Below are 57,671 nucleotides of genomic sequence, written 5' to 3'. Positions count from 1 at the left end.
ACCGTCGATATCTTTGAGAAAGCCCGGCGCACGAATACCTGCCGCCCAGACCTTGAGGCTGGCCGGAATCACATCGCCATTGCTGGTTTTCAGCTCGGTTGCCGTAACTTCGCTGACCGACGCATTGGTCATGACCGTTACACCGAGCTTCTCCAACGTCTGGTGAACCGGCACGCTGATACGCTCCGGCAACGCCGGCAGCACCCGCGGGCCTGCTTCGATCAGGGTGATGTGCATGTCTTTGGGCTGGATGCGATCCAGGCCATAGGCTGCCAGTTCATGTGCAGCGTGGTGCAGTTCAGCGGCCAGTTCTACGCCCGTGGCACCAGCACCGACAATCGCCACGCTGATGGTTTCATTGGCCTGGTCACCGGCATGGGCGCGCAGGTAGTGGTTGAGCAGTTGCTGATGGAAGCGCTCGGCTTGCTTGCGGGTATCCAGGAACAGGCAGTGCTGAGCGGCGCCGAGGGTACCGAAGTCGTTGGTGTTACTGCCCACGGCAATCACCAGCGTGTCATAGCCCAACACACGCGCAGGCAGCAGTTCGCGGCCCTCTTCATCGAGGGTTGCGGCCAGCTGGATCTGTTTGCTCTCGCGGTCCAGGCCACTCATGCGGCCGAGCTGGAACTGGAAGTGATTCCACTTGGCCTGAGCCACGTAGTTCAGTTCGTCTTCCGAGGAATTCAGCGAGCCTGCGGCAACTTCGTGCAGCAGGGGTTTCCAGATGTGAGTCAGGTTGGCATCGACCAGAGTGATGCTGGCGCTGCCTTTTTTGCCCAGGGTTTTACCCAGGCGGGTCGCCAGTTCCAGGCCGCCAGCGCCGCCGCCGACAATCACAATACGGTGAGTCATGGAGATATCTCATAAGGTTTACGGAATTCTGGTCGAGAGTCATCGGCCGCTCGGGGCGGGCGGTTTGGGCGAGCGCTAGGCAGCTCATAGCACCAGGTTACTCAGGAGGCGGCTCAACAGGCCCAGGCCAACGGTCACGAGCACCACCATCCAAAGGAGCAGCCACGGCCGGAAAGGCTTGCGCTCGACTTGATGTTGGGGTGCTTGCAGGTATTGATCGACACGACGTTGGTCTTCGGGGTTCAGGCGGCTGGTCATGAGGGCCTCGTCAGGTAGACGCTTGTGACTGAAGGGACGCTACAGGTTCACTGTAGTTGTTTGAGCACGCACCTGTGTGCAGCCACGCACGGTCGTTATGACGAATGATTGCGCTTTGTATCACCGCCGCGCAATTTATGCCATTACGCGTTGGCAGGGGGCCAGCTCAGAGGCTGATGCCAACATCGAAAACAATGCTGCGCCCCAGGTTGCTGCGCAGAAAGTCTGGCGCATCCGGGTGGGCGAACAACACCCTGGCAAAGGTGGGCCCCACCAGCGACAGCGAACGCCAGCCCTGGCGTAAATACTCGGTGGGCGGAGGGAAGTGGCTGTTCAGATCGAGCACTTCGCGCTTGAGGCTGGCGAAGGCGATGATGTCCAACTCGCTCAGATCGAGCCCGCGTTCCTGATAGTTGTGGGATTTTTTGCGCAAGGTTGGCGCCAAACGCTGTAACAATTCCTGAGCGCTGATTCGTCGTGGTCGTGCCTCGCGGCGCACCAACTGGCTCAGCGAAAAGGCACTGCGTCGCCGCTGCAACTCTTCGCGCCATTCGTCGTTCAGCCGACGGCCTTCGTCGAGAACGAAAAACACCTCGAAAGCGGCATCACGAAACAGAACGTCAGGCGGCTCTTGGCCGGCGGGGGTGAAGTCCTCGCTGCGATACGCGATGTTCAAGCCTTGCAACAGGCGTTGGCAAACCCAACGCTCGCGCTCCCACTTACGGGCATTGGAGAGAAACGCATTGGCTTGTTCGGCCTGAATGGTAAGCAGGCGCAGGTAATCTGAGTCGTCCATGGGGACAAGCTTAGCGTTCAATTGTGTCGGTATGCACAAAGTCGTTGAGCAATCGCAGCAGGCAAGGCCGAACGATCAATTACTTAGCGATTGCGGGCAGGGCGATTTCACTGAACGGCATGGGCATCACAATCTCTGCATCCTTTGGCAGGGTGGTGCGCACAATCCGGTACATCGCCGGTTCGTCTTTCTCGCCGCGCAGCACTTTGGTGTCTTCCAGGTTGCCGCCAAAGAAGTCTTCCCAATGGCACAACACCACCAACCGCGGTTGGGTCAGCGCGATTAACGCCTGTGGATATTTTTTCACGTTTACCCACGACGCCACCGGCAGAATGGCGACATCGATCCTCCGGTCATCACCCAGATCGGGAGGAAACCCGTAAGGTGCGTCGCTCGAGCTGTCTTGAAAGTGGATGCGATAGGCGGTTGTGCCATCTTCATTTAGCAGGTCTACCAGCCAGGCCAGGGTCTGGCCTTCCTTCCAGTTCCAGAAAGCCTTGGGCAAGGCCTTCAGGTCTTGGTTGTAGCTGCCGCCCATCAAGTCCACGCGAGTGACATTTGGCGCATGACTGCTCTGGATCGGCATGGCGCGGATCGCACCTTTGCTTGAGGTGAACCAGCCATCGTCTCGGGCAATCGGGCGCGGGCCAGTGGGGCCGGGCAGCCAGGCCATTTTCGCCTCGGCATCTTCGAACTTGCGCGTTGCAGGCACTTCGGCCCGCACGATATGCCCGGCGGTACGCGAGCCATAGAAGGTGGCGTTGGGCGTTTTATGGTTCATTACCCAAGCCACATCGAGCAAATGATCATAGTGGGCGTGGCCGACCAACAACATGGTCGCTTCAGGGACGCTGGGCATTCTTTCGTTGATTTGTTGGGTGTCGGGTGAAAGCCAGAACAGTTGCAACAACGAAGGGCGGCTGAAAAAAGGGTCGAGCACGACGGCTTCATCTCGCCAGCGCAACAGAAACCCGGCCACGCCGAAATACTCCAGCTTTGGCTTGGTCAGATTGTGCTCATCCGACGGTTTGATCGAGCCCAGTTCACTCAAGTCCTGAGCGCACCCGGCCGTCATCAGCACCAGCACCATCAGCATCCAGCGCATTGCAGCTCCTCCGTGGCCCTGTTCAGTGCGATTCGCTCACCGTGATACGTGCGCAGCCCTGGTTATTGCTGTACAGGTAGGTGGTGAAGAACGGAAAGCTCACCGCTTCATTGACGTAAAAGAACAACGGGCCATCCGCTTGTGCCGTAAAGGTACTGTTGAACACGCGGCCACCTTCGACAGGCACTGCGTCAGGCGGGCAGCGCCAGGCCTTGGGCCATTTCGTTATGGTGGGCCCGCCATTGTCGCAGTATTTTGGCGGCAGGCCCGAAGCCGGCCTGATCGGCAGTGCATAACTGTCGGTGCCATTTGCACCAATACGCACCATAGTCTGGAACCACGGCTGGTCGGTGTGCCGAAGTGCAGGGCCTGAGACCGCAATCACCCACGAGGTGGGAAACTTGAGCGGGCATTCATAGCCGCCCGGGTTGGCCGGAGTGTTTTTATCACTCCAGCGCCATTGCTCGGGCACCTGCATCTTGACCTGATAAGTGCGGCCTCTTTGAACCTGCAAGCCGGAGTAGGCGCAAGGATTGCGGGTATCGAACCAGAAAGTGGTCTGGCCATCGCTGCTACCACCTTGCGCCTGGCACAGTTCACCCGACGCCGCCGCCCAGGCGAATAGCGGTTGCCCCAGTAACATCAAGCCACCGGCGAGAATGGCCAGTACAAACACAAAAGGCAGTAGCTGATAGCCAAGGAAATACATGAACGCCTTGTAGGCTGAATGGGTACGCATTTGCTGGATGCTGCGGTCTCGCAGCGAAGGCTTTTTCAACGCAGGCATGGCCGCGACCGAACTGGGCTTGAGTGGTGCGATGCCGTACCAGATGCGGCGCATTTTGTCCCTGATCCTGGTTTCGAGGCGTTTACCCCAGGCCATGCAAACCAACAGCGCCAACAGCAGCAGCAAAAACACGTTTGGTTGGGTGGCAAACGACGCCGTCCAGGTGCTGGCGAATGAAGGCAGAACATAATCGAACAGGCGTACGAGCTTGCTCAGCATGCAGAAGGTTTCTTGGCAACTGGCCCGTGCCGGCGCATACAGTGGCATAGCAACCAGAGCCAACGACACGAACAGCGTCAGAAAATACGCGACGCGGCGTCGCCAAACCGTGTTGTAGACATCTTCCCGGGCCGCACGGAAACCCTTCATCCAGCGCTTGGGTGCGGTATCGACAGCATGACCTTGCCGGGTGTGCATTTGCGTCAGGTACTGCTCGACATTGACGATGCTGCCGTCGATGCGCACCACGGAAAAGTTTGGCGGCAGGCTGATCGGCGCGTAGCCGTCGGGGTCGACTTTGATGCGCCGCAACACACTTTCATGCACCTTGGTTCTGCGCACCCTGACCATATCAGTACGATTAAGCCGGTCAATGCGGCGCGGGTTGTAGCAATAGTAACTGGCGATGCCATGGCGCGAGTCATAGAGCTTGCCGTTTTCGTCCGACAGGGCGATCAGTTCGTTCCAGATCGACGCCTCGAAGCGCAAGCCGTGTTTGTTCGCTTCACTCATGATCCATTGCAATGGCACATAAGACAGACTGTCGTCGGCATAACCGCCCCCGACGTTGGCGTGCATGCCGCAAAACCACACCTGGCTGATGCGCTCGTCGTCGATGTGGCGGCTGGCTTTGGCCTTCGGCTCGCGTTGCTCGGGGCTAATCAAGTCGGGGTCTTCGTTCCACAAGCGCGGGTGAAAGGCATTGCGCTCGTCATCCAGGGCCAAGGCGTGACGTGCGCACCGAACCCGCGGGCTAAGGTTGTAGTCACGCATGGTCAGCGGCCAGATGAACTTGTCGATCGCGCGTGTGAGTTGATCGACCGGCAAGCCGTAGGCGTCCACGGTGTCCCATAGGCCAAGGAATTGGATCTGTATCGCGTCTTTGTGGCCTGGCAAACCAATGCGCTCGGCTTGACGGTAGGGCGTGTTGTCAAAGAGCAGATCCCTGACACTGAGAATGCGGTCGCGCAGGTCTCTGAGCATTTTTATGCCCCAGTGACTAGGAAAACGCTCGCGCCGAAACGCGCGATAGGCCTCCCAGGCCAAGCGCTCAAGGTCGCGTTCGTTACCGCGGTAACGCAGCAGACCCTGGGTCATGATCAAGCCAATCAGCACCCTGACGGTAAAAGCACCTCGGCTGAAGCCGAACACATAGATCTTGTCGCCTGGCGTATAGGTGCGGCACAGGAACAGGTAAAGGTCGATCACATTACGCGCCAGCCCGACCCCAAAACCCCCGCCAGCCAGCGCCAGCGGCTTGAACGCTGAGGTGCCGACGCCGTCATCGTAAAAGGCAAATTGCCGGGGTTGTTGCGGGTTGGCGGGGTCGCTGAGGTCGACGGCCTGGTACAGCCGCCAGACATTAGTCTTGAACAGTTTCCCGGCACTGTTGCCGGTACCGTCTGAAAACAGCACAAGATGCTTGGGCATGACCAACTCCTTGCAAAGGAGCGTCAGGACTGCCCACGACTGCTTATCCAGTGGCCTGCGCCAGGGTCGATAGTGTGAGCATAGTCGAAGGCCAACGCCGTGAACGCGCAGCTTGAGGTGTAGACTGCCGACAACGTCTTATCAGAAGGGCTGCGCGACCGTGATTGATGCTCAAGTGCTGTCTGACCAGAGCCTGACGCTGGGTTGGGTCGGCTATGCCGTTGTGCTGGTGTGGGCAGTGGCGCGTACACGTTGGGTTGAACTGTTCACCGACAGCCGCCGCCAGCACTTGCTGTTCGGCACGGTGTTCGCACTGTTCGCGTTATGGCTGGTGCGTCGCGACTTCGACAACGGCGTGTCGTACCACTTCATCGGCATGACTGCCGTCACCTTGCTGCTCGACTGGCCGATGGCGATTGTTGGCGGGCTGCTGGCGCAGATCGGGCTGATCCTGCTGGGGCGCCAGGACCTCGCGGCCATGGGCGTCAACGGCCTCTTGTTTATCGGCCTGCCGGTGCTGGTCACCGAGGTGTGCGCGATCCTCGTGGAGCGTGCGCAGCCACGAAACCTGTTCGTTTATATCTTCTGTTCAGGCTTTTTTGCCGCAGCGTTGGCGGCACTGTTGTGCCTGCTGTTCGCACTCGGGCTGCTGTGGTTCGACGGGCGCTTCGTGATGCCGGAATGGATCGAAGACTTTATCGGCTACCTGTGGCTGATCATTTTCCCAGAAGCCTTTATCAACGGCATGGTGGTCAGCGCACTGGTGGTGTTTTGCCCGGAGTGGCTGGAAACCTTCAACCGCACCCGCTACTTGCAGGCACCCTGGAAGGACGACGACTCCGGGCGTTGAGGCTTAATGGTGGGCGCGGGGATCGAGCTCGCCGGAAAACAGATCGTCTTCAGCGTCTGGGGCCACCGGGATTTTATGCTCTTCAGCCGCCCAAGCCCCCAAGTCGATCAACTTGCAGCGATCGGAACAGAACGGCCGGAACGGGCTGGCAGCGCTCCATTCAACAGGGGCGCCACAGGTCGGGCATTCAACGGTCAGGGGTTGGCTCATGCTTGGCCTCCTCGCAAAGTCAGGTAAAAGTGGTGCAGGCGGTCAACCTCCGAATGCAGCCAGGCCAGGTCGCGGTCGTTAACCAGTACATCGTGGGCGTGGCGCAGACGCTCTTCGCGGCTGGCCTGGGCCTTGAGAATCGCCTCGACCTGCTCGGGGCTGGTCTGGTCGCGCAGCAGGGTGCGCTGTACTTGCAACGCCTGCGGCGCATCAATCACCAACAGGCGCTGCGTGCGCTGGTATTGGCCCGATTCGACCATCAGCGGCGATACGAACACCGCATAGGGCGATTCCGCTTTCGCCAGGTAGCTGAAAATCTCCTGACCGATCAACGGATGCAGCAGCGCTTCCAGCCAACGCCGTTGCTCCGGGTTGCTGAAGATCAGTTGGCGCAGCGCGGCGCGGTCCAGTTGCCCGTCTTCCTGTAGCACGCCGGGGCCGAAGTGCTCGACGATACTTGCCAGCGCCGGGCGCCCGGGTTCTACCACCCAACGTGCAGCCTGATCGGCATCGACCAGATGTACACCCAGTTCGACAAAACGCTGAGCGGCAGCGCTTTTGCCGCTGCCGATGCCGCCAGTGAGGCCGAGAATCCAGGGAGTGAACGCAGCGGTGGTCATCACATTCCAGAGAATTTCAGATAAGAAGTGGTTATTTGACCACCCCAGAGCAGCGCGATCCAGCCCGCGATGGCCAGATAAGGACCAAAGGGGATCGGCGTGCTGGCTTTCAGCCCTTTAGCCTTCAACATAATCAAGCCGATCACCGCGCCCAGCAGCGACGACACCAGCAAGGTCAGTGGCAGAATCTGCCAGCCACCCCAGGCACCGATCAGGGCCAGCAACTTGAAGTCGCCATAACCCATGCCTTCCTTGCCGGTGATGAGTTTGAACAGCCAGAACACCGACCACAGGCTCAAATACCCGGCGACCGCTCCCCACAACGCATCTTCCAACGGCACGAACAGCTCAAAGGCATTGACGATTAGCCCCAGCCACAACAGCGGGAGCACCAAGGCATCCGGTAACAAGCGGTGCTCAAGGTCGATCAGGCTCATGGCCAACAAGCCCCAACTCAGCAGCATTAGCGCCAATGCCGTGTAGCTGGCGCCCAACAGCCAAGCGATAAACACCGTCAGTGCCGCGCAGCCCAGCTCCACCAGTGGGTAGCGCGCACTGATTGCACTGTGGCAACTGCTGCAACGGCCACGCAGCAACACATAACTGAGTAACGGAATATTTTCCCAGGCGCGAATACGGTGGCCACAGTGCGGGCAGTGCGAGGCGGGCAGGAACAAGTCGTAGCGCTCGGCGGCAGCTGCTTCGGGCAGGTCCAGCACCTCCCGTGCCTCGGCCTGCCACTGACGTTGCAGCATCACCGGCAAACGGTGCACCAGCACGTTGAGAAAACTACCGACGATCAACCCCAGCAGCAGGGCAACGCTCAGGTACAACAGTGGCTGGCTGGCCAGCGTATCCATCAAGTCCATGTTCAGATCACACTACCCAACTGAAAGATTGGCAGGTACATGGCGATCACCAGGCTGCCCACCAGCAGCCCGAGAATCAACACAATCAGAGGTTCGAGCAAACTGGCCAGGTTATCGAGCAAGCCTTCGATGGCGCTTTCATAATGGCTGGCGACTCTGGCGAGCATATCGTCCAGCGTACCGCCTGTCTCGCCAATGGCACACATCTGTTGCAACAGCGGCGGAAACAAACCACTGCTACCCATCGCCTGGCTCAACGCCTGGCCGCTGGCCAGGTCTTTGCGCAGGCGCAGCACCGCTTGTTCATACAGCGGATTACCACACGCCCCAGCCACCGGCCCCAAGGCCTCCACCAGCGGCACCCCTGCTGCGAACGAAGTGGCCAACGTGCGGGCGAAACGGGCGAGGGCTGTATGGCTTAACAAAGCACCGACCACCGGCAGCTTCAACACCTGGCGCAAACACCACAGACGAAACACCGGCTGGCGCTGGTAAGCGTGGCGCAAGCCCCAGGCACTACCCACTGCACACACCAGCAACCAGCCTACGTACTGCGCCAACCAATCGGACAGGCCAATCACCCGTCGCGTAAAGGCCGGCAGCTCAGCACCAAAACCGTTGAACATCGCCTGAAACTGCGGCACCACCTCAAGCAACAACAACCCGGAAACGCCCAAGCCGGTCAGCAGTACGATCAGTGGATAACTCATCGCCTTCTTCAACCGCGCGCGCAGCGCCTGACGTTGCTCCTGCAAATTGGCGACCTGCTCAAGCACCGTGTTCAGGCTGCCCGACTGCTCACCGGCGGCGATCAAGTTGCAATACAGCGCATCGAAATACGCAGGGTGCTTGCGCAGCGCATCTGCCAAACTGCTCCCGGCACTGATGTCCGCTTTCAATGCGCCCAGCAACGTGATCAGCGCCGGATTACTGCTGCTTTGCGCAATCACCTCAAATGCTTGTAACAGCGTGACCCCGGAACAGATCAAACTGGCAAGCTGACGGCTGAACTGGCTTAACTCACGCGTCCCCACCTTGCCGCGCCTGCGCCACAGCGGCGGGCGAACCCGCTCGATATGGCCAGGGCGAATCCCGCGCTTACGCAAATCGGCGCGCAGCAGGGCAGGGCTGCGCCCGCGGCTTTCGCCACTCACCAGCGTTCCTTGTGCCGTAGTGCCTTGCCAGGCGTAGCTATAGGTTTTCTCGGTCATCGCGACATCCTTGTTGCGTGGCCCACACAAACCCCGAAACAGCTTCGGGCTCAGTACGGCGAGCAGGAGTGCCCGCCGCTCACTAGAGTAGTCGAGCCGGTAGGGCCAAATCACAGGCGCAGGGTGACAAAAAGTGTCTATTCGGGCCTACTGGCGCGCTTGTTGGCAGCCTGCCCGAGAGAGCGGCTGACCAGAACCGAATTTGTGAGGGAGACCGTCCATGAAAGGGCAACGTGGCATTACCTTGATCGAACTGATGATCGTGGTGGCGATCATCGGCATCCTGGCGACCATCGCCTTACCCATCTACACCAACCACCAGATCAGCACCAAAGCGACCTCCGCCCTGGTCGAAATTTCCGCCCTCAAAGCGCCGTTCGACCTGCGCATGAACACAGGCAAAGACGTCACCGACGTCACCACCCTGGGCGGCCAGGCCAGCACCAGCAACTGCACCATCACCGCTACCGGCACGGCGGCCACGGGCGTGGGTAGCATCGTCTGCACCCTGGCCGACGTTCCGGCCATCGCCAACGGCAAAACCCTGACCCTGACCCGCTACGCCGGCGGTGGTTGGGCCTGCACCAGCAGCCTCGACGCAGACCTGCTGCCAGCAGCCTGCAAGCCCGCAGAAAGTGCGGCTGCGCAGTGAGCAATAGCTGTTAATAAACAGTGATTTGCGTAAGCGACCCGGCAGTGGTAGCGTTGGTGCCACGCCGGTGTAGCTCAGTCGGTAGAGCAGCGCACTCGTAACGCGAAGGTCGCAGGTTCGATTCCTGTCTCCGGCACCAGTTCAGGTTCCAGCGAAGGCTACTAAAATCTCTGGAACCCCCGTAAAACCCGCCTTCTGGCGGGTTTTTTCGTTATGGCGTTCCGTCGGATTCCGACAGCTGCCAGCCGACTTAGGGGTAACGTTTGGGATAAAGTCGATTCGATAAAGGGGTTTACCCTTATGGCTCGTACTACTGCTCCCCTGACCGACACAGCATGCCGCTCGGCCAAACCTACTGATCGTCCCTACAAGCTTTTCGACGGTGACGGTCTTTACCTCCTCGTTTACCCCAATGGCCGCAAAGGCTGGCGCTTCCGGTATGTGAAACCGGATGGGCGAGAGGGGCTGACCTCGTTTGGCAACTATCCCGTCATCGGTCTCGCAGATGCTCGGCAGAAGCGTCTGGAGACTAAGCGGATGCTGGCTGAAGGCACTGATCCGATTGTGTCCAAGCAGCAGGCCAAGGCCGAGGCGGTTGTCAGAGGCCACACATTCGAACGCGTTGCCTTGGACTGGCATAAGGAAATGTCCGTGAAGTGGGCGCCTGGCCATTCCCGGACAGTACTGAGTCGTTTGAAGACTCACGTATTCCCGCTGCTAGGTGCACGGGCCATCGTGGATCTGGATACCTTCGACCTCATGCAGCCGCTTGAGGCAATCAAGAAGCGCGGCACGATTGATGTGGCTTTGAGGGTACAAAACTACCTGCAGAGCATCATGCGTGAGGCAAAGCGGCTGCGGCTGATCACGGTGAACCCGGCATATGACCTTGAGGGCTTCATCAGCGCGCCACGGGTTACGCACCGACCTGCACTCCCGCTGTCTCGTCTGCCTGAGTTGATGGACCGCATCGAGAACTACAAGGGACGCACGCTCACTCGGCTGACAGTCATGCTTTCGCTGCATGTGTTCGTACGCTCCAGCGAATTGCGCTTCGCACGTTGGAATGAGTTCGACCTGAAGCGCGGTATATGGGAGATACCGGATACGCGACCTGCCTTGGACGGCGTTCCGTATTCGACCCGAGGGACTAAGATGGCGGGCGACATCCATTTGGTCCCTCTGTCACCGCAAGCGGTGGCGTTGCTCGAACAGATTCATGCGATCACGGGGTACTTCGATCTGGTGTTCACCAGTGACGCTCGCTCGTGGAAGCCTATGTCCGAGAACACGGTCAATAGCGCTTTGCGGAACATGGGCTACGACACCAAGACCGAAATCTGCGGGCATGGCTTTCGGTCCATGGCGTGCAGTGCCTTGGTCGAATCCGGGCTGTGGTCAGAGACCGCTATCGAGCGGCAGATGAGCCACCGGGAGTGCAACAACGTTCGGGCGGCTTATATCCACAAGGCCGAGTTCCTGGAGGAACGGCGAATGATCATGAGTTGGTGGAGCCGTTACCTCAAAGCGAACCGGCAGGAGCATATCTCGCCGCATGAGTTCGCGAATCAGACCGGGGCAAACGTTTCCAGCCTGAGAGCAAAGCGTGGCGCTGTCGAGTGAGCGCACGGCTTTGAAATTTCGGTGATCCGCTTTCCATACGGGTCCATCCAAACAGGGCTGCAAAGCCGCCCTGTTTGGATGGACCTCATCTGAAAAATCAAAAACACCAAATCGGCCACTGGAAACCACGGGATTCCGTACACGGCCAACGTCATTTTCAACTACAAAATCCAGCCGGCGAGTCGCTTGACCCTCTCGGATTGCGGGCGTAGAAAAGACAGTGCAAAGGCTGTCGTTGACAGCACCCCAGGTGACCCGAGCCTTCAAGGTCACGCCGCTCTCGCGGTGGTTCTCCCCAAGGGCGATTCGCATTCGGCAGCTCGCCCGGTCACCTCCCCGGTGATGGATGCTCTTACACATGTGGCCCTCGTGCGCCAGCAACACCGTATCTCGCTGCCCTGCAGCAACCTATCCGCTTGGCCGAATCTTGCGCAAACCTGTGCCCGTCTCTTTCTCTGGAAAGAGACGGGCGCTTCTAACACTGCTGCAGCCCTGATCCCACATGGCTTGGGCTTGGCAGAAAAAGCATGTGGATTGGTTTCTTGAGCATCGCCTAAGGCGACGCAGCGAGGCGACGCAGTATTACTATTTGCTGACCGTACGGCTGCTCGCTCGTCGTTTACAAAAAACATGGGTGTTCAACCTCTGATCGACGATCTGATTTTGATAGGCACGACTGACAGCAGTCGACCCAAAGTTCCCGCTGGTGAAAAGAAGTAATCGAGATTTTCAGGGTGTCCCTAGGTCCAGTGGGAGCCGCGCTTGCCGGCGATGGGCTGCGAAACAGCCCTACTATCTCAGCACTACAGGTATTCATATCTTGCTTTATGAGCATGGCTTGCCAGTAATAGGCTTCACCGTACGGCAGATAATTCGGCTGGGATCTGATCTGATGGCTCGTAGATCCGTGAACTAAAGAAAGCTGAGGCTGCAAGATTAGAGTTGCCCAGCGCTATATCCAATGCAGAGGGAAAAACTCAAGTTAAAAAAGATTCTCCTATTACCCTTGTGATTACACACGCGCTGACCTTGATCTCGACCTTAGGAAAACATTTCGCACAACAGGTCTTCGCGCATTCTTGCCCAGACCGGTTCAAGCATCTGTTTCACCCACTTCAAGTCATTATCAGTCCAGATTAAATTTTCACTGCAGCAAATTAGCGATCGAAGCGCCATTTCCAGCATCGTGCAGTTGGTCGAATTAGTATTATTGGTCGTTATCAGTTCAGCGAGGCTCTCTACCAGTGGCTCTCGACCAAGTTGAAGGTTGCCTCGGATGTAGTTATGATGCTGCTCAGGTAAGCGGTAAGCCAAATGTTGAACGCATCGCAACACACTGATAAATAGATCTTGCTCGAGAACAGCCGAAGTGCTAAGGCAACTGAAGTGCAGTTGCATGGCATGTAGGCAGCTATTCAACTCTTCGACTGTCATTGCCTCAGCAATCTGCCGCATGCTGAGCCGAGCTAGTGAAATGACATAATCCTCCGTGGCTAGAACGGGAGTGTTCCCCGTTAGCTTTTCAACGGGATTGGTCAACCAAGATAGATTCTGCTGGCTTTTACGTTGGTGCCAATCCCTGACGTTAGGTAGAAGTGTCAACTTCAGCCAATCATGGGTGAATTCAGCATCCCATTGCCCCCTAGGGCCCCAAGGACTGGAAAGCTCACGCAGATTATTGGGGTTCCAACAGATATTGATGTTTGGCTCATAGCGGCCGGTTGGACCACCTTCATCATAGGCATACGAAATAAGATGATACCCAGCATCCAGCGCCGGTGTAGTAGTTGGTGAGAACACTTTCAGGACACTATTGGATTCATCGAAAATGTGCTGATCAGATTCACCTTTGACGTAATCATGCTCGCTAACATATTCCATTATTAGACGCCAGAGAGCACGTGGAAGGCTAATAAGTGCATGGACTGGTTGGGATGATCCACTTAGCCTCTTGAACCTAAGGCATCTCCAATCGTTTTCCAGTGCTTGGATTGCGGACAGGTAGTGAGTCCATATATGTCGCAGACACCAGTCCAGCTGTTCGAATTCAGAACTGCTCAAGCTCAGTTGAAATTTTGGGGTGGTCAGGAGAAAGCGATCCGGATCGCTCAATGGTAATGTAAAAGGACCTTTCAACGGGTCGTGAGGATGCCCCGCCCATTGCAGCCATCGCACAAAATCTTTTCCATCGATAGCCAGTGATACGCCTTCTAAATTTGACCGAGCAAACGATAGGATGGCAGACGCATGGGGAGAATTTCGAGTGGGCAGAATGACTTCCACTCTGACACTTTCATTTTCGGCGGTGAGGTGCGAATCGGATTGGCCAATATAGGTGCGGTGAAATAGGCGTGGCTCCTCGGTTGGCATGCTAAGCGTGTAACAGAAACGGTCTCGAATCTCTTTGGAGAAAAAGCGCTCTACAAGCTCAGGGCTACCCCGCAAGAGCTCTTCAATAAAGCCTCGATCCCAAACCAATGCTTGAATGTCATGTGACTCTAGCTCAGTTTTCGCGGCGTCCCATGCCATCACCAGTTTAGTATCATCCTCGATATTAACTGAGAGACACAGAATCCATATTTGAGAATCCGTTGCACGCTCACCGTCTAGGAATGCTTTAAGCCAAGTTTGAATATTCGATGGCTTAACTGCTTTCCAATGTTTTACCTCGGCGACACTATATTTACATGCATCTGTAGTTTTCCAAATTATGTCAATCCCATCTTGCTCTTGGCCAGATTTTCCGTACTGGAAAACCTGAATGCCACTTGGTAGGTACTGACGTTGGACCAGGCGAGCGCACAATTTTTGAAAGTCTTCCCAGTGCATCTGTTCCCATGGTAGCTCTCCGAGTTTGGGCTCGATGCTGTTGGTGGTTACCGGTTTTGGATCAGCCAGTAGGTTCCCGAGATCAATATCTGTGTACGCCATTCATCTGACCTGATTTTAGAATGTAATCGATAAACTTGCCGAACCACCCGCTTGAGTAAATGGTTCAGGCCCCCGGATATAAATCCATCGGAACGCTTCCTGTTCTTCATCGCCATCTAGAGCGATATCGATACGTTTTTTCGCTCACGGTCAGCTAGCTCGGCTGGAGTACCCGCGCAAGAGTCCTCAAAATACTCATGGGAACTGTATAAATCAACAGTATTTTCGTTCGAAGAGTACTTGACGCTTCTGCTGGTGTGCTCAAACGACGTGATGTTGCTTTGTTCCATGCGCAGGTTAAGCGCCTTGCGATGGTTGCCGCCGTTTCTTGGTACAGCTGTCATCCATGTCTCCGGTCTATACGCAAGGCTTTGGGGCAATCCTCCTCGTGACTATTGGTGTGACAAACACCGATGTCATCAGCAACAGCCATGTAGATGATGGTGCCGCAGACCAGGGAATGGACTGCACTTGACTGACAGTCAGGCACGCCCCGGTCATCGAATTGCTGCTTGCACATGACTTAGGATCTTGCTGCACTGGTCTCGTCAGCCAATGCAGCATCCACCCGCCCACCGGTAACGGTGCTCAGGAGGCCGGATCATGAGATGCCCTTGCTCCCGGACGTAAGGAGCCGCCAGTCCCGCGTAGTGGACATACCCCACAGGCCGCAGGGGCCTTGATCCCTGATAACACTCAGCATTCTTGGCGGGATGACTTGGGGCGAGGGTCGGAGATCGGAATATGAGGTAACCGACATGGCATTGGTGGCGGGTAAACGCGATGGCCGTAATTGCGGCTATGACAGGCTCATGGTTACGCAGGGCCGCAAGCGCTAAGAGAAATATCTGGCGGTAGCAATTACGGCATGGTTACGGCGCATTATGAGCTTGTTGGAGCAAAATGCCACTAGCGGCAGCGATTGATCGCCGTTATCCTAAGTTTAGTGATTTTCGCGCCACGGGACGAATGAGTTCGCCCCGCTATAGCAGGGATGCGTAATGGAACTCAGGCTAGTATTCGCCGCAGCAATCTTTCTGGGCTCGTACCTTCCGCTCAGCATTATCCTGTTGGTCCAGGACTTGAAAATCGATCTTTTCAGTAGACCTTTCTGCTCAACGTTTACGCAGATGCTGTCGGAGTGTGAGTTACCTTTTAATAACTCTGGCCTTTCGATTGGATTTGCCCTCTGCTGTCTAGCTTGCTTTCTGGTTACTATCTTTGTGATTTGGTGTAAGCAGGAGCCGCAGAGTATTACCATCATTGAGTCAAAGCAAATTCCAACCGATCTGATCAACTACGTAGTTCCCTACATTGTCTCGTTCATGAGTCTTGAGTACTCTCAGTTGACCAAGGTGCTGGGGTTTACATTATTCATGATGTGGATTTTTTGGCTATCGTATAAAACCGGCCAAGTCGTCCTCAACCCAATTTTGATTGTCTTGGGCTGGAAGCTCTACGAGATAAAGTACACCTACCAGAATAGCCCAACTGAGCGCGTAGATAAAGCCTTGGCCAAAACTGAATTCAAACCCGCCGTCAAAGCGACCATTGACGTCGAATTTATTCAAGAAGTCATAGTTAAAAGGGATTAGCCATGGCAGTGCTGCAGGATCTACACAATTTTGACCTCCAAGAAGCAACGGTGAATTTTTGGATATTCAGGCGATATACAAAAGGCACGCCACCAGAGCCAAAATACACTGGGAAATGGGTAAGCCTGGATAACGACCTAAAACTGGCATTGAAGTCAACGGCAATGACCTTCAAGTCGGCACTCACTGAAACGCTTGAATACGGGTTGCTCGCTGAGAACAATCAATCGAGCGCACTCACAATTCCTCAGGACGAAACCCATGCAGCCAAGTTCATCGCAGCGTCGCATGACCAGACACCAGCCAAGCGAGTCTCCAAAATGGAAGAGCTGGCCAACGCCGAGTTCTACTTGGTGAAATTTTCCAGTATCCAGGGCAATCTGTACTGTCTGCGCAAGACGGATGCCACATGGAAGACTAAGAGGCGAGCTGGTGCCATTCACACATTTTTCAAATCAAAAACGCTGAAGCTGGATGAGGCTCCCAGCTTTCACATAGCAAAAGACTTTGATATGGCAGTTCTGGAAGACACCATATTCATAAAGCACAAATCTAGCTTTGAGTCGATGTTGAGCCATAAAGCAGCCCACCAAGATGACTTCAATCAACTCCTAGCTCAGGCTGATTTTCAAGCGCTTTTCACCACTACCGAGGTGGTAAGCGCCTATGTTGGGACAAATGCCATGCAGCTTCGCAGAGCTTCGGCCATCAAGATGAAGGGCCATTATCTCGATGCAAGATTCATGGGGAATTTGCGACGCGAGTATGCTAATTTTGGCCTGAACATCCCCTTCCAGGCTGACGGAAAAATCGTGCCTACGCCAGAAAGCTGCCCTGATATTTTCAAAGCACTACTGGATCATCGGCTGAAATCTCACTTTTCTGAAAAAATCTATGATGTTCAGAACACCGCTGAAACAGGGGTGTGAAACACTCTCAGTTGTGTAGATATTACCAAGCCTGCGAATGGCCAGTGGTGTTCATGGGGGCAGGCGGCTATCGATCCGTATGGGACGCTAAGACATCTACTAGGAGATCAGGCCGGAAAATTTTGGCAGCTTTAGCAAAAGCGATTTATCATGCTCGTTGCCCCGTTTCGGAGATCCGAAAAAGCATTAGGGTTCCCTGCGGTTATCTGTATTTAGCTCCTTTCAGCAAAGGTCGAAAGAATTTAAAAATCTCATGTTTTTCTAAGCCTCACAGTGATTACACTGGGCTTATCAGCCAGGAGCCGCTAACTATGAAAACATGTACCGTCTTTGGGGATATGCAATCTGACAGCACCTCTGAACAGTATCCCACTATCAATCTTTGTAATGACTGCATTGAGCGGGATGCTCAAGCTGGCGAGGAGCACCAGATAGTGTGTCAAGGCGCCTATGATATGTATTTTGGTGACAGGTGTGAGTGGTGTGGAGTTTCAGTTGAGGAGGAAGAGGAGGGTAAGGGTAACGCTTAGTTTGTTTAGGTGGAGGAGACCGTCCGGTTCGTACGATCTCCACCTAAGCGAAACGAAGAACTTATCTTCAAAAACTATGCGTTACTAGTTTCAAATGAGGAAAATTGACTTAGTAGTCCAGGGTTAGTTGTGTGATGTCGACCTTCGGCTATGTCGCAAGTGGGGTCCTGGCCAAGCGCAATCTTAACTTTGACGCGCTGCAAAAGGAAGCTGCTACGGTATTTCATGTTGACGCCATTTGCCCCCTCAATAGACTCAGTGACGAGGTTAAGGGCTTCATCTAGCTTGCCTAACTCAAGTTTCACCTGCGAGAGGTTATGAGCCAGCCATATCCGCCCACTCCCATCTTCGATGGACTCTAAAATATTCTCTGCCTCTTCGTGGCGGCCAAGTTTATAAAGCGATTCTCCCCACTTGCGCTTCTGATAGGGATCTGGTGACTTCAGCGTCTCGAAAGCTTCTAGAACAAGGCTTAGCTCAGCAGCATTGACGTCCGATGCAAGCAACATGATTTCTGCATAGCCACCGCGGCTTTGGTCATCGTCCAACATCAGAGGGGTTGGTTCGGGTAATTGCTCCAATACGCTTTTAACCCGTTCTGGTTCATGCCAAGTCAATGCACGAATGAAACTTGCGACGGAGTGATAGCCTTGCGGTATCCCGATGGCGGCACTGTATAGAGCTTGCTGTAGAAATAGCTCCTCATGTTGCTTGAGGAGTTCCCCTGCCCATGTTTGTCTCGCTCCATTAAGGGCATCGCCCAGTGCCATTAGCAGGGAAGGGGGGACATTGTCGTTGTTCAGTTTTGCATCGATTATCTCTGAGGCATATCGTTGAGCTGTTTCATAGCCATCAGGGTGACGACCAAAAGATTTCAAAAGTTGAAGTTTTGCCTGATTCAGTGGGTAACTGGAAACTACCTCCAAGAATAAGCGCTTCGCCTCCTCGTACCTCCTCAGGCTATGGAGAGTTTTCGCATGGTGATATTTAATTTCAGCAGCTTGGCGAATATCAAGGCCGGACATGGCCGCTAGGTCGTCATATGCTTCTAGGATTGTTTCAAGCCATGCTCTGGCCGTTGGCTCGCCTTTAGTTTGACGTAGATAGCGTTCTTTTGCTTCTATGGTCTCGAGAACCACTAAAATTGCCACCTCATTTTGTGAAGCGTCTAGCTGTCTGAGTCGACTTGCATCCTCAAGCGGATCAGACAGTAGTTCATGCTGAATTTCAGTGCCCTTCCAGACCATAGCTAAGGTGTAAAGGAAGGCTGGACGCCGATCACCACTTTTGACATTGCTAGCGATCTTCCCTTTAAGCTGTGATGCGATCAGTTGCAGCGCATTCCCATCCGTTCTGATTTGCTGGAGAATGAACTCTTCGAGTCTGTTATTGATTGTTCTCGCTTTTTCCTCGGTTAGCCAATTCAACGAGTTTAAGGCGGTAAAAACTATATCGTGAACACGGATTGATGCTTTGCTCTCGGGTGCAGTCAAACCATGACGCTCGAACGGTTTTAAACGCAGTGAGCCGATAACATATTTAAAAAATTCACGATCGCAGTGGCTTTGTCCTGCCCACTGGAACATACACAACTCTTCTTCCAGAACTGGTTTCAGTCGGCCGAGAATGCAGTCGGCAAGCCGTGCACCGTTATGGGCCATATTGGCGACATTAGCGCAGTCGTTGGCGAGTTCGTCCCACGGCACCTCTTCGTGGGCGGCAGCATTTAGCATAACGAGACTTAGCGGATGTCCGCCGACAGCTCTCCAAATCGTTTGAAACTCTTCCTCAGATGGGTGGGTACTGAGGCCTTTTCCAAGCAGTTCTCGAGCCTGCATCTCCTCCATTGGTGGCATAGGGAATGCTCCTTTTGAGGGGTTCTGCCGAGTGATCAGGATTCGCGAATCTGGCCCGCAAAGAGCAGCTAATTCCTCGATCTTCAGCTCTGGGCGTGCATCATCTACGACTAAGAAGGTACTGTTCTTCTTCAATAAACCGCTAACATTTCGCTCGGCGCCGCCTCGCTTGACTGGTACTGAAGAGAGCCTCTCGACAGTGTCGATATCCCGGCCGCTGACCCAAAATCTGTATTCAAAGCGGTTTGCACTCCGCAATAGACATGCGGCCGCAGCTTGTGATTTACCAATACCACCAATACCACTGATCTCAACACAGGCTGATGTTTCTAGCCGTTGATCGAGTTCTTCATCAACTGCCTCATTTCTAACGTAAAACTCGCTCAGTAGAGGCACTTTCAATGAAGCAGGGTGATCATCTCGTATCTCGGCAAGGACAGGCAGGTATTCCGCTAGGTCATCGATTGCATCGTCACAAAGCATCAGCGTGTCAATGATAGCCTCCGCGATAGCGCGGCTGTCCAGCAGATGGAGGTGCCGCTCGTCCATGCGGCTCTCTTGCGAAGCTGAATTAACCATTGCTTCAATAGCGCCTGTTTCCGCGCGCTGCGAGCTCAGCAGATAGATCTCTTTGGCGAGTGGCGCAAGCGCGAGAGTATGGTTGAGATCATCCCAGGGCTTTTTCATTGCACCGGAAAAGTATCCTTTTTGAATGGACGCCTCAACCACAATCCGACCATCTTCGGAGACAGCGTCTAAAGCGCCCCCAACTGGACTACCGTTGACTGAAGAGCCACGTTGAACCAGTTTTACACCACACATCCGCTGAACCAAGATGACCCCGAAACGCTCGAAAGTTGAACCGGGTGCCAACATGCCTAGCGAATCAATCACACGCTGAATGAGTAGATTACGGGTTTGCGGATTCATTAAAGACTCAGGTTGTCAAGTTTTACGCAGTAGACTTTAGTTTCTCAGTGGTTTGCAGGAAAATCTCGCAGTAAGCGTTCCACTATGCGCCAGATGTCGCGTGCAACCTCGTCCGGTTGCTGGTTCCCATCGATGATGTGGCAACGCTCCGGATTTTGGATTGCCACCTCCAATAGCCCGTTCCGGATGGCCGCGAAATCCCGCGTCGCTTCCGCCGGGTCGCTGATATCGTCATGGCGCTGGTCTCTCCGGGCTGCTGCGACCTTGAGCGGAAGGTCGAGAATGAATGTGAAGTCGGGGAGCGTAGTGCTTACGACAATGTCGGTGACCGAGCGAAATAATTGATGCAGATCGGTATCGGACACCGCGACTTGGAATGCATAGGTTGAGTCAACGAAACGATCAGAGATGACCCACTGGCCGTTCGCTAATGCAGGCCGAATGACATTTTTCACGTGGTCATAACGTGCAGCGCTGACTAACAACAATTGCTCAGCAGGGGCGAGGTTTCGATCGGCATGCGTTAAGATCGCCCGAACCTCCTTACCCAAATGCCCTCCATCCGGCTCTTTTGTCTGTAGCACCGAGAGCCCTAGAGCTCTAAGATGGTCAACAAGTCGTTTAACTTGCTCGCTCTTCCCGCTACCGTCAATGCCCTCAATGCTTATAAATGGCATATGTATCCTTTCGCTGTAAAGTCAAGAGAAACTGGTGTTTAATGAAGCGTTCTAATACAGTGGTATTCGTATCCGCTGGCATGTTATCGCCCAAAAAACGCGACCATATGCTTGCTCGTCGACAGCTCTATCTTAATTACGGTGCATTATCTCTTGCAACGACCCTCGATATCATGGGGACTTCGACCTTCATGGTGCATGGTGAGCATCGCGAGCCCGCCGAGGTTCTCAGGGGGCTGCTGGAAGAAGGGGTCTTTCCTTCCAATTTCCCGATAATGCTATCCATCCCAAGCTTCTATGCCCTTCCTTGGGCTCAGATTTTTTGTAGGCTGGTACGTCGCTCTGATCCAGGAGTCAAGATTATTGTTGGTGGGCGATGGGTCGTTGGGCCTGATCCTGACTGGTTACACGCGAAGCTGCCGGAAGCAGACCTTTTGGTCCCAGGTCTAGCAGAGCCACGAATAGCCAGCCTGCTCACTGAGGCGCCTGACTTGCGGATCCTCTCCGCTCCGAAGCCAGATGTCGCCCTAAACCATACCTTGGTCTCAGGCTTTGAGCGCTATCAACCGAGCGTTGAAGCGTCGCGTGGCTGTGGCATGGGGTGTGCGTTCTGCGAGGAGCGAGATATACCACTTGAGAAGTTAGGTGCGGTGAATCACATGGCTAATGCGTTAGCAGCAGTCTCTGATCAGTACGGGGGGGGGGAGATCCGGCCCTATTTTCAGTCATCAATGTTCGTCCCTAATGTGAAATGGGGCACCGGCCTTGCGAAGGCATTAAAAGCTCGTGGCCTCAATATCTCGTGGCGGACAGAAAGTCGTGTAGATGTGCTTACGCCTGAAACGATTGCTTGTCTTGCGGAGGCGGGGATGAAGGTGCTTGATTTGGGGCTCGAAACGGCCTCGCCAACACAAATTCTAAACATGCGTAAGTCGAAGGATCCCGAGCGCTATATTCGCCGAGCATCTGTTTTGCTCGAAGCCTGTAGGGATAACGGCATCTCCGCCAAAGTAAATGTCTTACTCTATGCCGGAGAAACGGCCGCGACGCTTGAGGAAACGCGGTCGTTTCTTGATAATCATAAAGACTCGATTGCTGGAGTTTCGGTTGGTCCTGTTGTGGCGTATGGGCCGCCTATAGCCGCAAATGTTCTCTTGCGAGAATGGTCTGAGCTTGGTGCTGAAGTAGTTGACTCAGCTAGTGCACATGAAAGCGGGATCTCTGCGATTCATCTAAGTCATGATTTTGATGCGGGTTCAGCTGAGGCTGCAAGCCTGGAGCTGTCTCGACGCTATATGGATAAGGATGCGTACTTCAAGTTAAAAAGTTTTTCCTATTACTCTCGTGACTACACGCGCGCTGACTTTGATTGCGATGTTGCGGCGAGTGATGTATCAAAACTACCGTTTCGTGTTTCTTAAGCAAGTTATGGAAAGAGAGGTTCGGTTTGGCGACAAGAGCTGGCTCTCATGCAGGACGTGGGTTCCGCTATCAGGATGCGGTTGCGGCAAGCCTTGCTGTGGAAAACTTCGTAGGCCAGCTTGGTTACGGCAGCGTCGTTCCTGAAGGGGGTGACGATCTTGAGCTCCGGACGGCCAGCGCTAGAACGCTCGCGCAGGTCAAGTCGCGACGCGACCATATGGGACCGTTTTCAGCTCGTTCAGTGGCGGGCTTCGTCACGAAAATGTGGGAAGGAAAAGGGCTTCCTGGAGACCAATTTCTGCTGGTGCTCGAAAGTAATGTTGGCGAACGTCGCACTGCCATCCGCCAACTGCAGGACCTTTCCGCCTATCCGACCGTTGTAGCTCAACTGAAGGGAAGCAAAGGGCTGGCTGGCCTCATTGCGCGAACCAAGGTGCTTGTGCTGCCTGACCCTCGTGGAAGCGCAGTAGTCCAGATTTCGGCTAGACAGGCTTGCACCGCCTTCGAAGCCGAGATGTACTTTGCGGACCTCCTGGGCGTGGTGGGACACCTCTCTGATGACAACGGCACTCGCGCGGAGAACGCTTATCTTGGGCTTGCCGTATCTGATGTTCAGCAGCGGTTCGACGCGCTACAGCCGCTTTTGACCTCGGCGCTAGTCGAGGCAGCACTAATCGAGGGCTTGTGTTCGGCAGTTGACTTCCTGACTTCTGACGAGGCTCCGCTGTTCTACCTGGGGGTCGATGCGCAGGCATCGCATGTAGCCGCAGGACTTGTTGTGGAGCGCCCTGAGCTCCGTGCAGCCGTTCTCCAGGGACTGGAAAGCCGCAGAAACGCGCTCATTCACGGTGCTTCCGGCTCAGGAAAGTCAGCAGTCCTTTGGGACGTCGCGTATGCAAGTCGCCACGCAGTGCGTTGGTTTCAGGTTCATCGTCTGCCGCCGACAGCAGTTTCGTCACTTGTCCAGCTTGCTCGCTCCAGACGAGCGACTGTAGATGCGCCCGTCGGCTTCATCATTGATGACGTAGGTCGAGGGTTCTCGGAGGGTTGGACCGCGTTGACTGCGGAGGTAAATCGTACTCCCGGGCTGCTGCTTTTGGCATCTATACGAGAGGAGGATCGCTATCCGCTGGTAGATAACCGTCGCGCTGCCCAGGTCAAGGTTCAGGGTGACGACACTCTTGCTGAGCGAGTGTGGCGAGAGTTGAGGGATAGAGGGCAAGACGCGAGGCAATTCTGACACATCGGCACCGCAACCCGCGGCGTTCACACAAGCCACGATCCTCAAGACATCCAGCTCGTCGTGTCGAGTGACGTCGTTCATCCGCGCAGCAATCTGCGCGTGCAGCGTCTCGCTCAATCGATGCCCCTGGGTAAGCACGTGGGTGTACTCAAGTAGGTGGCCAGCCGCCAGCGCCCAAGGTTCTCGCCATCCTTGCCAAGCGGTTTACTGAAATCAGGACTGAGGTCATCGCTTCAGGTTTGACCGCTCGCTTTTTTGGCTCGGTTAGCTCCAAGCGATCTGCGCCGCACGCTTCAGGTGGGGAGCAGCATGGGGGACTTGACCCGGCTCATGGCTTCGCTACTCGGCCAAGTCATCCCAGCTTCGTACTTGAGGGAGCTGGCCACACTTTCTCCCCCGCTTGTCGACGCGGACTTCCAAGCCGTAGTTTCGCTACTAAGAGTCACAGCAAGGGTCGACAGGGCGCTGGCGATCAGTTGGGTCGATGCAGTAGGGCAAGAGGTGTTGTTCCAGCGCTTCTCCGACCATGTCGCATGGGCTGAGGCGCCGTGTCTTAGCCCATGCGAGGAAGGTAAAGAGGTTCGCTCAGACTTCTGGTATGTAGCAACCTCCGTGCAAACCGACCTTAATCACGAGGTGTATCAGACTTGTGAGACCTTGATGGCGCTGACACCTGCAGCAGATATTGTCTCCAGCAACGCGCTCGGAGCTGACGGGAGCATCGTCCCGTCCACAATTGGTGGCTACCCGCTTGCTTGCAAACGCATGCCCAGGGCGAACGTTCCTGCGCCCGAACAGGTTGCCCGCAATCGTGCGTGGCTGGCCATTCTCAACGCGGAATTGGCTGCTAAGAGTTACACCGCATATCTAGCGCAATGCCTGGATCTGCTCAATTTGCTCGTCCCGAACCTCAGAGCCCTGCTTGACGGGCAATTCAGAGGGAAGACTGATACAACGGCACTCAACGTTTTGGGGCGCGTATTGGAGCAGCAAGGGAACCAGGATGCCCGAGGAGGAACGCATCTATCGGGCGATCTTCGAGACTCTCGACGAAGCGAGGGAGGCTTGGAGCAACTTGGCACTCACGGATGACATCAAGGAGGCTGGCCTGCAACTTGTGGATGCCGCTCTTCAAGGCGAGCTCTCGATTGCGAATGCCGCTGCAAGGCTGCTGCATGGCGAGCGGACCCAGACTATCGAAGCCATCGAGTCATTCGTCCTAGGACTTACCGTGTTCGACTGTCAGCGCAGTGCATAAGCTCGGCAATGAAAGCTATTGATGACCACCCTCCTGCTGAATGTGGGTGGTGGCTCGGCGTAGCACTTTGAATTCCTTCCAGACTGGTCTGCCGCAAGTCAGGGCTTTTTCGCGATGGTTCGCCACCTGGAAAGCCACTGCAATTGCTAGAAGTGAAACACTGATGTATAGCGGCAGGATCATACTTGGCTCTCTATATAAGCCTGCTCACCAAAGCTGTATCGAATGCTTCATGGTTCCATCGGCATGCTCGCCCTGACATTTGCTGTCAATGAAGTCGGGGGTTGAACAACCAGCGGAAATCAAACCTTGCTGCTTACCGGTGAGGGTCATGTAGCCGTGACTGGCCATAGGCGCTACTCCTTGTAGTTGAAGTAGGCAGGCTAGCCACATAGGTGGATTTCCGTATGTAGGCATCGTCCCTATAGCTCGTAGGACGACGCCTTAATGGAAAGTAACTCCCCGTTTCAGCTACATTCAACCCAGTTCACTCCACCCCGCTCAAAGCCGGCACCACATGACACCCCTTACACTCCCGAACCGGCCCCGCAGCATGTATCACCTGCACCTTCTTCAAATGACAATCACGACACAACGCATGGAAATCCTGCTCAATCCGCACCGCCAGCCCCGGTGTCTTTTTATGGCACAACAGGCAAGTGCGCTCACCTGAAGGTGGAGAGGGCGAGTGATCGGCATAGTCATGGTGGCAGGTCAGGCAGTTAACCTTGCCATGCACCTGATGATTGAAATTGAGCGGGAGGAGGGGACGCTCCCGAACCAGCGCTGCGTGGCCAGCAAACAGCGCATACCCAAGCGCAACTGCTGGAATTAGCCACCACAGCAGCGGCGCCCGCTTCATAGCGGTAAGTCGCTATTGGCAAGCAGCGAGAAACCAATCGCCAAGGCCAGTACGAACAGCATGACACCCATACTCAGGCGGCTGGCAAAGATGGCAGTGTTTCGCCGCCTCGATCCGTTACCTCGCGCCAGTGAGGGGCGGGGCAGCAGCGGCTTAAAGATTGCGGCTGCGGTAATCGCCGTCCATAAAAGCGCTTTCCACGGCTCTGCGGTATAGAAGCCAGCGCTGATCATATGCACAGACATCAGTATCAGCATTAGCGCGCACAGGCCGTAATGCCAGGTTTTGAATTGCTGATGATTGCGCCATATTTTCTGCCGGACGCTGGGTAGGCTGGTGGGCACCAGGAAAATCAATAGCAGTGTCGCCAGCGTGCCGCTGAGCATGGGCCATGTGGCTGAGGGCTTGAGGTAATTGATGACCAGTGGTTCGCTCACCAGTAGCACGCCGATGTGCACGGCCAGCAGTAGCGTGGCAGCGAAGCCCAGGTCTCGGTGCAAGTTCATGAAGAACTTGCCGTCGTAGTAGGGGCGAGCTTGTGGGCGGCCGCTGTAGAGGAAGAGTGACACCAGCAGCAGGCCGGAGAAGAAGCCGGCAGCGTTGGCGAAATCCCAGGCTGGGTTGACCCCCGGCTTTGCGCTGAGGATAAACAACAGTGCAAATGGCAGGATGTACAGGGCCGTCAGGCGCAATATGAATGCCAGCACGCCGGGCCTCCTGTGGGTAGCGGCCTGCGAAATGCGTTTTTGTTTTGGGATTATGGGCGTGTGGGGCTGTTGGTTTTGGTGTGTGAGTGCCAATTGTGTTGTTGGGCGTGACAGTTTCCAGTTGCGTCTGAATGATTAAGGTCAGACACGGGAGCGGGCCTGTCAGATCCCAAATGTGAGGCCACTGAGCTTCAGGCCAATCCTCGGCGTAACAGAGTGTTAAAAATTCATGAAGAAATATGATAAATTTATTTTCATGTAAGGTGGCATTTTGATATCAAATTGAGGGTTTTGTGCTAGGTAAGCAAAGTAAATGGTCCAAGGATTTCCCCTACATCCTCAAGCATCAGCGAGCAACATTGCATCTGCAGGCAGAGCCTTCCAGCCACACCCGGCAAGCTCTTGTGCAACTGATCGAACGACCTCTGGTAGCCAAGCGCGTTAGCGCTCCACTTGATTGCTCCCGCAGCGCTCTATTCATCAAGCGCGAGCAGTTGGATTCGCTGAAAAAAAAATGGCGTATACAACGGGGCAACCGCAAGCGCAACGGCATGTACGATTGGACGGTAGAAGAACTGACCAATACCTTTGAAGCTCACAAGCGCGGTGCACGAGTGCCCGGTGTGGCTGGTTATGGCTACACACGCTCGAACTTGGGTTTAGTGGATGGCGTCTTTTTTATTTCTCGCCTGCTAGTGGGGCATGTCGATGGTCTGACGCTTATCAGGCGTGATCCACAGGCCACTCTCCGAGTCATCGGAGCTGCTTTCGAATTGCTGCATTCGTTGCATCACCAAGGTGTGACGCATATGGACCTCTGGGCTGCGAACGTCATGCTGCCTGAGCAGGGGCAGGGTTTGGCGCAAGCCATCGATCTCGAAAACGGATTTAATACGCCGACGGCCTACTTCAGCGAAACGCTAGGCTTCCAACTCGGTTTTTTCTATTACCGCGAAATCTACCGCTACATTACCGAAGCTGACTACGATGCACTGGTTGAGGCTACTTTGGTTAACTACCCAGGGCTGGATCGTGCGGTTTTCAATCGGGTCTACGAGATCAGCAAGCATCAACATATAGATCGGCTTGAACGACGCGATATATTTTGCAAAGGCATTGTGAAAAGCCGCTGGTAGATGGGAAAAATCAGACATCAAGGATGCGGAAAACCACCAGGCTTGTTTAGGGCTGGACAGCCTGAACGAAACTACCCGCGATAGTGGTGTGTCAGGTACATCGGATCGCGGGGCAAGCCCGCTCCCACTGAGGTTGTGGTTGCATTTTTCATGTAGGCGGGGGCTATGAAAATCTGACACCATCGCGGGTTTTCACCGCAAGCTGCTTCGAGTCAGGCTTTGCGGGTTATTCGAAGGGCAGAATAAGCCCTCATTTTTTGCTGGGGCGATGGATGAAACAAGGGCCAGTCTGGGCGCTGATACTAATGCTGGTGATGATGGCGGGCTGCGCGACCGCTCCGCCGAGGGATCAGAACAATCTTTGCAACATCTTCCGCGAATACCCCGATTGGTATGAAGATTCGTTGGAGATGCAGCAGAAGTACGGCACACCACAAAATGTGGCAATGGCGATCATGAAACAGGAAAGCAGTTTCGTGCACGATGCGCTGCCACCGCGCGATTACTTGCTGTGGGTTATTCCCTGGGGCCGGGTTAGTTCGGCCTATGGTTATGCACAGGCGCAAGACCCGGTCTGGGGCGAGTACAAGGATGCTGGCAATGGCGGCTCGCGTGACAACTTTGATGACGCGATCATGTTCATCGGCTGGTACACCGCCGGTACCCAGAGGCAACTGGGGATCTCCAAGTGGGACACGTACAACCAATACCTGGCTTACCACGAGGGGCGAGGTGGTTTTAGTCGGGGCTCTTACCGCAGCAAACCTTGGCTGATGCAGGTGGCGCGTAAGGTCGAGCAGCAGTCGAAGGTCTACGGTGCGCAGCTCAAGCAGTGCAAAGCAGAGTTGGAAGACGACAGCGGCTGGTTCTAAGGCGCTTGCATCATGCTATGCGCTACATCTTCAACCAGCGCTTTGGCCATGCCGCTCAGGTAATGAGCGGCCAAGACCATCGTCTCATCCTGCTCAAACAACATGTCTTGAGTCAGTTTGCTTACGCACCCCATCAGCAGCGCTGCTTGCTCTAGGGCAAACGGCGCATCGTGCCCGGGCTCTACCCGGAACAGGCGTTCGGCACGGGTTCCGTTTTCGCCTTCACCGAACACGCCGACGCCAGTGGTTTTAAAGCCTTCTTCGCTCATCCGTTGCGCTCCTGGCAGGCACTAAGCCGCCAGCCTCGCGGCAGCAAGGCTGGCGCTCAAACTCAGTGCTGTAATTGAACCTTGCTCAACGCCAGTTCAACCAGGCGGTGGGCGTTGTCGATTTCGTGCAGGGTGGTCAGGCTCAATGTTTGGCCAGAGGCGCTGGAATGGAGCAGGACGGTTTGATGCGCCACAGTCATTGCGCACACGAGGTATTCGGAGATCTGGACGAGGATGTCTTCGAGGGTGTGGTAAGTGTTTTGAGGTGGATCTGGGACGATTTTTAGCATGATGTCTCCCGGTGAGTGGAGTCGCCACAAATCTGCTGTCAAACAAATGGGTGGCAACTGTACGCGGGTTGACAGACCGAACACCGGAGAACTCGGCGCACACGAAGGTGCCCCACGTACAATCGCCATTAAAGCTGCACATGCTCACGGTGTATCGGCCTGTCAAAACCGGTCGTTGCAATTGGCAACAACAGGCCGAGACTAGAACCCAAGCGGGAACACTGCAATGCCTTGAAGGCGGCAAAAGTATGCTTGGGAAATGGACTACATGGAATCAGGAAAGTACGACAATCTCTGTAGGAGCGGGCTTGCCCCGCGATAGCGGTTTGTCAGTCAGATCGCATCGCGGGGCAAGCCCGCTCCTACCCGTGTCATCAATTGCTATGGCGCTGACGCTCAATGCGAAGCAAAGCAAACCTGCAGGTGACGATACTGAAAAGCTCAGACGTTATTGCAGGGAGCGTGTCATGAAGTTCAGGTTTATCGCCAACAGCAACCTAAGCCGCCGGCGTGTTCTGCGTGATGCGTTCACCCTGGCCGTTGTAGCCTCGCCGTTGGCAAGCCTGGCCGAAGAAAATGCCGAAGAAGTCACCTTCGCAGCAGGCCCGCGGCCACTGGTGCAATACCCTCAGAAGCGCCCGCTGACCTTGGTGACCACCCGCCCGCCGCACCTGGAAACACCGTTCTCGGTGTTCAATGAAGGGCCAATCACGGCCAATGACGCATTTTTTGTCCGCTACCACCTGGCTAACTTTCCTACCAGCATCGACCCAGACAGCTACCGCCTGACGGTCAAAGGCGTGGTCAATACACCGCTGTCGCTGTCGCTGGCAGAACTCAAGGCCCTCGCCGAACCCGTCGAGGTGGTGGCCGTCAACCAGTGTTCCGGCAACAGCCGTGGCTTTTCGATACCGCGGGTGTTCGGCGCGCAGTTGGGCCATGGCTCAATGGGCAATGCACGCTGGGTGGGGGTACCGCTCAAGGCGGTGCTGGAAAAAGCCGGGGTCAGCCCTGCAGCTCAGCAAGTAACGTTCCGTGGCCTCGACAAACCCGTGCTGGCAAGTACGCCCGAGTTCATCAAGGCCCTGGACATCAGCCATGCCATGAACGGCGAGCCGATGATCGCCTGGGCCATGAACGGTACCGACCTGCCATTTCTCAATGGGTACCCGATCCGTTTGGTGGTGCCGGGTTATTTCGGCACCTATTGGGTCAAGCACCTGAGCGAGATCGAAGTGCTGGACCACACCTACCAAGGCTTCTTCATGGCCAAGGGGTACCAGATTCCCGACAACGATTGTTTCTGTATCGCACCCGGCACTACGGCAGCGAAAACCCGGCCGATTTCCAAGTTACCGGTGCGTAGTTTTATCACCAGCGTCAAACACGGTGACGTGTTGCCACGTAACCAAAGCGTGATGCTCAAGGGCATTGCCTTCGATGGTGGCGCGGGCGTTAACAAGGTGGAGGTGTCGGTTGATGGCGGGCGGCGTTGGCGTGAGGCCACGCTGGGTGAGGACCTTGGGCGCTTCTCGTTCCGTGAGTGGACGTTACCGCTCACCTTTGACGCGAAAGGCGCTACCCAACTGATGGTGCGGGCCACTAATCAGGCGGGCGAAACACAGTCGCTGAAGGCCGACTGGAACCCCGGCGGCTATCGCCGCCATGTGGTCGAAACCACCCACGTCACCGTCGCCTGAGGAGGCCCGCATGAAACGTTTGACTACGTGGCTGTGCGCCGCTCAGTTGTTCGGAATTGCAGTAGTAGAGGCCGCGCCGCTGTCGATCACCTTGCCGCCTGAAACTGCAGTATTGAAGGCCAGTGAATTGCCGGGTTACGCCTTGGCCCAGCAAAAATGCTCCACCTGCCATTCTGCCGATTACATCAACTACCAGCCGCCGGGCATGAGCCTGGCGCAGTGGACCGGCGAAGCGGGCAAGATGCAGAAGGTGTATGGCGCGCCGATCAGCGATCAGGACGTGAGCGTTATTGGCGCCTACCTGGCGGCGACTTATGGCAGTGCCAAGGCCAGCGATGCCGATGTGCAGGCGGCTTCGTTCCCGTCGAAGCCGGCGCCAGATAAGCCAATGGATGGCATGGCCTTGCTGCAGAACAATGCCTGCCTGTCGTGTCATGCCGTTGACCACAAAGTGGTAGGGCCGGCGTATCACGAGGTGGCGGCCAAGTACGCCAATGATCCGCAGGCAGTGGCCAAGGTGACGTCGAGTATCGCGCAGGGCGGTTCGGGGAAGTGGGGGAATGTGCCGATGCCGCCGTTTGCTCAGTTGAGTCAGGAAGACTTGAAGGCTATGGCGACGTTTATTCTGCAGCAGTAGGAGCGGGCTTGCCCCGCGATAGCGGTTTGTCAGACAGATCGCTTCGCGGGGCAAGCCCGCTCCCACCGAGCGTTACCAGCCGAATAGCTCGCAGGTATTGCGTGTACTGGCTTCAGCCAGCTGCTCCACCTCAATCCCGATAATCGCTGCCAGCGCCGTCGCAATCTGCGGCAAATGCTCTGGGCTGTTGCGTTGCCCGGCATACATCACTGGGGCCATGTCGGGCGCATCGGTTTCCAGCACCACACTGTCCAGCGGCAGTTGCGGCAGCACTTTGTGCAAGCGCAAGGCCTGAGGCCAGGTGGCGGCGCCGCCAAGGCCAAGTTTGAAGCCGAGCTTGTGATACTCACGCGCTTCTTCAACGCTGCCAGCGAAGGCATGGATGATGCCGCCGCGTGGCAGTTTGAAGCGTTTGAGGGTGGCAATCACGGCAGCATGGCTGCGGCGCACGTGAAGCAGGGCCGGCAGGTTGAAATCGACGGCCAGTTGCAACTGGGCTTCGAAACACTGCTGCTGGCGTTCGCGGTCGAGTTCCGGCAGGTAGTAGTCCAGGCCGAATTCGCCCACCGCGCACAGTTGCCGATGGCCCTGCAGGCGGCTCAGCCAGTCGCCTAGTGCTTGCAGGTGCTGCGGCTGGTGCTGGTCGATGTACACCGGGTGCAGGCCGAAGGCGGCGTACAGCTGTGGGTCGCTTTGTACCAACTCCCACACCCGCTGCCAGTTGCTCTGGTACACGCCCAGCACCACCATGCGCTCGACACCCGCAGCCCTGGCGTTGGCCAGCAGGGCCGTACGATCAGGGTCGAAATCCGGAAAATCCAGATGGGTGTGGGTGTCGATCAGGCGCATGGTCAGGCCTTGATGATGCGCTGTTTGAAGGTTCGGCTTACGGCGTGCACGCCTGGTTCGTAGTGTTTTTCTTCAACGGCGGCCAGGGCCAGCTTGAGGGCAATTTCGGCCATCACGCCATGTTGCTGAGCCATGGCGTTGACCGGCAGTGGCAGGAAGTCGAGCAGTTGGTTGTCGCCGAAGGTGCCCAGTTGCAGGCTGCGCGAGTCTTCCGGGCGCGCTTGCAGTACGTCGAACACGCCTTGCAGCAGCACATAGGAGGTGGTGACCAGCGCATCCGGCAGGCCGCCCAGTTCGGCGATCAGTTCGTTCATCAGGCGCTGGCCGCATTCGCGGCTGAAGGCTTCGCCCTGGTAACGGCTGATTTTGCCGTTAAAGCCTTGCAGGGCGTCATCAAAGCCACCGGCGCGTGCCTGGCTGACGCTCAGCTCCGGGCGGGCGCCGATCAGGGCAATGTGCGCGGGTTGGGTGGCGAGCAGGCTGCGGGTCAGTTGCTGGCTGGCGTTACGGTCGTCGCTGACCACCGAGCAGAAATGCGCAGGGTCCAGGCTACGGTCGATGGCAATCACTGGCAGGCCCTTGGCTTGCAGTTCGCGATAGCTGTCGTCACCGGCAGGCAGGCAGCTGGCGACGAACAGCGCGTCGCAGCGGCGGGCACGGAACAGTTGCTGCAACTGGCGCTCGCTGTCGGGCTGGTCGTCGCTGCTGGCAATCAGCAGTTGATAACCCTTGGCCCGGGCACCTTGTTCCAGTTGCTTGGCAATGCGTGCGTAGCTGGGGTTTTCCAGGTCGGGGAGAATGAACCCCAGAGTCTTGGTGTGTCGGCTACGCAAGCCGGCCGCTTGTGGGTTGGGGGTAAAGCCATGGGCTTCCACCACCGCACGCACACGTTCCACCGTGCTGTTGCTGATGCGTTGCTGTTCGGCCTTGCCATTGATGACGTAGCTGGCAGTGGTCACGGACACACCGGCCAGACGCGCGATATCGCTGAGTTTCACCGCAATTTCCTTGTTATACCGGGGCTGTTTGCACAGCCTGACCGGGGATTGTCGCCGATTCTATGATCGAGTCGCAGACGACCATTGTCGCAATTGTCCGACAAGATGGGGCTTCATTGATCGAAGATTATCGAGTAACGTGCTCACAATTATAGGTTAAACGTTTCAGCAGGCGAATTTTCTGCCCAAGCAATGCCTGCCAAGGGTTAAGCGCAACTGGCCCTGTGCTGAATATTTCACAACAATACCTCAGTACCCACCTGGTGCTGTAAAGGAGAAGGTCATGCTCGAGCTCACTGTAGAGCAGATATCCATGGGCCAGTCGGCTGTGGATAAGGCAGCGGCGCTGCAGCTTCTGGCCGAGCATCTGGTCAATGACGGCCTGGTTGCCGACGGTTACCTGGCGGGCCTGCAGGCCCGTGAGGCACAGGGCTCGACCTTTCTTGGCCAGGGCATTGCCATTCCGCATGGCACCCCGCAAACCCGCGATCTGGTGTTCACCACTGGCGTGCGTTTGCTGCAGTTTCCCGAAGGTGTGGACTGGGGCGATGGCCAGCGCGTGTACCTGGCCATCGGCATCGCCGCGCGCTCCGACGAACACCTGCGTTTGCTGCAACTGCTGACCCGTGCGCTGGGCGAAACCGATCTGGCCGAGGCGTTGCGCCGGGCCAGTAGCGCTGAGGCGCTGCTCAAGTTGCTGCAAGGTGCCCCGCAGGAGCTGGCGCTGGATGCGCAAATGATCGGCTTGGGAGTTGCAGCTGAAGACTTCGACGAACTGGTCTGGCGCGCCGCGCGGTTGTTGCAGCGTGCCGACTGCGTCAGCGGTGGTTTTGCCGGGGTGTTGCAACAGGTGGAACCGCTGCCGTTGGGCGAAGGCTTATGGTGGCTGCACAGCGAGCAGGCCGTACGGCAGCCGGGGTTGGCCTTTGTCACCCCGCAGCAACCGCTGCGTTACCGTGATCAACCGCTGCTCGGCGTGTTCTGTTTGGCCAGCCTGGGCGCTGCTCATCAGGCGCTGCTTGAACGCCTGTGTACGCTACTGATCGAAGGCCGTGGCCAAGAGCTGTGCCGCGCCACCAGCAGCCGCACGGTGCTTGAGGTGTTGGGCGGCGAAGTACCAGCCGACTGGCCCAGCGTGCGTATCGGCCTGGCCAATGCCCACGGCTTGCATGCCCGGCCAGCCAAGGTGCTGGCGCAATTGGCTAAAGCCTTCGACGGTGAAGTCCGCTTGCGCGTGGTTGATAGCGGTCAGCCGGCGGTTTCCGCCAAGAGCTTGAGCAAGCTGCTTAGCCTCGGTGCCCGGCGTGGTCAGGTGCTGGAGATCATTGCCGAACCGAGTGTGGCCGCCGATGCGCTGCCGGCCATGCAGGCGGCGATCGAAGAAGGCCTGGGTGAAGAAATCGAGGCGTTGGCGGTGGTGCCCGAGGCGGCCCCTGAGCTGCTGCCAATGCCTGAGCTGCAGGCCCCTGTGGCCGGGGCAATCATTCAGGGTGTAGCTGCTGCGCCGGGTATCGCCAGCGGCCCGGCGCACGTTCAGGTGCAGCGTGAATTCGACTACGCGCTGCGCGGCGAGTCGCTGCCTGTTGAGCGCGCGCGTTTGCAGCAGGCACTGGCAACAGTGAATGCCGAGATCGAAGCGCTGATCCAGCGCAGCCAGGCCAAGGCTATTGGCGAGATTTTCATCACCCATCAGGAAATGCTCGCTGACCCTGACCTGGGCGACGAAGTCGATCAACGTCTGCGCCAGGGCGAAAGCGCGCCAGCGGCCTGGATGGCAGTGATCGACGCGGCGGCGCGGCAGCAGGAGGCGCTGCACGATGCTTTGCTCGCCGAGCGCGCTGCCGACTTGCGCGACATTGGTCGGCGAGTGCTCGCCCAACTGTGTGGTGAAGCCGACGTGCCAGCGCCTGAACAGCCTTATGTGTTGGTGATGGAGGAGGTGGGCCCGTCAGACGTCGCGCGCCTCGACCCGGCACGCGTTGCCGGTATCCTCACCGCGCGCGGTGGTGCTACGGCCCATAGCGCCATCGTGGCCCGTGCGCTGGGCATACCGGCGGTGGTCGGTGCCGGCGATGCGGTGTTGCTGATCGAGCCGGGCACATCGTTGTTGCTCGATGGCCAGCGCGGGCGCTTGCAGGTCGCGCCGCCAGCCGACGAGCTGCAGCGCGCCCTGGCGGAACGCGAACGCCGTGAACATCGCTTGCAGCAGGCTCGCGCTCATCGCCTGGAACCGGCCGTGACCCGAGACGGCCACGCCATCGAGGTGTGCGCCAATATTGGTGAAAGCAAAGGCATTGAGGCGGTGGTAGATCACGGTGCGGAAGGCGTCGGCCTGTTGCGCACTGAACTGATTTTCATGGCCCATCAACAGGCCCCGGACGAAGCTCTGCAAGAGGCCGAGTACCGTCGGGTGCTTGATGGCCTCGATGGGCGACCGTTGGTGGTGCGCACCCTCGATGTTGGTGGTGATAAGCCGCTGCCGTATTGGCCGATTGCCCAGGAAGAGAACCCGTTCCTCGGTGTGCGTGGCATTCGCCTGACCCTGCAACGCCCGCAGGTGATGGAAAGCCAACTGCGGGCCTTGTTGCGGGCGGCGGGTGATCGGCCGCTGCGCATCATGTTCCCGATGGTTGGCCAGCTTGAGGAGTGGCAGCAGGCGCGGGCCATGGTCGAGCGCCTGCGCGAAGAAATCAGCGCTACCGATGTGCAAGTGGGCATTATGGTCGAGGTACCTTCGGCGGCGTTGCTGGCCCCGGTGCTGGCGCGTGAAGTGGATTTCTTCAGCATTGGTACCAACGACCTGACCCAGTACACCTTGGCCATCGACCGTGGTCATCCGAGCCTGTCGGCCCAGGCCGATGGCCTGCACCCGGCGGTGTTGCAACTGATCGACATGACCGTTCGCGCCGCCCATGCCCACGGCAAATGGGTGGGCGTGTGTGGCGAGCTGGCGGCTGATCCGCAGGCGGTTGCGGTGTTGTTGGGGTTGGGCGTGGATGAACTGAGCGTGGCGGCGCGCAGCATTGCCGAGGTCAAAGCCCAGGTGCGAGAACTGAATTATGAACACGCCCGGCAGCTTGCCCAGCAAGCGCTGTTGCAGGGCAGTGCCAGCGCGGTACGGGCGCTGGTGGAGAACGATTGAATGGCCAAGATACTCACCCTTACCCTCAACCCGGCACTGGACCTGACCGTCAGCCTCGATGCGTTGCATAGCGGCCAGGTGAACCGTAGTCAGGCTCAGCACAGCCACGCGGCGGGAAAGGGCCTGAATGTGGCGCAGGTGCTGGCTGACCTTGGCCATCAAGTGACCGTTGGCGGTTTTCTCGGTGCCGACAATCTGCAGCCGTTCGAGGCCCTGATCGCCCGGCGTGGCTTTGCCGATTGCTTTGTGCGCGTGCCCGGCGAAACCCGTTGCAACATCAAACTGGTGGAAGCCGATGGCCGAGTGACCGACATCAACGGGCCGGGCCCGGTGGTGGATGAGCAGGCCTGTGAGCAACTGCTGGCCAAGCTGGCGCATGTTGCGCCGGGGCACGATGCGGTGGTGGTGGCCGGCAGCCTGCCGCGTGGCCTCAGCCCGCAGTGGTTGCAGCAATTGCTGGAGCAGCTCAAAGGCATGGGTTTGAAGGTCGCGCTGGATAGCAGCGGTGAGGCCCTGCGTGCCGGGCTGCAAAGCGGCCCCTGGCTGGTCAAGCCCAATACCGATGAGCTGGGCGAAGTGTTGGGCAGCAGCGTGCACGGGTTTGCCGAGCAACAAGCGGCTGCTAATCAACTGATCGCCCAAGGCGTGGAGCATGTGGTGGTGTCTCAGGGCGAGCAGGGGGTCACCTGGTTCCAGCAAGGGCGTGCGCTCAGCGCCGTACCGCCGACGGTCAAAGTGGCTAGCACCGTCGGTGCGGGTGACTCGTTGCTGGCCGGTATGGTGCACGGCTTGCTCACGGCTGCGGCCGCCGCACACACCTTGCGCCTGGCTACCGCCATTGCCGCTCAGGCAGTGACTCAGATCGGTTTTGGCATTAACGACCGGGCCCAGCTCGCGCAACTGCAACACGACGTGCGCCTGAGCGAAGCACAACAAGAGGGTTGCAGATGAATATTGCCATCGTCACCGCCTGCCCCAACGGCCAGGTCTCCAGTGTGCTCAGTGCGCGTTTGCTGGAGGCCGCTGCGCAGCGTTTGGGCTGGAGCACCAGTGTTGAAGTGCATGATCCGCAGCAACCTCAGCGGCAATTGTCGGCGGCGGTGATCGCAGCGGCCGATTGGGTGCTGGTGGTCAGCACTGGCCCTCTGGACTTGCAGCGTTTTGCCGGTAAGCGCCTGTTCCAGAGCACGCCGGCCCAGGCCTTGAGCGATGTTCAGCACTTTCTCTCGCAAGCGGCGGTGCAGGCTCAGGTGTATCAGCCTGCTGTGCAGGTGGAGCCGCCACCCGTTGAGCGCAGTGGCAAAATCGTCGCCATCACTGCCTGTCCGACTGGTGTCGCACACACCTTCATGGCTGCCGAAGCCTTGCAGCAGGCTGCGCAGCAATTGGGCTACCAGCTCACGGTGGAGACGCAGGGCTCGGTGGGGGCGCGTAACCCTCTGTCGCCTGCGGCCATTGCCGAAGCGGATGTAGTGCTGCTCGCTGCCGATATCGAAGTGCCGACCGAGCGTTTTGCTGGCAAGCGTATCTATCGCTGCGGCACCGGCATCGCCCTGAAGCAGGCCCAGGCCACCTTGAACAAGGCGCTGGCGGAAGGGCGCGAGGAGTCCGCCGCACAAAGCACCACCGCCAGTACCGGCACTGGCGAGAAAACCGGGGTGTACAAGCACCTGCTCACCGGCGTGTCGTTCATGTTGCCGATGGTGGTGGCTGGCGGTTTGCTGATCGCCTTGTCGTTCGTATTCGGCATTGAAGCGTTCAAAGAGCCCGGCACCTTGCCGGCGGCTTTGATGCAGATCGGTGGTGAGGCGGCGTTCAAACTCATGGTGCCGCTGCTGGCCGGGTACATCGCCTACTCAATTGCCGACCGCCCAGGGCTGGCGCCGGGCATGATCGGGGGCTTGCTGGCCAGTACCCTCGGTGCGGGGTTCATTGGCGGCATCGTCGCGGGCTTTCTGGCCGGTTACAGCGCCAAGGCCATCAGCCGTTGGGTGCGCTTGCCCAGTAGTCTGGAAGCGCTTAAGCCGATCTTGATCATTCCGTTGCTGGCCAGTTTGTTCACCGGCTTGGTGATGATTTATGTGGTTGGTCAGCCGGTGGCGAGCATGTTGGCCGGGCTCACGCATTTTCTCGACAGCATGGGTACCACCAATGCGATTCTGCTTGGCGTGTTGCTGGGTGGGATGATGTGCGTCGACCTTGGCGGGCCGATCAACAAGGCGGCCTATGCGTTCTCGGTGGGCCTGCTGGCGTCGCAGAGCTACGCGCCTATGGCCGCAACCATGGCGGCCGGGATGGTGCCGCCGATTGGCCTGGGTATCGCTAGTGTCATCGCCCGGCGCAAGTTCGCCCAGAGCGAGCGCGAGGCGGGTAAAGCTGCGTTTGTGCTGGGCTTGTGCTTCATTTCCGAGGGCGCGATTCCGTTTGCTGCCAAAGATCCGCTACGGGTGATTCCGGCGAGCATTGCTGGCGGAGCATTGACCGGGGCGCTTTCGATGTACTTCGGCTGCAAGCTGATGGCACCGCATGGCGGGCTGTTTGTCATGCTCATCCCCAATGCGATCAACCATGCCTTGCTGTACCTGTTGGCGATTGTCGCGGGCAGCCTGCTGACGGCAGTGGTGTATGCCGTGCTCAAACGCAGCGAAGTACAAGAGCTGGCCGTACAGCCTGGGTAAACACATTAACGGTGGGAGCGGGCTTGCCCCGCGATGCGGTGTGTCAGGTAAAACGCGAATCGCGGGGCAAGCCCGCTCCTACAATTTCCGAGGGCGCGATTCCGTTTCGATGTACTTCGGCTGCAAGCTGAAGGCACCGCATGGCGGGCTGTTTGTCATGCTCATCCCCAATGCGATCAACCATGCCTTGCTGTACCTGTTGGCGATTGTCGCGGGCAGCCTGGGTAAACACATAAACTGTGGGAGCGAGCTTGCCCCGCGATGCGGTGTGTCAGGTAAAACGCGAATCGCGGGGCAAGCCCGCTCCTACAGGCGGGATCAGGTTCTGTGTTTTTGGCGTAGGGGCACCAACAGGTCGCCGAGGCCGTTGTGGTCGATCTCGTGCATCAGGGCCAACAGGCCGCCCAGTTCCCCCTTGGGAAACCCCTGACGGGCAAACCAGGCCAGGTAGTGGCCGGGCAGGTCGGCAATCAGCCGGCCCTGGTATTTGCCGAAGGGCATTTGACGGGTAACCAGCAGTTCAAGTGTCTCGGGGTTCATGCGCTGTGATTCTCAAAAGGATGCCCCGAACATACATGCAATCTGCATGAAGGCCAAAGGGCAGTTCATGCAGAACGCTCGGGTTTTGATAGTTCAATTATTTTTAAGTCATTGAAAATAAACAAAATATACTTCGTCAAACGGCTGGCACGAACCCTGCTCCGTATTCCTGCATGTTTTCTCGTGCAAAGGAGTAAGTGTCATGACCAGCCCCAACAAAGACGCTGTTTCGGTACTCAATGATCTGATCGAATTCAGCAAAGATGGCGAGAAGGGTTTCAAAACCTCAGCTGAGGATGTGAAGAACCCCGAGCTGAAAAGCTACTTCCTCAAACGTTCGGGTGAGTGCGGCAGCGCTGCTGCTGAGCTGCAACACCATGTACGGGCTTTGGGCGGTGATCCAGAAACCTCTACCAGTGTCAGCGGTGACCTGCACCGCAAATGGGTCGACCTCAAGTCGATGCTGACCGGCAAGGATGAAGAGGCGGTGCTCAATGAGGTGGAGCGCGGCGAAGACCACGCCTTGAAGGCCTATAAGCATGCGCTGGAGAAACTCACCAAGCTCAACCTGGCGCCGGGCAGTGAAGTCTATGCCTTGGTCGAGCGTCAGTACCACGGTGTGCAGCGCAATCATGATCAGGTCAAAGCGTTGCGCAACACGGCCCGCGCGCGTTCTTAAACCGCCGTTTCCACGCGGTTGCGGCCATTGCGCTTGGCACAGTAAAGCGCTTCGTCTGCATTGCCCAGCAAGGTCGCCAGGTCTTGCTGGGTGTTGGGTATGTAGCAGCCGATGCCGATACTGACGGTGACCGGCGCGGTGTCATCGCCGAACAGCGGTAGGGCTTCGACGCTGCGTCGAATGCGTTCGGCCAGCACCTGTGCGCCTTGGCGTTCGGTTTCTGGCAACACCACCAGAAACTCCTCGCCACCGTAACGCGCAGCCAGGTCTGCCGGGCGGCGGATGCTGCGCCCGATCGCACTCGCCACCTGACGCAACGCATCGTCACCACCCTGGTGGCCATGCCGCTCGTTGAACGCTTTGAAGTGGTCGACATCCACCATCAACACCGCCAGCGGACGCTGGGTGCGTTGTGCCCGCGACCATTCGCGGCGCAGCACTTGATCGAGCTGGCGGCGGTTGGCAAGGCCGGTGAGGCTGTCGGTGGCAGCCAGTTCTGCCAGGTCTTGCTCGGCGCAGTGGCGACGGCGCAGTTCGCGGCCCAGCAGCAAGGTTAGCCAGAGAATGCCCACGCACAGCACACCCGTTGCGCCGCCAACCCATAAGGCTGTGCGCCGCCAGGCCTCGAAGACTTCATCGGCGGAGCGCGCCACCACCACGATCAGCGGCAAGTCGCCCACGCGGGCAAAGGTGTAAAGCCTGGGCTTGCCGGTGCGCCCGGAGAAACTGGCAAAGCTGCCGCTGCCAGCAGCGATCAGGCGCTTGAAGTTGGGGCTGTCGGCGTAGTTGTTGCCGATCAGCGCATCGTCGCCGAGGTTGGTTTGCCGTGCCAGCAACACGCCGTCGGTGTTCATCAGGTTGATGCTGCTTTCGTTACCGATGTCCAGGCGCTTGAACAGGTCGGTGAAATAGGACAGACGCAGCGCACCCGCAGCCACCCCGGCGAACTCGCCGTTGGCGTCGGAGATTCTTCGGGTAAAGCTGATGCACCAGTCCAGATCGCCCAGCCGGGCTTTGAACGGCGGGCTGATCACCAGGCCCAGATCAGCGTGCTGACGATGGGCCTGGAATATTTTGCTGTCGGAGAAATTGGCCTGGCGCGGCGCAATGCTGGTGGAGTCGGCTACCACGTTGCCTTGAGCATCCAACCACAGCATGTCGCCACGCACCGGCATGGTGAACGCCTGATTGAACAGCATCTTTTGCCGCAGCGCCGGAGACAGAGTATTCAGGTCGGGCTGTTGCACGGCCCAGATCAGTTCGCGCAATGACAGGTCGTAGAGTTCGACATTGCGCTGAATGTCGCTGTCGATCAGTTGCACGATGTTGCTCGCCGCACGGCTGGCGCTTTGCTCGACGTTACTGCGCTCGCGCAGCAGCAGGAAGCTGACGATGGCAACAATCGCGAGCACTGCAAGGCAACTGCCCAGGTTCAGGATCAGCTCCGGATGAGACTTGTACAGTGCAGATCGTTTGGATCGAGAGGGCAAAGTCATGGTCGCTGCAGCGGGAGACCCTTAATAGAGTAGCGGCGCAGGTGCGCGGCGGCGGTATTTTAGGGGGCTCAGGATTGTCGGACAAGGACTTTGGTCGGGGCGTGGGAGAGCTGGCGAGTTCGCCAGCTCTGATACTGCGGGGATCAGAAGATGTTCAGCGGGTAGTCGATAATTACCCGGTACTCATCGACATCGTTGTCGATCTGCGAGTAACCCTGGCTGCCACGGTGGCTGGCCCAGCGCAGCAACACCGAGAGGTCTTTGAACGTACCTTCCTGGAACACGTACTGCAGGTCGAAATCGCGCTCCCAGTGCTGGGCGTTCTCGCCTTCGGGGTTATACCAGTGCTCGCCGTAGCCAACGCTGTTGGGGTCAACCTTGGTCAAATCCAGCTCACCGCGCGAGTAGGAGATGATCGAGGTCAGGCCGGGGATGCCTTGGCCGGCGAAATCGTAGGCGTATTTAAGTTTCCACGAACGCTCGTTAGGGCCGTTGAAGTCCGAGTACATCTGCGAGTTGTCCAGGTAAACGCTGTCGCCCTGGTTGATGTAGTCGAACGGCGTGTTGCCGTTGACCCGCTGGTACACCGCAGTGAGGCTGTTGTAGCCGACGTTGACGGTGAAGTGCAGGCTGTAGGTGTTGTTGTCGATGTTGCCGAGCAGTGCCTGGCCGGTGTCCTGGGTGTGGTAGAAGTGCAGGCCCGGGTTGAGGCTGACCAGGTCGTTCACCTTGTAGGTGTAGTCGAGGTCAAAGTAGTACTGGTTCCAGATGTCTTTAAGTTCGGATGCGTACAGGCTCGAGGTCAGGTTCGGCACGCCGCTCCAGGCCATGCCGGCCCAGTTCAGGTGGCGGCTTTCGCGGCCCTCTGGCAGCGCGCCGTAGAAGGTGTCGATACGGCGGTGGCCGCTCTGGTTGTAAGGCTTGGTGAAGCTGGCTTGACCGCCTTCGAGCATCAGGCCTTCGATGCTGTTGTTGGTCAGGCTTACGCCACGGAAGGTTTGCGGCAACATGCGCGACTCACCACCGGCGATCACCGGGTTGGTCAGAAACAGGTCGCCGGCCTTGAGTTCGGTGTCGAAGGCCTTGAGCTTGATAGCGGCACCGGCGGTCGAGAACGAGTCGGGGGCTTTGCCTGGCTCGCCATCGCCCTGGGTGTTGATCGGCAGAATACTGCTGCCGGAGGTACCGGCGCCGCCGTCGAGTTTCAAGCCGAGCATGCCATGCACATCCAGACCGAAGCCGACGGTGCCCTGGGTGTAGCCCGATTCAAACTTGCCGAGAAAACCCTGTCCCCATTCCCGGTTGTCGTTCACGCCGCGGTTCAACTGGTTGCGGTTGAGGTAGTAGTTGCGCGCGTGCACATTCAGGCTGGACCCTTCGATAAAACCTTCGGCCTTTTCCTCGTCGGCCTGGGCGTTGAAGGGGATCGTTGCAGCCAGTGCAACGAACAGGGGAGTGAAGCGTAAAGCAGTGTTCACCGTGGGTACTCCTTGAGGTGAAAGTAAGGCAATTTTTATTGTGCGAAAACTGATCTTGTTATGAATTAACAAAGCTGCCGACCGGCACTTTTTCGACACACGAAAAAAAGCCGCTAATAATTAGCGGCTTTGAAAGACAACCGTACAGGCGCTCAAGTCACCTGTGCGATCACCCAAGGAGTCGAAGGGAGCGACGGCGTGTCGATCAGCTCTCGGCTGCGTCACGCTCAGAAGCCTTGGAAGCGGTCTGTTCTGCGGGCTTGGAGGCTTGCTCGGACTGGGCGGCAAAGGTCTCGCGCGCTTGTTGGTGAACAGCGGCCAGTTCGGCATTGCGAGCGACGAACGCCTGAGATTCCTCGGCCATGGCCAGAGGCGACAATAACAGGGAAGACAGGACGAATACGCTGGCAACACCCATACTGTTGGACATTTGTAACAACCTTCTTGCTGTGCAAGTGTTAAGTAGGTCCGAGTAAATTAGTCGGAAACACCGGCAAGAAAAAGTTACTTTTTCGAGAAGTACTATTGCGTCCAGGGTAATAGTCGCGGCTTCTGTGGGAGCGGGCTTGCCCCGCGATAGCGGTCTGTCTGGTACATCGCATCGCGGGGCAAGCCCGCTCCTACAGGGGCAATACAATCCCGAAGGTGTTGGCCCCTGCCTGGCTACGCACAAACACGCTGCCACCGTGCATCAGCGCAATCGCCTTGACGATGGCCAGCCCCAGCCCGTGGTTGCCGCTGCCGCTGGTGCGTGCCGCATCGACGCGGTAGAAACGCTCGAACAGCATTGGCAGGTGTTGCTGGTCGATGGCAGGCCCAGGGTTGCTCACCGCAATGCTGATTTGCCCGTCCTGTTGCTCGATACGTACCTGTATGACCTGACCAGGCGCGGTGTGCTGCACGGCATTGTTCAGCAGGTTGATCAAGGCCCGACGCAGTTGTGCTTTCTCGATATGCGCCTGGGCATCGCCGCTGACTTCAACCCGTACCTGAGCATCTTCAAGGATGTAGTCGAGGTAATCGAGGGTCGCCGCCACTTCTTCGGCCAGCGAGCTGCAGGTCAGGGCGGTGGCCTTGCTGCCCTGGTCGGCGCTGGCGAGGAACAGCATGTCGTTGATGATGGTGCGCAGGCGTTCCAGTTCTTCCAGGTTCGACTGCAACACCTCAAAGTAATGCTCGGCACTACGCCCGCGGGTCAGCGCCACTTGAGTCTGGCCGATCAGGTTGGTGAGCGGTGAGCGCAGCTCGTGGGCCACGTCGGCGTTGAACGCTTCAAGGCGCGAGTAGGCCTGATCGACGCGCTCCAGGGTGGAATTGAAAGCGCTGGCGAACTGCGCCACTTCCGGTGGCAGGTCGGCCAGTTGCAGGCGACCGCTCAAGCGCGGTGGCGCCAGTTTCTGTGCTTCGGCCGAAAGGGTGCGCAGCGGTCCCAGGCCAATACGCGCCACCCAGTAGCCAAGCAGCGAGGCCAGCAATACGCCGAACACTGACAGGCTGATGATCGCCACCAGCAAGGTGTGTTGGGTTTGCCAGAAGGTTTCGGTGTCGATGGCAATCAGAAAACGCAACGCCGGGCGTGTGCCCATCGCTGGCAGTTCGCTGACCAGCACCTTGTACGGGTAAGGGCTGTTGGCCAGGCGCAGGTCACGCATGCCCAGCCGGCCCTGGGCGAAGTCGCGAATGCTGGCGTCAGGCTGGCCGTACTCGAAAGGGCTGTGGCCACTGACTACCCAGAAGCGGATGCGGCGGTCTTCTTCACTGAGCAAGTTGAGTTTGTTGGTGATCTTGGCCCAGTGCTCACGCGTGTCGTAGCGTGTCAGCGACGATTCCAGCACGCTGAAGCGCGCGTCCAGTTCGGCGGCGGGTAGCAGGTCCAGGCTGCGGTCGACCTGCTTGTACAGGGCTATGCCGATCAGCAGGAACACACCCAGCGCCACCAGGGTGAACAAGGCGCTCAGGCGCAGGGCGATGGAGTTAGTCGCCACGGCTTTCCAGAACATAACCCATGCCTCGGATGGTGTGCAGCAACTTGGTGTCGAACGGGCCGTCGAGCTTGGCCCGCAGGCGCTTGATCGCCACTTCGACGACGTTGGCATCACTGTCGAAATTGATGTCCCAGACCAGCTCGGCGATGGCGGTCTTGGAGAGAATCTCTCCCTGGCGACGGGCCAGAACACTGAGCAGCGAGAACTCTTTGGCGGTCAAGTCCAGACGTTGCCCGGCGCGGCTGGCTTTGCGGCTGATCAGGTCGACCCAAAGGTCGGCGACCTGGATCTGCACCGGTTCGTGGCTACCGCTGCGGCGGGTCAGGGCCTGCAGGCGGGCGACCAGTTCAAGAAAAGAGAACGGTTTGCCCAGATAATCATCGGCGCCTTCGCGCAGGCCATGAATACGGTCTTCTACGCGCTCGCGGGCGGTGAGCATGATCACCGGGGTTTGCTTGCGTGCGCGCAAGGCACGCAGTACGCCGTAACCGTCGAGGCCGGGGAGCATGACGTCGAGCACAATCACCGCGTAGTCGCCTTCCAGGGCCATGTGCAGGCCATCGATGCCGTCGCGGGCCACATCTGCGGTAAAGCCTTGCTCACTCAGACCGCGGTGCAGGTAATCGGCGGTCTTTTCTTCATCTTCAATAATCAGCACACGCATGTTTGCTTCTCAACTGGCATTGGGCTGCGCCACTTCCCGGGGCGCCTGACGCCGATGGAACAGACGTTCCAGGGCCAAGTATATGATCGGTGTGGTGAACAGTGTCAGCGCCTGGCTAACCAACAAACCGCCGACCACCGCGATCCCCAGCGGTTGGCGCAGTTCGGCCCCGGCGCCCATGCCGAACATCAGCGGTACGGCGCCGAGCAGCGCGGCGAGGGTGGTCATCATGATCGGTCGGAAGCGGGTCAGGCAGGCTTGATGGATGGCTTGTTCGGGGCTCATGCCCAGGTTGCGTTGGGCATCGAGGGCAAAGTCGATGAGCAGGATGCCGTTTTTCTTGACGATACCAATCAGCAGCACAATGCCGATCAGGCCCATGATGCTGAAGTCTTGCCCCGTCAGCCACAGCAAGGCCAAGGCCCCAAGCCCGGCGGAGGGCAGGGTGGAAATGATGGTCAGCGGATGGACGAAGCTTTCATAGAGCACCCCGAGAATGATGTACACCGCCACCAGCGCGGCGAGAATCAGCCAGGGTTGGCTCGACAACGAACTCTGGAACGCCTGGGCTGCGCCCTGGAAGTTGCCGATGATCGAGTCGGGCATGCCCAGTTCACGTTGGGTGCGTTCAAGGATTTGCACCGCATCGCCCAGGGCAACACCTGGCGCCAGGTTGAACGACAGGTTGGCCGCCGGGAACAAGCCGTCATGGCTGATCGACAACGGCCCGGTGCTGGGTGGTGCGACCTTGGCCAGCACTGACAACGGCACCATTTCACCGGTCAGCGGCGAGCGCAGGTAGAAGTAGTTCAGGCTTTCGGCCTTGCCGCGCTGGCGGGCGTCGAGTTCAAGGATCACCTTGTACTGGTTTGTTTCGGTCTGAAACTCGCTGATCTGGCGTTGGCCGAAGGCATCGTAGAGCGCCTGGTCGATGTCGGTGGTGGTCAGGCCGAAGCGTGCGGCGGCGCGGCGGTCGATATCGATACGGGTAACGCTGGCGCCCAGTTGCAGGTCGTTGGACAGGTCGCGGAATGCCGGGTTGGCTTTCAGGCGTTCGGTCAGGCGTTGGGTCCACAGGTTCAGGGCGGCACCGTCGTTACTCTTGAGCACGTACTGGTACTGGCTGCGGGTCGGGCCGGAGCTGAGGTTGATGTCTTGCCCTGCGCGCAGGTACAGCACCACACCGGGCACCTTGGCCAGTTTCGGGCGCAGGCGGTCGATGAACTCGCTGGCGGAAACATCACGGTCACTGCGGTCTTTGAGGGCGATCCAGAAGCGACCGTTGGCGATGGTCTGGTTGCTACCCGTTACCCCGACCGCGTGAGAGAAGGTTTTTACCGCTGGGTCGGCTTCCAGGACTTTGGCTAATGCCTGGTGCTTCTTGATCATGTCCGGGTAGGAGATATCTGCGGCGCCTTCGGAGGTGCCAAGGATGAAACCGGTGTCCTGAACCGGGAAGAAGCCCTTGGGAATCGCCACATAGCCCACCACTGCCAGGGCCAGGGTGACGCCGAATATCCCCAACATCAGCCGCTGATGTGCCAGCGCCTTGACCAGCACCCGCTCGTACCAGGCCAACAGCCGGTCCCCGAAACTGACGCTCTGCTGTTCGCGGTGTTTGGGCCGGTCCATGAACAGGGCACAGAGGGTCGGTGCCAGGGTCAGTGACACCACCACCGAAATCAGGATGGTCGAGGTGGCGGTGAGGGCGAACTCCTTGAACAGCCGCCCGACCACGCCGCCCATGAACAGCAACGGTATAAAAGCCGCCACCAGCGAAAAACTGATCGACACCACGGTGAAGCCGATTTCCCCGGCGCCTTTGATCGCTGCCTCGCGCTTGCTGTCGCCGGCTTCCAGATGCCGGTGAATGTTTTCCACCACCACAATCGCATCATCGACCACAAAGCCGACAGCAATGACGATGGCCACCAGGGTCAGGTTGTTCAGGCTGAAACCGAACAGGTACATGAGCGCGAAGCTAGCGGTCAGTGACACCCCCAGCACGCTGGACACAATCAACGTGGCTGACCACTGGCGCAGAAACAGCGCCATAACCCCGATCACCAGGGCAACGGCGATCAGCAGAGTGATTTCCACCTCGTGCAACGAGGCGCGGATGGTCTGGGTGCGGTCGTTGAGCACCGACACCTGCACCGAGGCCGGCAACATCTGCTCAAGCCGTGGCAGCGCTTCCATAACGCCGTCTACGGTTTCGACGATGTTGGCCCCCGGCTGGCGGAACACCACCAGGTTCAGGCCTTGCTGCTCACCGGACCAAGCTTTGACGTAGGCGTTTTCGGCACCGTTGATGACCTTGGCGACATCCTTCAAATGCACCGGCGCGCCGTCACGGTAAGAGACGATCAGCTGGGCATACTCCTCCGGGTGAAACAGCTGGTCGTTGGTGGCCAGGGTCGAGACGCTGCTGTCGCCATACAACGCACCTTTGGCCAGGTTCAGGCTGGTTTGCTGAATGGCCTGGCGCAGGTCGGCCAGGGTCAGGCCCAGGGCTGCCAGTTTCTCTGGCTGGGCCTGCACCCGGATCGCTGGGCGCAGCTGGCCGGTGATGTTGATCAGGCCGACCCCTTCGATTTGGCTCAACTGCCGGGCCAACAGCGTTTCGGCGTAGTCACTCAATTCGTTGGCGGGCATCTGCGGCGAGCTGACGGTCAGGATCAACACCGGGCTGTCGGCCGGGTTGACCTTGCGCCAGGTTGGCGGGCTGGGCATGTCCTGGGGCAAGCGGGCGGTGGCGGTGTTGATTGCGGCCTGAACTTCCTGGGCGGCAGTGTCGATGCTTTTTTCCAGGCTGAATTGCAGGATCAGGTTGGTTGAGCCCAAGGCACTGCTGGAAGTCATCTGGGTCATGCCGGGGATGGCACTGAACTGTACTTCCAGGGGCGTGGCCACCGAAGAGGCCATGGTCTCCGGGCTGGCGCCGGGCAGTTGCGCGGTGACCTGTATCGTTGGGAAGTCGGCCTCAGGCAAGGGCGCGACCGGCAGACGTGGAAAAGCGATAACCCCGAGTAGCACCAGGGCGAAGGTCAGCAGCAAGGTGGCGATCGGGCGGTCGATGCACCAGGCCGACAGCGAGTTGCGGCTGTTCATGGTTGCTCCCGGCGATTGACCACTTCCTCAGGGGCCGCAGTTTCAGCTGCCACCTCGACAGTGGCACCGGGTTTGAGCCGAGACTGGCCATCGGAGACCACGGTGTCACCCTTGCTGACCCCGGCGATGACGTTCAGGCCGCTGTCCTGATACAGCACTTTGACCGGCACGCTTTCAACTTTGTCGCCGACCAGCCGGTAGACGAAATGGCCGTCGATGCCGCGTTGCACCACTTGCGGTGGCACCACCAGGGCGTCCTGTTCCAGGGCAGTCTGCAGTTTCAGGGTCACCAACTGCCCAGGCCACAGGCGGGCATCGGGGTTGGCGAACTCGGCTTTGACGCGAATGGTGCCGGTGTTGGCGGCCACCTGGTTGTCGATCAAGGTCAGGTGCCCTTCAGCCAGCAAGGTGCCGCTGCTGTCGCCATCGCCTTCCAGATAGGCTTGAACAACCGCGGGCGGCTGCGCGTGCAGCAGCCCCTGCAAGGTCGGCAGCATGGCTTGCGGCAAGGAGAATTCTACGCCGATCGGGTCGATCTGGGTGACGCTGAACAGGCCTTGGGTATCAGCCACCCGCAAGAAGTTGCCTTCATCGACGTTACGGATACCGACCCTGCCGGTGACTGGCGAAAGAATCTGTGTATAGGACAACTGCACCTGTGCCGCCGCAATAGCCGCCTGATTGCCCAGCACCGTGGCTTGTAATTGATTGAACAGGGCTTGCTGCTGATCCAGGGTTTGACGGGAAACGCCGTTGTCGGTGCTGAGCAGCTTGTAGCGTTTGAGATCGACACCGGCCACCTGCAGCTGCGCCTGGCTTTGGCCGAGCTGGGCTTTGGCCTGCTCAAGGCTGGCGCGTATGGCGCGGTCGTCGATGGTGGCCAGCAGGTCGCCTTGCTTGACCCATTGGCCCTCTTTAACCATCAGGCGGGTCAGCACCCCCTCAACCTGCGGGCGGATCACCACGCTGTGCAGCGACAACACCGAACCGATACCGCTGACAAAACGCGGCACATCCTGCTGTTTAACGGCAACGACACGTACGGGCACGGCGGGGTTGTGCGCGATTTTCTCTTCACTGCGACCAGCGAACCACCACCAGGCAGCCCCGGCCAGAGCAAACAAGACAACACAGATCACAAGCGAGCGGGTGTGAATACGCATACAGAAAGTCTCAGGGCGATGCTTACTGTATAGCGGTTCGATCAGGTCAGCAGCGTGACTGCTAACTGACAGCGCTGACAGTTTTGGGTGATGAAGCTCTCCCTCTCGGTGGGAGCGGGCTTGCCCCGCGATTGCGGTCTGTCTGTTTTACCGTATCGCGGGGCAAGCCCGCTCCCACCGGGTTTATCCACTCCATCGGTTGGTGGCAAATTGCCAATATCCTGAGCTGGATCAAGGAATCGCGCTTATTTGTCACTAGAGTCGTATGCCCTGCCGATTCTCCCAAATAACAACGAGTGCCTCCGATGAAGTGCAATATGCCTGTGACCGGTCGCAATGTGGATTATCCCGGTGACGCCAACATCCTTTCTACTACCAACCTCTCCAGTGAGATCAGCTATGCCAACGACGATTTCGTCAAGGTCAGTGGTTTCAGCCGTGAAGAGCTGATGGGCAGCCCCCACAATATCGTGCGTCACCCGGATATGCCGCCTCAGGCATTCGAACAAATGTGGCACACCCTCAAGGCTGGCCAGTCGTGGATGGGGCTGGTGAAAAACCGTTGCAAGAACGGTGATCACTATTGGGTCAGCGCCTTTGTTTCGCCCATCGCCAGTCAGGGGCAGACGGTGGAATATCAGTCGGTACGCACCAAGCCCAGTGCCGAGCAGATTGAAGCTGCCGAACGCTGTTATGAACAGTTGCGCAGCGGTCGAAAGCCCTGGTGGCAGCGCTTGCCGGTGTTCGGGTTGGGTTGGCAGCTATGGGCGGGGGTGACCTTCGGGGTAATGCTGGCCACGGTACTCAGTCGGCTGTTGCTGCCGTTGTTGCCCTGGCAAGGCTTGGTGGAAGTGTTGCTGGCCAGCGGCTTGAGCGCTTTGGTGATTCTCGCTGTGCTCAAGCCGTTTCAGCGCCTGTGTACCGAAGCCCTGAGCATTGCCGACAACCCGTTGAGCCAGCAGTTGTACACAGGCCGGCGTGACGGCATCGGGCAGATCGATTTTGCCCTGCGCATGCTCAAAGGCCAGCTTGGCGCGGTGGTCGGGCGCATTGGCGATACTTCGCGGCGGTTGGCCGGGCATACCGGCTCGTTGGCGCAGTCGCTGCACAGCAGCCACAGCAGTCATCTGGAACAGCAAGGTGAGGCCGACCAGATTGCCACCGCCATCAACCAGATGGCCGCCAGCGTCGCGCAGGTTGCCAGCAATGCCCAGCAAGCGTCTGCGGCTGCGGATCAGGCCGAAGACGAAACCCGTGCCGGGCACCAGTTGGTCGACCTGAATCGCAGCGCCATTCAGGACTTGGCCGAATCGTTAGAATCCGCCACCGAGGTTATCCACAACCTGCAGAGTCACAGCAGCGAAATCACTGGGGTGGTTGAGGTGATTCGCGGCATTGCCGAGCAAACCAACCTGTTGGCGCTCAACGCTGCCATCGAAGCCGCTCGCGCCGGTGATCAGGGCCGTGGTTTTGCTGTGGTCGCCGATGAAGTGCGTGGCCTGGCACAGCGCACGGCGCAATCGACCCATGAGATACAGCGGATGATCAGCGTTTTGCAGGGTGTGGCGCGCGATGCGGTGCAGGTGATGCAGCAGAGCAGCGAGCATGCCGGTCATAGCGTCGATCAGGCCAAGCGTGCTGCCAGTGCCCTGGATGGCATCAGCCTGCGGGTCAACCAGATCAGCGAGATGAGTGTGCAAATCGCAACAGCGGTGGAGGAGCAGAGCCAGGTCAGCGAAAGCATCAACCGCAACATCATCAGTATTCGTCAGGCGAGCGAGTCTACGGTACAGGTCGGCCAGCAGAGCCACCTTAGTGCCACTGATGTGGCGGCGCTGGCCGAAGACCTGCGCCGCCTGGCCGCCGAGTTCTGGCGGCGCTGTCACTGAGGGCGGTCAGAATCCGATAAAGGCGTAGTGCCCGGCCGCTTCGCTGTAAACCTGGGCACCACTGGCCTGCAGTTGCTCACACAGTGCAGGGTCAATGACATGCAGCGTCCAGGGGGCGATCGGCCCTTCAGTGCCAACCTGCTGCAGTGCCTGGGCCAAGGCCTGGGTATCAGGCAGGTAGGCGGTGAAGCCGTTGCCTTTGAGGGCGCTGGTGTCGATGCCCAGCGCCTGGCAAATCGCGACTTTGCCACGGATATCGTCGCGGTCGGCCTGGCGTGAGCGTTCGATCAGCTCGGCCAGGCGCCGGTCAACCAGCTGCTGCCCATGAATCAGCGGCGGGCCGCTTTGCCAGGCTTCGCTGGGGCAGTCTTTGGCTTCAGGGCGCAACGGAATATGCGGGTTGATTTCCATCGGGTAGATACGGCACACCAGCGGCCGGCTCTCGTAGATGGTGCACAGGTCGTTGGCATCGAGGTTGCGGCAGCGCTCCGGGTTGAAGGCGGCGAAGGTGATCGCCACATGCGCCTCGGTGCTGCCGCAAGGTACCGGCCAGGAGCGGCGCAAGGCGTGTTCGCGCTGCTCGGCGGGTAAACCCAGGCCGTTGGCCAGAAAGGCCTCGATCAAGACAATGACCTGGCCACCGGAAACCGTCCATTGACGCGCTTCGTTCAAGGTCAGGGGCACATGGTGGCCGGTGCAGCACTTGCCACAGCCGGTGCAGTCGAAGCGGATATCGGTGGTTTGTGCGCTGTTCACGGTTTCACGGGGCCCATTCGCTGACAAAGGCAGCGTTGCAAAGCGCTCAATTGTGCCTGAGCCTCAGACACTTTCAAGCGACTCGCCCGCTCCCTACTTGCAGCCCACTACTTACCGCTTACCGCTTATGCCGCCACCGCACGCGCAGCCACGATCAGGCAGTCGGTCAGTTCTGGTGAGGAGAACTTGGTCAGCACCGCGTTGGCCCCGGCGAGCCGGGCTTTTTCACTGTTCATGGCGCTGTCCAGCGAGGTGTGCAGCAGCACATAGAGGTGCTTGAAATCGGGGGTTTCGCGCAGGGTACGGGTGAAGGCAAAACCGTCCATCTCCGACATCTCGATATCGGACACCACCACGTTGATTTCCTGATCAGTGCCTTGTAGCTCCAGCAGCGTGTTGATCGCGTCTTTGGCACTGCGTGCTGTGTGGCATTCGATCCCCAGGCTGCGCAGGGTATGTACCGACTGCTGCAGCGCCACCTGGCTGTCATCGACCACCAGAATATTGGTGGCTGCCAGCACGGCGGCGTCATCGGCACTCAGTTCGTTACTGATGACTTCGTGAGTAGGCGGGGAGATGCCATGAATGACTTTCTCGATGTCCAGCACCTGCACCAGCGTGTTGTCGACCCGGGTGACCCCCGTGATGAACGACTTGCTGCCCGAGCCGTAAGGTGGCGGTTTGATGTCGGTGCTCAGGCAGTGGACGATCTTGCTCACCGCCTGTACGTGCAGGCCTTGCTTGGAGCGGCTGATGTCGGTGACGATCAGGCAGCCGCCTTGAGGGTCTTGCAGCGGCTGTTCGCCGATGGCACGGGACAGGTCGATCACCGACAGCGAGTTGCCACGCAGCGTTGCCACGCCTTTAACGTGGGGGTGCGACTCAGGCAGTTTGGTCAGCGGCGGGCAAGGGATGATTTCACTGACCTTGAGCAGGTTGATCGCCATCAGCTTGCCGCTGCGCAGGGTGAACAGCAGCAGCGACAGTGAGTCCGCGCGGGTGTTGTGCGTGGCCATAGGCACCTTCAGGGCAGATTTAATGGGGAGATGCCGGGTTATCGACCCGCCAGTCCGTGGCTTTAATCACTTGCTCAAATCAGCGTAGACCCAGGCGTTTGGCCAGGCGACCGAGGTTGGCGCGGTCCAGGCCCAATTCGCGGGCGGCGCTGGCCCAATTGTGCTCATGCCGTTCCAGGCAGCCTTGGATGAGCTGGCGCTGGTACTCATCGAGCGCCTGACGCAGGTCGCCAACCGGCAGTGCTGCTGCGGCTGGCGGCGACAGCAGGGCAGGGCTGGCCTGCGCTTCGACGGGCTTGAGGTCCAGGTCGGCGGCATCCAGGGTCAGAATCTTCGGGCGCTGGCGGTGCTGGCCCAAGGCTTTGAGCGCCGAACGGCCGATCAGGTGTTCCAGTTCCCGCACGTTGCCGGGCCAATCATAGGCCAGTAGCGCCGCCTGGGCTTCGGCACTCAGGCGCAAACTGCCCAGGCCCATGCGTGAGCGATTTTGCTCGAGAAAGTAGCCGCTGAGCAGCAATACATCACGGCCACGTTCCCGCAGTGGCGGCACCAGCAAGGGGTAGACGCTCAGTCGGTGGTAGAAGTCGGCACGGTAGCGCCCGGCACGCACCTCGTCGGCCAGGTCGCGGTTGGTGGCGGCGATCAGGCGCACATCAACGCGGTGATCCTGGTCCGAGCCCAACCGTTGCAACTGGCCGCTTTGCAGCACGCGCAGCAATTTGGCTTGGACGGTCAGGGACAATTCACCGACTTCGTCAAGAAACAACGTACCGCCATTGGCCAGTTCGAACTTGCCGCGGCGCTCACCGACCGCGCCGGTAAAGGCACCGCGCACATGACCGAACAGCTCGCTTTCTACCAGCGTATCGGGCAACGCCGCGCAGTTGAGGCTGATCATCGGCTTGTCGGCGCGGCTTGAAGCCTGGTGGATGGCCTGGGCGACCAGCTCCTTGCCAACGCCCGTTTCGCCGTTGATCAACACCGTCAGGTCGCTGCTGCCGACTAACTGAATTTCTTCGAGCAGGCGCTTTTGCGCTTTACTCTGGCCGATCAGCTCTTTGTATTGCTGACCGCTGGCCTGGCGATACACCTCGGCACGCTCATGCTCATCCTCAACACGCAAGGCCAGGCGTTCGATGCGCTCGGCCACGTTGACCGTGGCTGCTGCTAGGCTGGCAAAGGCTTGCAAGGCATCAAGCTCGACCTGCTGAAACTGCTCCGGGTCCAGCGCATCGAGGGTGATCAGGCCCCAGGGTTGTTCATCGACGAACAGCGGGCAACCCATGCAGTCGTGAACTTCCAGGTGCTGATGCAGGCCTTCGACCAGCCCGTCGTACGGGTCGGGTAGTTCGCTGTCACTGGCAAAGCGGGTCGGCGCGGTGTTGCTCAAAATGGCCGCGAAGCGTGGGTGTTCGTTGACCTTGAAGCGTCGCCCGAGGGTGTCGGTGCTCAAACCATCGACCGCCAGCGGCACCAACCAATCGCCGTCCAGGCGCAACAGGGCTGCAGCATCACATGGCAACAGGCTACGCATGGCTTCGAGCAGGCGCCGGTAGCGCTCGCGTTCGGGCAAGTCGCGGGCCAGGTCGCTGACCAGCGGCAGTAGGGCTGTGAGCAGAGATTTTGCTGTCATAAAGACTCCTATTGGTCTTATTGACTATATATCAGCTGTAGTCTTTATGACTCATTTGTTTTTAAGTAATTGATTTTAAACAATAAAAAAGTTGGCACAGATTCTGAATTAACACAGGCATTCATCAAGAAGCCACAGGCTCAGGAGTCATCCATGCTCAATGCCCAGGATCGTGCAATCGTTAAAGCCACTGTTCCCCTGCTGGAAAGCGGCGGTGAAGCGCTGACGACTCACTTCTACAAAATGATGCTCAGCGAGTACCCGCAGGTGCGTCCGCTGTTCAACCAGGCCCATCAGGCCAGCGGCGATCAACCGCGCGCCCTGGCCAATGGCGTGCTGATGTATGCCCGCCACATCGACCAGCTGGAACAGCTGGGTGGCTTGGTCGGTCAGATCATCAACAAGCATGTGGCCTTGCAGATTCTGCCGGAACATTACCCGATCGTTGGTAGCTGCCTGCTGCGCGCCATTGAAGAAGTGCTTGGCAAAGAAGTCGCCACCCCTGAAGTGATCGCCGCCTGGGGCGCCGCCTACCAGCAACTGGCCGATATCCTGATTGGCGCAGAGGCCCAAGTGTACGACCAGAAAGCAGCAGCACCGGGCGGCTGGCGTGGTGCACGCGATTTCAAACTGGTGCAGCGCGTCGACGAAAGCAGCGAGATCGTTTCGTTCTACTTCGCCCCGGTGGATGGTGGCGCGATCCTCAAGGCGGAGCCGGGTCAGTACATCGGCTTGCAGTTGTTCATCGATGGTCAGGAGCAGCGCCGCAACTATTCGTTGTCGGCCCTGAGCGATGCCGGTCAATACCGTATCAGCGTCAAGCGTGAAGCGGGCGGCAAGGTTTCGAACTACCTGCACGAGCAACTGGCGGTAGGCGACACGCTCAAACTGTTCCCGCCATCGGGTGAGTTCACCTTGAGCGCCAGCGACAAGCCACTGGTACTGATCAGCGGTGGCGTTGGCATCACCCCGACCTTGCCGATGCTTGAAGCGGCACTGGAAAGTGGCCGTTTGGTGCACTTCATCCACTGCGCGCGCAACGGAGCGGTGCATGCCTTCCGTGATTGGGTTGATGGGCTGGCGGCGCGTCATCCGCAGGTCAAACGCTTCTACTGCTACGCCGAAGACGATGGCGTCAGCGAGCCGGCCGATGCCATGGGCCTGCTCACCGCTGAACAGCTCAACGCCTGGCTGCCGCAGGAACGTGACCTGGATGCTTACTTCCTTGGCCCTAAAGCCTTTATGAGTACCGTCAAACGTCACCTCAAAGGCCTGGGTGTGCCTGAGCAGCAAAGCCGCTACGAGTTCTTCGGCCCGGCCTCGGCACTGGAATAACCCGGTTTCTCCAAACTACGGTTGAAAGCGCAAGGCACAGCCAGTGATGGCTGTGCCTTGCGGCGTTTGGTCGCCTTCTCAAACAGGGTGCCTGGCCTTTTTACTGCATGCAGAAAAAACGTCATGCGTGTGGCGCATCATCCTTTCAGCCGTATCAAGGAAACCGAAATCGTGAACAATAAATGGGCAGATCAACTGCGCAAGGGCCTGCATGGCTCGGCTGATTCGCTGGGCAACCTCTGCGTCGAAGCATTCCACTACCTGGCCCTGTTCGGCATCGGTGCAATTACTGCCTACGCGGCAGTGGTGACCTTCATCGACATGCTCAGCAAAGGCGGCGTCAGTGTCGACGACATTCTCCTGCTGTTCATCTACCTCGAATTGGGCGCGATGGTCGGGATCTACTTCAAGACCAACCACATGCCGATCCGCTTCCTGCTGTATGTTGCGATCACCGCCTTGACCCGCTTGCTCATCGGCGACGTTTCGCACCACAAAGCGCCGGATGTCGGCTTGCTGTATGTGTGCGGCGGCATCCTGCTGTTGGCCTTCGCGATTCTGGTGGTGCGTTACGCCTCGTACCGCTACCCGTCGACCAAAGCCATCGATGCCAGCGGTAAAGAAATCGAAGAAAGCAAGTAACCAGACGGTGGGAGCGGGCTTGCCCCGCGATTGCAGTTTGTCAGGCACATTGCATCGCGGGGCAAGCCCGCTCCCACCGCCTTGACCCGCTTGCTCATCGGCGACGTTTCGCACCACAAAGCGCCGGATGTCGGCTTGCTGTATGTGTGCGGCGGCATCCTGCTGTTGGCCTTCGCGATTCTGGTGGTGCGTTACGCTTCGTACCGCTACCCGTCGACCAAAGCCATCGATGCCAGCGGTAAAGAAATCGAAGAAAGCAAGTAACCAAACGGTGGGAGCGGGCTTGCCCC

At 58.1% G+C, this 57,671-nt stretch carries 48 protein-coding genes, 1 tRNA gene and 4 pseudogenes (1 of these 53 running past the window's edge); 23 read left to right on the top strand and 30 right to left on the bottom strand.

The window, feature by feature from the left end:
* From E1573_RS20070 to E1573_RS20050, 5 genes are all read right to left on the bottom strand, one after another.
* A protein-coding gene (locus E1573_RS20070) for an NAD(P)/FAD-dependent oxidoreductase (RefSeq protein WP_133216310.1) crosses the window boundary here: on the bottom strand, positions 1-852 show its 5' portion. Its footprint begins 444 nt before the window's first position; the window shows 852 of its 1,296 coding nt (coding positions 1-852); it begins with the start codon at positions 850-852; its stop codon lies off the left edge, out of view.
* An 84-nt stretch (positions 853-936) separates the two neighbouring features.
* Positions 937-1,110 carry a DUF3094 family protein gene (locus tag E1573_RS20065; RefSeq protein WP_133216309.1) on the bottom strand — a complete coding sequence of 58 codons (174 nt, stop codon included), beginning with the start codon at positions 1,108-1,110 and terminating at the stop codon, positions 937-939.
* A gap of 166 nt (positions 1,111-1,276) precedes the next feature.
* Positions 1,277-1,906, bottom strand: coding sequence for a DUF1780 domain-containing protein (locus E1573_RS20060; RefSeq protein WP_133216308.1), 630 nt, complete (start codon positions 1,904-1,906; stop codon positions 1,277-1,279).
* Between the two features lie 79 nt (positions 1,907-1,985).
* Positions 1,986-3,011, bottom strand: coding sequence for an MBL fold metallo-hydrolase (locus E1573_RS20055; RefSeq protein ID WP_133216307.1), 1,026 nt, complete (start codon positions 3,009-3,011; stop codon positions 1,986-1,988).
* Between the two features lie 22 nt (positions 3,012-3,033).
* A complete protein-coding gene (locus E1573_RS20050; protein ID WP_133216306.1) occupies positions 3,034-5,448 on the bottom strand; it encodes a DUF2235 domain-containing protein in 2,415 nt (804 codons plus the stop codon).
* Positions 5,449-5,608: 160 nt separating this feature from the next.
* Between E1573_RS20050 and E1573_RS20045 the strand changes: the two genes are divergently transcribed.
* Positions 5,609-6,298 (top strand): energy-coupling factor ABC transporter permease, encoded by a 690-nt coding sequence (locus E1573_RS20045; RefSeq protein ID WP_133216305.1) that lies wholly within the window; start codon positions 5,609-5,611, stop codon positions 6,296-6,298.
* Between the two features lie 3 nt (positions 6,299-6,301).
* On the opposite strand, the gene yacG is transcribed toward E1573_RS20045, so the two are convergent.
* The 4 genes from yacG to E1573_RS20025 are packed head-to-tail and all read right to left on the bottom strand — an operon-like array spanning position 6,302 to position 9,208.
* Positions 6,302-6,508 (bottom strand): DNA gyrase inhibitor YacG, encoded by a 207-nt coding sequence (gene yacG / locus E1573_RS20040; protein WP_133216304.1) that lies wholly within the window; start codon positions 6,506-6,508, stop codon positions 6,302-6,304.
* The gene (coaE, locus tag E1573_RS20035; RefSeq protein WP_133216303.1) at positions 6,505-7,128 is read right to left on the bottom strand and encodes a dephospho-CoA kinase; all 624 of its coding nucleotides are present in this window, start codon (positions 7,126-7,128) and stop codon (positions 6,505-6,507) included. Before coaE ends, yacG begins: the two co-directional genes overlap by 4 nt.
* The gene (locus E1573_RS20030) at positions 7,128-7,997 is read right to left on the bottom strand and encodes an A24 family peptidase (protein ID WP_133216302.1); all 870 of its coding nucleotides are present in this window, start codon (positions 7,995-7,997) and stop codon (positions 7,128-7,130) included. The genes coaE and E1573_RS20030 overlap by 1 nt, the downstream gene beginning before the upstream one ends.
* A 2-nt stretch (positions 7,998-7,999) precedes the next feature.
* Complete coding sequence (locus E1573_RS20025; RefSeq protein WP_133216301.1) at positions 8,000-9,208, bottom strand: type II secretion system F family protein; 1,209 nt, start codon at positions 9,206-9,208, stop codon at positions 8,000-8,002.
* A 220-nt stretch (positions 9,209-9,428) separates the two neighbouring features.
* Here E1573_RS20025 and E1573_RS20020 point away from each other — a divergent pair, with 220 nt between their 5' ends.
* From E1573_RS20020 to E1573_RS20010, 3 genes are all read left to right on the top strand, one after another.
* Complete coding sequence (locus E1573_RS20020; protein ID WP_133216300.1) at positions 9,429-9,860, top strand: pilin; 432 nt, start codon at positions 9,429-9,431, stop codon at positions 9,858-9,860.
* 63 nt (positions 9,861-9,923) lie between these two features.
* Positions 9,924-9,999, top strand: a tRNA-Thr gene (locus E1573_RS20015).
* Between the two features lie 161 nt (positions 10,000-10,160).
* On the top strand, positions 10,161-11,483 hold the full coding sequence (locus tag E1573_RS20010; protein WP_133216299.1) for an integrase arm-type DNA-binding domain-containing protein: 1,323 nt from the start codon (positions 10,161-10,163) through the stop codon (positions 11,481-11,483).
* A gap of 1,041 nt (positions 11,484-12,524) precedes the next feature.
* On the opposite strand, the gene E1573_RS20005 is transcribed toward E1573_RS20010, so the two are convergent.
* Positions 12,525-14,414, bottom strand: a complete 1,890-nt coding sequence (locus tag E1573_RS20005) for a hypothetical protein (RefSeq protein ID WP_256659588.1) — start codon at positions 14,412-14,414, stop codon at positions 12,525-12,527.
* 1,001 nt (positions 14,415-15,415) lie between these two features.
* On the opposite strand from E1573_RS20005, the gene E1573_RS19995 reads away from it, so the two are divergent.
* Positions 15,416-16,009: a hypothetical protein gene (locus E1573_RS19995; RefSeq protein WP_133216298.1), complete on the top strand. Its 594-nt coding sequence runs from the start codon at positions 15,416-15,418 to the stop codon at positions 16,007-16,009.
* Between the two features lie 2 nt (positions 16,010-16,011).
* On the top strand, positions 16,012-16,938 hold the full coding sequence (locus tag E1573_RS19990) for a Kiwa anti-phage protein KwaB-like domain-containing protein (RefSeq protein WP_133216297.1): 927 nt from the start codon (positions 16,012-16,014) through the stop codon (positions 16,936-16,938).
* Between the two features lie 604 nt (positions 16,939-17,542).
* Here E1573_RS19990 and E1573_RS19980 read toward each other — a convergent pair.
* Positions 17,543-20,254: a tetratricopeptide repeat protein gene (locus E1573_RS19980; RefSeq protein ID WP_133216295.1), complete on the bottom strand. Its 2,712-nt coding sequence runs from the start codon at positions 20,252-20,254 to the stop codon at positions 17,543-17,545.
* Positions 20,255-20,298: 44 nt separating this feature from the next.
* The gene (tmk, locus tag E1573_RS19975; protein WP_133216294.1) at positions 20,299-20,931 is read right to left on the bottom strand and encodes a dTMP kinase; all 633 of its coding nucleotides are present in this window, start codon (positions 20,929-20,931) and stop codon (positions 20,299-20,301) included.
* A 41-nt stretch (positions 20,932-20,972) separates the two neighbouring features.
* Here tmk and E1573_RS19970 point away from each other — a divergent pair, with 41 nt between their 5' ends.
* From E1573_RS19970 to E1573_RS19960, 3 genes are all read left to right on the top strand, one after another.
* Positions 20,973-22,352, top strand: a complete 1,380-nt coding sequence (locus E1573_RS19970; protein ID WP_133216293.1) for a radical SAM protein — start codon at positions 20,973-20,975, stop codon at positions 22,350-22,352.
* 98 nt (positions 22,353-22,450) lie between these two features.
* Complete coding sequence (locus E1573_RS19965; RefSeq protein ID WP_133216292.1) at positions 22,451-23,593, top strand: hypothetical protein; 1,143 nt, start codon at positions 22,451-22,453, stop codon at positions 23,591-23,593.
* A 1,006-nt stretch (positions 23,594-24,599) separates the two neighbouring features.
* Positions 24,600-24,854 (top strand): hypothetical protein, encoded by a 255-nt coding sequence (locus E1573_RS19960; protein WP_133216291.1) that lies wholly within the window; start codon positions 24,600-24,602, stop codon positions 24,852-24,854.
* 207 nt (positions 24,855-25,061) lie between these two features.
* Here E1573_RS19960 and E1573_RS19955 read toward each other — a convergent pair whose 3' ends face one another.
* The 3 genes from E1573_RS19955 to E1573_RS19945 all read right to left on the bottom strand — a co-directional run bounded on the left by E1573_RS19955 (position 25,062) and on the right by E1573_RS19945 (position 26,423).
* Entirely contained in the window at positions 25,062-25,205 is a 144-nt protein-coding gene (locus E1573_RS19955) for a hypothetical protein (RefSeq protein ID WP_371925197.1), read from the bottom strand.
* Positions 25,206-25,341: 136 nt separating this feature from the next.
* Entirely contained in the window at positions 25,342-25,716 is a 375-nt protein-coding gene (locus E1573_RS19950; protein WP_133216290.1) for a cytochrome c3 family protein, read from the bottom strand.
* A complete protein-coding gene (locus E1573_RS19945; RefSeq protein ID WP_133216289.1) occupies positions 25,713-26,423 on the bottom strand; it encodes a ferric reductase-like transmembrane domain-containing protein in 711 nt (236 codons plus the stop codon). Before E1573_RS19945 ends, E1573_RS19950 begins: the two co-directional genes overlap by 4 nt.
* A 293-nt stretch (positions 26,424-26,716) precedes the next feature.
* Here E1573_RS19945 and E1573_RS19940 point away from each other — a divergent pair, with 293 nt between their 5' ends.
* Both E1573_RS19940 and E1573_RS19935 read left to right on the top strand, forming a co-directional pair.
* Positions 26,717-27,559 carry a hypothetical protein gene (locus tag E1573_RS19940; protein WP_133216288.1) on the top strand — a complete coding sequence of 281 codons (843 nt, stop codon included), beginning with the start codon at positions 26,717-26,719 and terminating at the stop codon, positions 27,557-27,559.
* Positions 27,560-27,831: 272 nt separating this feature from the next.
* Positions 27,832-28,431, top strand: a complete 600-nt coding sequence (locus E1573_RS19935) for a hypothetical protein (RefSeq protein WP_133216287.1) — start codon at positions 27,832-27,834, stop codon at positions 28,429-28,431.
* Here the strand turns inward: E1573_RS19935 and E1573_RS19930 are convergent.
* The gene (locus E1573_RS19930) at positions 28,428-28,700 is read right to left on the bottom strand and encodes a DUF3077 domain-containing protein (RefSeq protein ID WP_133216286.1); all 273 of its coding nucleotides are present in this window, start codon (positions 28,698-28,700) and stop codon (positions 28,428-28,430) included. The genes E1573_RS19935 and E1573_RS19930 overlap by 4 nt on opposite strands.
* A 62-nt stretch (positions 28,701-28,762) precedes the next feature.
* Positions 28,763-28,990 (bottom strand): hypothetical protein, encoded by a 228-nt coding sequence (locus tag E1573_RS19925; protein WP_133216285.1) that lies wholly within the window; start codon positions 28,988-28,990, stop codon positions 28,763-28,765.
* 467 nt (positions 28,991-29,457) lie between these two features.
* On the opposite strand from E1573_RS19925, the gene E1573_RS19920 reads away from it, so the two are divergent.
* Together E1573_RS19920 and E1573_RS19915 are read left to right on the top strand one after the other, a co-directional pair.
* Positions 29,458-30,690: a molybdopterin-dependent oxidoreductase gene (locus E1573_RS19920; RefSeq protein ID WP_133216284.1), complete on the top strand. Its 1,233-nt coding sequence runs from the start codon at positions 29,458-29,460 to the stop codon at positions 30,688-30,690.
* Between the two features lie 10 nt (positions 30,691-30,700).
* Entirely contained in the window at positions 30,701-31,327 is a 627-nt protein-coding gene (locus tag E1573_RS19915) for a c-type cytochrome (RefSeq protein WP_133216283.1), read from the top strand.
* 72 nt (positions 31,328-31,399) lie between these two features.
* Here E1573_RS19915 and E1573_RS19910 read toward each other — a convergent pair whose 3' ends face one another.
* Both E1573_RS19910 and cra read right to left on the bottom strand, forming a co-directional pair.
* On the bottom strand, positions 31,400-32,176 hold the full coding sequence (locus E1573_RS19910; protein ID WP_133216282.1) for a TatD family hydrolase: 777 nt from the start codon (positions 32,174-32,176) through the stop codon (positions 31,400-31,402).
* 2 nt (positions 32,177-32,178) lie between these two features.
* Positions 32,179-33,174 (bottom strand): catabolite repressor/activator, encoded by a 996-nt coding sequence (gene cra, locus E1573_RS19905; RefSeq protein ID WP_133216281.1) that lies wholly within the window; start codon positions 33,172-33,174, stop codon positions 32,179-32,181.
* Between the two features lie 283 nt (positions 33,175-33,457).
* Here cra and ptsP point away from each other — a divergent pair, with 283 nt between their 5' ends.
* The 4 genes and pseudogenes from ptsP to E1573_RS27045 form a co-directional block, all read left to right on the top strand.
* On the top strand, positions 33,458-36,316 hold the full coding sequence (gene ptsP / locus E1573_RS19900; RefSeq protein ID WP_133216280.1) for a phosphoenolpyruvate--protein phosphotransferase: 2,859 nt from the start codon (positions 33,458-33,460) through the stop codon (positions 36,314-36,316).
* Positions 36,317-37,267 carry a 1-phosphofructokinase gene (gene pfkB / locus E1573_RS19895; RefSeq protein WP_133216279.1) on the top strand — a complete coding sequence of 317 codons (951 nt, stop codon included), beginning with the start codon at positions 36,317-36,319 and terminating at the stop codon, positions 37,265-37,267. It begins immediately after the preceding gene.
* The gene (locus tag E1573_RS19890; RefSeq protein ID WP_133216278.1) at positions 37,264-38,994 is read left to right on the top strand and encodes a PTS fructose-like transporter subunit IIB; all 1,731 of its coding nucleotides are present in this window, start codon (positions 37,264-37,266) and stop codon (positions 38,992-38,994) included. Before pfkB ends, E1573_RS19890 begins: the two co-directional genes overlap by 4 nt.
* Positions 38,995-39,100: 106 nt before the next feature.
* Positions 39,101-39,217 (top strand): annotated as a pseudogene (locus tag E1573_RS27045) (hypothetical protein); the annotation flags it as partial.
* Positions 39,218-39,312: 95 nt separating this feature from the next.
* Here the strand turns inward: E1573_RS27045 and E1573_RS19885 are convergent.
* Positions 39,313-39,534, bottom strand: a complete 222-nt coding sequence (locus tag E1573_RS19885; protein WP_133216277.1) for a DUF3820 family protein — start codon at positions 39,532-39,534, stop codon at positions 39,313-39,315.
* A 202-nt stretch (positions 39,535-39,736) separates the two neighbouring features.
* On the opposite strand from E1573_RS19885, the gene E1573_RS19880 reads away from it, so the two are divergent.
* Positions 39,737-40,213 carry a PA2169 family four-helix-bundle protein gene (locus tag E1573_RS19880; RefSeq protein WP_133216276.1) on the top strand — a complete coding sequence of 159 codons (477 nt, stop codon included), beginning with the start codon at positions 39,737-39,739 and terminating at the stop codon, positions 40,211-40,213.
* Here E1573_RS19880 and E1573_RS19875 read toward each other — a convergent pair.
* The 7 genes from E1573_RS19875 to E1573_RS19845 form a co-directional block, all read right to left on the bottom strand.
* Positions 40,210-41,703: a sensor domain-containing diguanylate cyclase gene (locus E1573_RS19875; RefSeq protein WP_133216325.1), complete on the bottom strand. Its 1,494-nt coding sequence runs from the start codon at positions 41,701-41,703 to the stop codon at positions 40,210-40,212. The genes E1573_RS19880 and E1573_RS19875 overlap by 4 nt on opposite strands.
* 149 nt (positions 41,704-41,852) lie before the next feature.
* Positions 41,853-43,187, bottom strand: coding sequence for an OprD family porin (locus E1573_RS19870; protein WP_133216275.1), 1,335 nt, complete (start codon positions 43,185-43,187; stop codon positions 41,853-41,855).
* A 205-nt stretch (positions 43,188-43,392) separates the two neighbouring features.
* Entirely contained in the window at positions 43,393-43,617 is a 225-nt protein-coding gene (locus tag E1573_RS19865) for a hypothetical protein (RefSeq protein ID WP_133216274.1), read from the bottom strand.
* A 190-nt stretch (positions 43,618-43,807) separates the two neighbouring features.
* A complete protein-coding gene (locus E1573_RS19860) occupies positions 43,808-45,187 on the bottom strand; it encodes a heavy metal sensor histidine kinase (protein WP_133216273.1) in 1,380 nt (459 codons plus the stop codon).
* The gene (locus E1573_RS19855; RefSeq protein ID WP_133216272.1) at positions 45,162-45,836 is read right to left on the bottom strand and encodes a heavy metal response regulator transcription factor; all 675 of its coding nucleotides are present in this window, start codon (positions 45,834-45,836) and stop codon (positions 45,162-45,164) included. Before E1573_RS19855 ends, E1573_RS19860 begins: the two co-directional genes overlap by 26 nt.
* Before the next feature lie 9 nt (positions 45,837-45,845).
* The gene (locus tag E1573_RS19850; RefSeq protein WP_133216271.1) at positions 45,846-48,947 is read right to left on the bottom strand and encodes a multidrug efflux RND transporter permease subunit; all 3,102 of its coding nucleotides are present in this window, start codon (positions 48,945-48,947) and stop codon (positions 45,846-45,848) included.
* Positions 48,944-50,110, bottom strand: a complete 1,167-nt coding sequence (locus E1573_RS19845) for an efflux RND transporter periplasmic adaptor subunit (protein WP_133216270.1) — start codon at positions 50,108-50,110, stop codon at positions 48,944-48,946. The genes E1573_RS19850 and E1573_RS19845 overlap by 4 nt, the downstream gene beginning before the upstream one ends.
* A gap of 305 nt (positions 50,111-50,415) precedes the next feature.
* On the opposite strand from E1573_RS19845, the pseudogene E1573_RS27290 reads away from it, so the two are divergent.
* Positions 50,416-50,697 (top strand): annotated as a pseudogene (locus tag E1573_RS27290) (PAS domain-containing protein); the annotation flags it as partial.
* Positions 50,698-51,036: 339 nt separating this feature from the next.
* A pseudogene (locus E1573_RS27285) lies at positions 51,037-51,999 on the top strand (methyl-accepting chemotaxis protein); the annotation flags it as partial.
* A 6-nt stretch (positions 52,000-52,005) separates the two neighbouring features.
* Here E1573_RS27285 and E1573_RS19835 read toward each other — a convergent pair.
* From E1573_RS19835 to norR, 3 genes are all read right to left on the bottom strand, one after another.
* Entirely contained in the window at positions 52,006-52,755 is a 750-nt protein-coding gene (locus E1573_RS19835) for a YkgJ family cysteine cluster protein (protein ID WP_133216268.1), read from the bottom strand.
* A gap of 125 nt (positions 52,756-52,880) precedes the next feature.
* A complete protein-coding gene (locus E1573_RS19830) occupies positions 52,881-53,771 on the bottom strand; it encodes a chemotaxis protein (RefSeq protein WP_133216267.1) in 891 nt (296 codons plus the stop codon).
* Positions 53,772-53,850: 79 nt separating this feature from the next.
* Positions 53,851-55,404, bottom strand: coding sequence for a nitric oxide reductase transcriptional regulator NorR (norR, locus tag E1573_RS19825; protein ID WP_133216266.1), 1,554 nt, complete (start codon positions 55,402-55,404; stop codon positions 53,851-53,853).
* A gap of 153 nt (positions 55,405-55,557) precedes the next feature.
* Here norR and hmpA point away from each other — a divergent pair, with 153 nt between their 5' ends.
* The 3 genes and pseudogenes from hmpA to E1573_RS19810 form a co-directional block, all read left to right on the top strand.
* Complete coding sequence (gene hmpA / locus E1573_RS19820; RefSeq protein WP_133216265.1) at positions 55,558-56,739, top strand: NO-inducible flavohemoprotein; 1,182 nt, start codon at positions 55,558-55,560, stop codon at positions 56,737-56,739.
* Between the two features lie 171 nt (positions 56,740-56,910).
* Entirely contained in the window at positions 56,911-57,381 is a 471-nt protein-coding gene (locus E1573_RS19815; RefSeq protein ID WP_133216264.1) for a phosphate-starvation-inducible protein PsiE, read from the top strand.
* A 75-nt stretch (positions 57,382-57,456) separates the two neighbouring features.
* Positions 57,457-57,645, top strand: a pseudogene (locus E1573_RS19810) (phosphate-starvation-inducible protein PsiE); the annotation flags it as partial.
* Positions 57,646-57,671: the final 26 nt, after the last annotated feature.

The organism is Pseudomonas sp. H9, assembly GCF_004353925.1.
Classification (GTDB): Bacteria; Pseudomonadota; Gammaproteobacteria; order Pseudomonadales; family Pseudomonadaceae; genus Aquipseudomonas.
Note: the sequence above shows the minus strand (reverse complement) of the source record. Positions and strands in the feature narration are given on the sequence as shown.

Excerpts from the sequence above, each read along its gene's own strand:
- pfkB (WP_133216279.1), top strand. The coding sequence starts at position 36,317 with ATGGCCAAGATACTCACCCTTACCCTCAACCCGGCACTGGACCTGACC.
- E1573_RS19850 (WP_133216271.1), bottom strand. The coding sequence starts at position 48,947 with ATGAACAGCCGCAACTCGCTGTCGGCCTGGTGCATCGACCGCCCGATC.
- E1573_RS19950 (WP_133216290.1), bottom strand. The coding sequence starts at position 25,716 with ATGAAGCGGGCGCCGCTGCTGTGGTGGCTAATTCCAGCAGTTGCGCTT.
- E1573_RS20065 (WP_133216309.1), bottom strand. The coding sequence starts at position 1,110 with ATGACCAGCCGCCTGAACCCCGAAGACCAACGTCGTGTCGATCAATAC.
- E1573_RS19880 (WP_133216276.1), top strand. The coding sequence starts at position 39,737 with ATGACCAGCCCCAACAAAGACGCTGTTTCGGTACTCAATGATCTGATC.
- E1573_RS19925 (WP_133216285.1), bottom strand. The coding sequence starts at position 28,990 with ATGCTAAAAATCGTCCCAGATCCACCTCAAAACACTTACCACACCCTC.
- E1573_RS19885 (WP_133216277.1), bottom strand. The coding sequence starts at position 39,534 with ATGAACCCCGAGACACTTGAACTGCTGGTTACCCGTCAAATGCCCTTC.
- hmpA (WP_133216265.1), top strand. The coding sequence starts at position 55,558 with ATGCTCAATGCCCAGGATCGTGCAATCGTTAAAGCCACTGTTCCCCTG.
- E1573_RS20050 (WP_133216306.1), bottom strand. The coding sequence starts at position 5,448 with ATGCCCAAGCATCTTGTGCTGTTTTCAGACGGTACCGGCAACAGTGCC.
- E1573_RS20025 (WP_133216301.1), bottom strand. The coding sequence starts at position 9,208 with ATGACCGAGAAAACCTATAGCTACGCCTGGCAAGGCACTACGGCACAA.
- E1573_RS19970 (WP_133216293.1), top strand. The coding sequence starts at position 20,973 with ATGAAGCGTTCTAATACAGTGGTATTCGTATCCGCTGGCATGTTATCG.
- tmk (WP_133216294.1), bottom strand. The coding sequence starts at position 20,931 with ATGCCATTTATAAGCATTGAGGGCATTGACGGTAGCGGGAAGAGCGAG.
- E1573_RS19995 (WP_133216298.1), top strand. The coding sequence starts at position 15,416 with ATGGAACTCAGGCTAGTATTCGCCGCAGCAATCTTTCTGGGCTCGTAC.
- E1573_RS19890 (WP_133216278.1), top strand. The coding sequence starts at position 37,264 with ATGAATATTGCCATCGTCACCGCCTGCCCCAACGGCCAGGTCTCCAGT.
- E1573_RS19930 (WP_133216286.1), bottom strand. The coding sequence starts at position 28,700 with ATGAGCGAAGAAGGCTTTAAAACCACTGGCGTCGGCGTGTTCGGTGAA.
- E1573_RS20020 (WP_133216300.1), top strand. The coding sequence starts at position 9,429 with ATGAAAGGGCAACGTGGCATTACCTTGATCGAACTGATGATCGTGGTG.
- E1573_RS19865 (WP_133216274.1), bottom strand. The coding sequence starts at position 43,617 with ATGTCCAACAGTATGGGTGTTGCCAGCGTATTCGTCCTGTCTTCCCTG.
- E1573_RS20055 (WP_133216307.1), bottom strand. The coding sequence starts at position 3,011 with ATGCGCTGGATGCTGATGGTGCTGGTGCTGATGACGGCCGGGTGCGCT.
- E1573_RS20005 (WP_256659588.1), bottom strand. The coding sequence starts at position 14,414 with ATGGCGTACACAGATATTGATCTCGGGAACCTACTGGCTGATCCAAAA.
- E1573_RS19915 (WP_133216283.1), top strand. The coding sequence starts at position 30,701 with ATGAAACGTTTGACTACGTGGCTGTGCGCCGCTCAGTTGTTCGGAATT.
- E1573_RS19990 (WP_133216297.1), top strand. The coding sequence starts at position 16,012 with ATGGCAGTGCTGCAGGATCTACACAATTTTGACCTCCAAGAAGCAACG.
- E1573_RS19830 (WP_133216267.1), bottom strand. The coding sequence starts at position 53,771 with ATGGCCACGCACAACACCCGCGCGGACTCACTGTCGCTGCTGCTGTTC.
- yacG (WP_133216304.1), bottom strand. The coding sequence starts at position 6,508 with ATGAGCCAACCCCTGACCGTTGAATGCCCGACCTGTGGCGCCCCTGTT.
- E1573_RS20030 (WP_133216302.1), bottom strand. The coding sequence starts at position 7,997 with ATGGACTTGATGGATACGCTGGCCAGCCAGCCACTGTTGTACCTGAGC.
- ptsP (WP_133216280.1), top strand. The coding sequence starts at position 33,458 with ATGCTCGAGCTCACTGTAGAGCAGATATCCATGGGCCAGTCGGCTGTG.
- E1573_RS19980 (WP_133216295.1), bottom strand. The coding sequence starts at position 20,254 with ATGAATCCGCAAACCCGTAATCTACTCATTCAGCGTGTGATTGATTCG.
- E1573_RS20060 (WP_133216308.1), bottom strand. The coding sequence starts at position 1,906 with ATGGACGACTCAGATTACCTGCGCCTGCTTACCATTCAGGCCGAACAA.
- E1573_RS19845 (WP_133216270.1), bottom strand. The coding sequence starts at position 50,110 with ATGCGTATTCACACCCGCTCGCTTGTGATCTGTGTTGTCTTGTTTGCT.
- E1573_RS19910 (WP_133216282.1), bottom strand. The coding sequence starts at position 32,176 with ATGCGCCTGATCGACACCCACACCCATCTGGATTTTCCGGATTTCGAC.
- E1573_RS19855 (WP_133216272.1), bottom strand. The coding sequence starts at position 45,836 with ATGCGTGTGCTGATTATTGAAGATGAAGAAAAGACCGCCGATTACCTG.
- coaE (WP_133216303.1), bottom strand. The coding sequence starts at position 7,128 with ATGACCACCGCTGCGTTCACTCCCTGGATTCTCGGCCTCACTGGCGGC.
- E1573_RS20010 (WP_133216299.1), top strand. The coding sequence starts at position 10,161 with ATGGCTCGTACTACTGCTCCCCTGACCGACACAGCATGCCGCTCGGCC.
- E1573_RS19935 (WP_133216287.1), top strand. The coding sequence starts at position 27,832 with ATGAAACAAGGGCCAGTCTGGGCGCTGATACTAATGCTGGTGATGATG.
- E1573_RS19860 (WP_133216273.1), bottom strand. The coding sequence starts at position 45,187 with ATGTTCTGGAAAGCCGTGGCGACTAACTCCATCGCCCTGCGCCTGAGC.
- E1573_RS19920 (WP_133216284.1), top strand. The coding sequence starts at position 29,458 with ATGAAGTTCAGGTTTATCGCCAACAGCAACCTAAGCCGCCGGCGTGTT.
- norR (WP_133216266.1), bottom strand. The coding sequence starts at position 55,404 with ATGACAGCAAAATCTCTGCTCACAGCCCTACTGCCGCTGGTCAGCGAC.
- E1573_RS19960 (WP_133216291.1), top strand. The coding sequence starts at position 24,600 with ATGCCCGAGGAGGAACGCATCTATCGGGCGATCTTCGAGACTCTCGAC.
- E1573_RS19955 (WP_371925197.1), bottom strand. The coding sequence starts at position 25,205 with ATGGCCAGTCACGGCTACATGACCCTCACCGGTAAGCAGCAAGGTTTG.